A 57671-nucleotide genomic window follows, 5' to 3' on the forward strand; every position below is an offset into this window, starting at 1 on the left:
AACAGGTCGATCGCCGCGAGGTCGGACGCCGTTTCGCCGTGGACGGTACCGGACGCCCGGGAGTACACGCTCGACCACAACCGCAGAGCCTCCGCGCCGGCGGCTGTCACCTCCAGCCCGGTGACGGACTCGGCGAGGCGCCGCGCGAGGCGGTTGCGGTACCCACCCGGTACGTCGATCTCCGCCCGTAGGGCGTCACATGCGTGGCGCAGGCCCTCGTCGGTCCGGCGCGCCGCCGGGGCACCGTCTCGGCGGGTGGATGGGGGTGAGCCGGCTGGGGCAGAGCCACCGGCGCCGGAATCGATTTCGTTCAGGTGCGCGTCGACCGCGTCGACCACGGCCCGTGCCGCGTCCCGGAGGCCCGTGCTCTTCTTGTCGTCCGCGATTTTGAGGAGCAGCTCGATCGCAAGGCGGCAGGCGGCCTCCGCAAGAACGGTGGGCAACGCAAGGCTTTGCGGCTCCGCCAGCAGACGGCGGGCGTCGCGAAGGAGCTCCAAGGCGCGCTCCCCTTCGGCTCCCTGTCGGGTAAGGGCCATTGCCAACTCGACCGAAATCGGCGCCGGTTCGTTGTTCCCGGCAGCAATCGGGCCCGATTGCGGAGCCGCATCCGCTTGTTCCATGACCTGACTTCTACCATCACTTCCCGAACTCCGAGGCATTCGGACATGGCCCGGCGTGAGGCCATGGGAGAGGCCGGGTTCCGCGTTGCGTGCCAAGGGGTCCCGACGGGGTGCGGCGGTTGCCGGGGATCTGGGAGCGCATCGAGGAGATCGGTGGGGCGCGCGGGCCGGTGGGGTCGACCTGCTCGTCCCGGCCGGCCTCAGTGGGCGCAAGGGCAACGGCACCCGGGCGGTTGGGCACGGCAGTGGGCCGCGAACCAGGTCGCCGGGCTGGAGCCGGTCCCGGTCGATCGCGATCCGATGGCCGTTGCCGACCTGGCTCTTTGCGTCGATGCGCGGTGTATCCGGGTCGAGGTTCGGATTCATCAGATCCACGGCGTTGATGTCGAAGATGATCACGGTGCTCTCCTGGTCGGGCGTCCCCGCATCATTCACAGTCCTCGCGGGTTTCGCTCGCGATTCGAGACAGTGTTCGCGTGCGCACCGGATACGGGTTGTGCCGACGGGCGGGCTGCACGTGGTGCCGGGCGGGTGCACCCGGGCGGGGCCGGAGAAGAAATAGCCGGGTGCGTGTCGTTGCACAGCGCTAGCCTCGTGAAGAGTCGTTGGCGCCCACAACCAACCGGCCGTGTAGAGCCGGGTATCGAGGTGGGCTGTGTCGTCGGCTCACGGATGTCACGAGCCCGGCGTGGGTTCCCTGCGATTGGTACTGCCTTGATGCGTCGCGTGGATGCGGATCATTCCTGGCTCGCGGATCACCAGCTCCACATGGTCGCCACCCTCGCCCATGTCGACGACACCATCGACCGCGCGCTGCGGCTCGCCCAGGACTATTCCGCCCTGGGCCCGCTCACCCTGGAGAACGTGATGCGTGATCAGCGGGAAGCCGTGGTGATCACGGCGATCGCCCCGCTCCCCAGGCCTTGCCCCGGCTGGTGGCCGATGCCCTCACCCAGTTGCGGGCTGCGCTGGAGCACGCCTTGTATGCCGAGGTCGAGGCGCACCTCGGGCGCCGGCTGACGAGCGAGGAGGCGGTGCGGATCGCGATGCCCGCATGCTTGACGGCCGGCGACTGGGAGAAATGGCTCGGGGACCGTAAGCGGTCGCGGCTGGCGCCGCTGCGGGCGGGCACGGAGTTGGCGGAGCGGATCGGACGTCTCCAGCCGTTCCATCGGCGTGATGTCGAGGACCATCCGCTGCAGTTGCTGGTCAAGCACACCAATACGGCCAAGCATCGGATGCCGGCCGAGATCGCGACCCGGATCGGCGCCGTCTACCCCGACGACCCGAGGAGCCCGCTCGAGACCGCGGTGCCGCTGGATCTGCGGCCGCGTCCCGGCGGTGGGGTGAGTGCGGGAGTGGGGGACGTCGTCGCCACGGCGCCGCTGGGGCAGCGGATCGCGTTCTCGGTGATCCCGACGGTGTGTCTGCGCCGGCCTCACACGGGGGTGTGGACGATCTTCGCGCACGAGGTGCGGTTGCTCGAGGATTGGGTGCGCACGGTTGCGGTGCCGGTGCTGCTGACCGGACGCCACGACGTCCCGGTGCTTCCGCCGCAGGTGGACATCTCCACCGGCTATGACGACGTGCGGCGGCGACTCGCCGACGCCGGAACGATCCCGGCGGCCGAACGATCCCGGGTCCGATTCGAGGCCGCGGCCGCGCGCGAGGGGCTGCTCGACGTGCTCGCCCCGCGCTCGGGCAGTCCTGCCGAGGAGGCGGTACGGGCCTGGGTCCGGGCACTGACCGATGCCGAGGCCGTCGATCGTGCCAACCGGCTGGCCGACGTCCGCCATGATCCCGCCGCGATCCTCGTGGTGCTTCGTGCCTTGATCGCCGAGGCCCGCACCGTCTCGGGGGCGTAGGAGGCCCGGCGGGGCGAAGTCGGGGGCTTGTCGCGGGAACTGCGGTATGCCGGTCACCCGAAGGGGGCGACCGCCTGGAGGACGGTGACGACCAGCACTGTGCCGCTGACTTCGTAGCGCAGGAACGCGTTCGCGACGGTGACCTCGCGTCGGTCGCGGTCGCCGCGGACCGGGCACGAGCCGTGCCCGTAGGGGTCGCGGCCGATGGTGGACTCCGCGCCCGACCTGACCTCGCGGCGCCGGGTGTCGCTGAGTTTCGACAGGCCGTCCTCGGCTTCGTTCGTGTACTGGATCCGGTAGGTCACGGCTGTTCCACCGGATTGCCCTCGGCGTCGACGATCCCCGAGTAGTCCCCGCGGCGGATCCGCTCGACTGCGGCGTCCTCGTCCTCGTACGCCTCCGGCGGCAACGCCCACCCCAGGATCGCCCGACGCGCCAGATGCTCCAGCGGGGTCGCGTACATCTCCTCGTCGAACTCCGCCCGACGTTCCGGCGGCAGCATTGCGCGGATCTCCCCGAGCGTGCCCGGCAGCGTCACCGCCTCGCCCCGCACCACATGCGTCAACTCCGCCACCGCACACCCTCCTCGCATCGGCCCCACAACGATCCGCGTCCAGCGTGACACGCCCCGCACCACGCACGACAGAGCCGATGCCGCGCGGCGCCACCGGGGCGCAGCGACGGGGCCGGGGGCCTGCTGCGGAGTTGCTTGTGGTGGGTTGTCGGTTCCGGTCGGGCGTGTTCGTGCCGTGCGGTATCGCGGTCGTCGTGCTGCGAGTGATTGCCGGGCGCGGCGGGTCGTCGGGGGTTCGCCGTGTGTGGGTGCGAACGCGGTTGCCGAGCTCCGTGTGGAACGTCGTCGGTCGGGGCGTCGATCCGCGTTCGGGTGCCGCGCCCGGTCCGGGCAGCCGCCGAACGTCCGTACCCGTGGCCCGTGCCGGCGTGAGCCAGGTCGTCGGTGCCGCGAAGATCGATCCCGATGCTCGTTTGCTGCGGGCGCTGAATGATCATGCGGTGAAGGTGTCACACGGGTGTCTGGTGCGTGCGCCGTCCGAGGTGCCCGAGGCGTTGTGGTGGTCGGGACGTGTCGTCGTGACCGTCGGTATCCAAGACCTGGCGTGCCGCCGTCCGGAAGGCGTGGTCCGGATGGTCCTTGGCGGTGGCCTTTTCCTTGAACCGGGTGTTGCAGGCGTCCAGTCGGCCGTGTCCGGCTCGGAGTGCCTCGGAGTGCCAGGTCGTGCCGGCGTGGTGCATCGCGGCGAGTGCGTCGTGCAGGGTGTCGGCCGCGTCGGCGACCGCGCGGGGACCGGCCACGGTCACCGCGGCCGAGGTGGCGCTGAACCGTGCCCAGGTGTCGTGTGCCTCGTCGAGTGCCGCCTGCCACTGTGTGGGGGTGCCGGCGCCTCGACTGAGTTGGCCGGTCAGCTTCCACAGCGCCGTGGACAGGTGTTGCGAGGCGTCGATGCACGCGAGGTAGGCGTCGCGCCGCAGCTCGTCGCGCCGACGTTCCCGATCGGCGCGTTGCTGCTCACGCAGGTGGTGTCCTTGACCGAGCACGATCAACCATCCGCCGCCCAGGCCTGCGATCGCGCCGATGGCGGCGCCGAGTATCGCGGCCTCGCTCCCGTCCATACGAAGCGATTAGAGCCGATACGCCGTTTCGGTGCCAGAGGGTGCGGCCGCCCTGGTCGCGGCTGTCGAGAGCGGTCCGTTGCCCGGCCTGTCGAACGCGTGTCCCGAACGGGGTACGTGTCGTTCGGTGAACGGCGCGCGCCGGGGCGGGTGTTGGTGGCAGGGTGGGTGGGCGGCCTTCTCGGGGTCCTCATATCCGCCTCGTGGCGTGGTGTGCGGGCTGTGCCCCGCGACGGCAGTGAGCCGGTACGGCCCCGGCGCGCGTCGTGCGTTGTCGGGGCTGTACTCACGGCGGCGACGGTCGTGCCGGCTTCTGGTCCGCTGCGGCGCAGCGGGTGGGGTGGCCGTTTCGGGTGTTGCGGTCCGGTGGGCAACGCACGGTGTCACGATGGTCGGCATGGGGCGACGATTACGACAAGTGGTGCGTCGTGGAACGGTTTCCGCCGGCCTGTCGGCTTCTCCTGTCGTGACCGATGCTCTGCGGGACGCCGTATCGGGCCGGGACGAGGTGGTGTCGGGTGGCGGTCGATTCCGGCGCCGGCTCCGGCGATGGTTGCGGCGGGCCGGTACCACGGCCCCGCCGGCGGGTGGTTCTCCTGTCGCTGGCGACCGTGTCGAGGCGGAGCGGGACGCGCCGGACCGGGTTCCCGGTGGGCGGATGGACGGCGACGAGTTCGAGCGGCATCGTGCCCGCCGGGCGGCGCTCGAAAACCGGCGCACCGCGGTGTATCGGCTGTTCGACGCCGACGGTGTGTTGTTGTACGTGGGCATCTCCGTGGATCCGGTGAAGCGGTTCCGCGGTCACCGGTACGGCAGCAAGCGGTCGAAGCCGAAGGAATGGTGGCCGCAGGTCGCGTCGAGTCGCATCGAGTGGTTCGACTCCCGCTCGCGGGCCGAATTCGCCGAGTCGTTCGCCGTCGTCACCGAACACCCGCGCCACAACAAGGCGAAGACCGGGGAGGCTGCCGGCCGCTGGTTCCGCCACCGTTGGCTGGAGGAACGCCTCGCCGGCGGCCCCCGCCCGGGGCCGGACGCGGGCGCGGGGGCGTGGAGGGCGTGGGACGAGGCCACCGCCGAGATCTGCGGCCACGAGGTGCCGTTCGAGTTGTGGTGGAGCCCGCACTCGCCGTGCGGCCGCCTTGCGGCGCAGCGGGCCGAGGCGGCACGTGCGCACGGTCGCACGATTCGAGAACACATTGCGTGGCCGCTGCGGGTCGAGGAGTTGGTACGCCTGACCCTCCATCATCACGGTCACTGCGAGCGTTGCCGGGAGCCGTACCCGTGTGCGGTGGTCCGCTCGGCCGCCGCGCGCTTCGCGCACGACCCGCAGTACGCGCCGCTGTGGGAGCGGCCGGCGATGCCGTGAACGCATTCCGGATCGTGTAGCGCGCAGCGATCGTGTGCCGTGCAGCGACCGCTTCGGTTGTGGCGGCGGTGTCCGATGGTTCGGGCGCCGTGGCGGTGGTTCGGCGAGGTTATGGCGTGGGTGTGAACGTGGCTGTGTGGTGTCCGTGGGGGTCGATGCGGAGTCGGTGGTGTCGGCGCCCGGGTCTGCCGGCGTTGTCGAAGTCGTGGTGGATGTCGGCGAGTTCGTGGGCGAGGTGGCGGGGGCCGGATTGGCGGCAGGTGCCGTCGGCGTGGATGGTGGCGACGGAGCCGTCGGTGGTCCACAGGGTCAGTGCGTCGGGGAGGTCGCGTTGGCCCAGGTCGGATGCGGGCAGGGCGAGGGCGACGGCGAAGCGCAGATCGTCGTCGTGCCACGCCGCGAGGGGCATCGCGCACGGTTCGAGGGGGCCGGTCGGGTCCCCCGGGTAGGGGATGGTGTTGGTGCCGGCGGTGGTACGCAGGCTCATGAAGTAGGCGGGTGTGGCCAGGAACGGGCCTTCGGCGTGGCCGTGTTCGTCGACGGTCAGGGATGCGACGCCGGTGCCCACGGGTACGACGAGGCGGCCACCGGGTCGGACCGCGGCGAGCCAGGCGGGCGGGACGTGGTCCACACCGCAGGTGGCGATCAATCGGTCGACGCTGCGGGGTCCGGCGGGTGGGTGGCTGCCGTCGGTGTGTACGACGCGCACGCCCGGGTGCCCCGCCGTGGTGAGGGCGTGGCGGGCGGCGGTGGCGACGTCGGGTTCGATGTCGATCGTGGTGACGTTGGTGTCGCCGGTCAGGCGGGCGAGGAGGCCGGCGTTGTAGCCGGTGCCGGCGCCGACCTCGAGCACGCGCATGCCGGGTTCGACCGCGAGGGCGTCGAGCATGGCGGCCATGAGGGAGGGGACGGTGGAGGAGGACAGCGGTGGGCCGTCGTCGCCGAACATCGTCGCGGTGACCAGGAGTTGATCGGTGTAAACCTCTCGCGCCCAGTCGGGGTGCTCGGGCGTGAACACGCGGGTCTCCCAGGTCCCCGGGGCGGCTTCGACGCGGCGGACGAAGCGGGGCAGGTACACGTGCCGCGGCTCTGCGCGAAATGCCTCCACCACGTCCGGGCGGATGCCGTCGGTGGCCATCGCATCGACCATGGCGTGGCGCAGCCGGCGGGTGTCGTCGGTGTCCGACGGAGTCGGTGTGGGGGTTCGTGGGGTGGGGGTGGTCATCGGGTTGCCTGCTCCAGGTGGTCGGCGAGCGCGGTGGTGATGGGGTGGTGGTCGGGGACGAACGCCCATTGGCCGCCGGGGTTGAGTTCGAGGGCCAGGATGCGGTGGTCGCGGGTGGCGATGAGGTCCCAGGCGGCGAAGACGAGGCCGAAGCCTCGGGTCACGGACACTACGCGGCGGGCGAGTTCGACGGGCAGGGTCCCGGGTCTGTACGTGGTGTGTGCGTCGGGGGCGGTGCGGATGTCGAGGTAGGGGGCGTCGACGTGGATCTCGGTGGCGAACAGACGCTCTCCCACGACGGCGACGCGGTACTCGAAGGCACGGTCGCGGACTTCGGCCTGGACCAGGTGGGCGGTGGAGGCCACGCGGGGGTGGCCGGCGTGGTGGGCGGGAACAGGGGTGGTGTTGACGACGTGTCGTGTGCCGGTGGCGTCCGTGTGGGTGATCGGGCCCAGCGTCTTGCCGATGGCCGGGCCGTGGTCGGTGCAGAAGCGGCCATGGGCGGTGGGGGCGTTGCCGATCCAGGTGTCGGGGGTGTCGATGCCGGCGGCACGGAACGCGGTGAGTTGGGCGGGTTTGGTGCAGGCGGCGGCGCGTGCGGGGTCGTTGACCCAGGTGACGTCGGGCAGCGCGGCCAGGATTCCGGACAGGCCCAGGCGCGCCTCGCGTTCGGCGAAGTCGCGTTCCGGGCCCGCCGGGGTGGCGCTCGCGCAGATGGTGGTGGGGCGGCGCCAGTAGACCGCGCGGATGTCCTCGAGGGCGATCCGGCGCGCGCCTTGGGCGAGGTGCCCGCGCCAGACGCCGTCCCGGGACAGGGTGGCGTCGAGGATGACGTCGGTCGGGAAGCCACCGGGGTCGATCCGGGCACACGGGATGCCGCGGTGGTTGAGCTCGGTGATGACGAGGTCGGCGGTCGGGTCGACCGGCCCCGTGGCGACGAGCGCCCGGGGCCGGCCGATCCGCGACGAGGGTCGGCTAGAGATCGTCGGCTCCCTCGTCGATGGCGATCGCGGAGTTCCCGTCGGTGCTGAACGTCGACTTCGTCGCCATCTCGATGCCCGGCACCTCGATCAACGGCCGCCCGTCCAGGAACGAGACCTGCGTGTCCTCATTCAGGGCGAGGGTGCCCGGCATGTCGAGCGCGGTGCCGGCGGGGCGTGCCAGGTCCAGCAACAGCGGCACCAGAGCGGTTCCGGCCGCTTCGAGCGTGACGGACTCGGGCCGGGCGCCGCGTGCGGGTTCGAACACGGTCCTCATCGTGATCCTGCCTTCCTGGGTGCGTCGACCGACCGTTCACGGGCTCGGCGGCGCCGGGCCCGACCTCCGGGAGCCGGCCCGGTGGTGCGGTGGTGGTGGTGTCAGCGTGCGCGGCCTGGGCGCCGGCGGTCATTGCGGGCGCGGCGCACGGGATTGAGAGCGGGTGTCAATCCGGGTGGAGTCCGGCCGATTGCCTCCCCGGGGCCTGCGGGTTCGGGTTACGGTGCGGTCATCGTTCGGTGACGCACCGTCGAGGGGGCGCGATGTCGAAACCGACCCGGGCCAGGCGCGAACAGATCCGACGGGAGGCCGCGAGCATCCGTGCCCGTTGCGAGCGTGAGGGCCGCACGGTCGGGGAGATCGCCGACATCATCGGGGGCCGCATCCCAGAACTGTCCGCGCTGGAGGGATGGCGGCTCGCCCTGGGCTGGACCCGTGCACGCACCCTGGCCGGTGTCGCGCGAATCTACGCCGACGACGGGCTGCGGATGCCCGGGTTGTCGGCGGAGCAGTTGTGCCGTTTCGAACACGGGCCCGACCGGCCCGGTCTCGAGTACGCGCGGGTCCTCGCACGGGTGTACGGCACCAGCGTGGATCGGTTGGGGTTGGCGACACGATGCGGGTGCGGAAGGAACGAACCGGGGGATGCCGGTGGCCGGTTCGGGTACGGTCGGGCGCGGGAGACCCACGTCGGGTGGGCGACCACGCACTGGGGAGTGGAACACGTGACCACCGCCGCCGGACTGCCCGCCGTCCGTGAATCCCTCCACCTCGTCCTCGCCGACGGCCCCCACCCTTCGCAGGCCCTCGTCGACCTCGCCGAGGCGGCCGCAGGACACTACGCGCTGAACTACTCGCGCCACCCACCGCAGGTGTTGTTCGACGAACTCCACCGTGTGCGCGGCATGTTGGTCCCCGTCCTCGAACCCGCCGCCGGCGGTGGGGACGACGTCGCGGCGGCGGGTCTGCGGTCGGTCGCGGCCCGGCTCACCGCGCTGTTGGGCAACCTCGCGTTCCACCTGGGTGACCACAGCGGCGCCCAGGCGCATCTGGGCGCCGCCGCTCTGTTGGGCGAAAGCTGCGGGGATGACGACCTGCGGGCGTGGACGTACGGCGCGGCGTCCATGGTCGCCCGCGCCGACCGACGCCACCGGAGCGCGTTGGCGTACGCCGAACACGGCCTCGCGCTCGCGGGCACGCCGCTGCGCCGCGCGCAACTGTCGTCCTGGGCACTCGCGCCGTCCCTCGCCGCGCTCGGCCGCGCCGAGGACGCGCAGCGCGCCCTCGCCGACGCGGACGACGATCTCGACGCCGTTCCCGCGCAGGCTCCGGGGCGGTTCGGCTTCGACCACGCCGAGCATCTCCTACACACGGCCGAGACCCACATCGCCCTCGGGCAGGGCGACCGCGCGAGCGGGCCCGCGGGCGCGTCGATCGCCGCCGCCGTGCACGCGTCACCGGGTTGGGCGGCGGCCACCGCCGTCCTGGCCCTGGCCGAAGCCCCCACCGCACCCGACGACGCCGCCGCCCGCGCCCACGACCTCCTCGACCGCGTCCCGGCGCAGCACGTGCGCAGCACCACCCGCGAGCGCCTCGACCGCCTGGTCCTGGGCCTGCCCCGGGAGGCACCCGCCGGCGACGAACTCCGGGAACGTATCGCGGCGTTGCCCCCGACTGTCGACACCCACGGACGACCGCCGGCACCGTGAGGGTTGTACTCGGCTCGGTGCTCCGGCAGTGGTACGGAGCTCCTCGGGCCGAGGTCACCGGACAGCGGCACGAACCCGTTCGTCTTCGAGAGGTTACGTGCGGCTCACGTGGCCCGCGCCGGCTGTAGGTCTGCCTGTAGTTCTTCCCCCGTTGCCGCCCTCACAGGAGCGTTGGCGCGAATGGGCAGGTCACGGCGGATATCCGGAGGTTGACGTCCGGTCCGATCAAGGGGGGAGCGGGCGGGTGTCGGGTGACGGGTCGCAAGAGCGTGGCGGATTCGGTAAGGGTTGAGGCGGGCCGGGGGCGAGACAGCGGGTGGATGGGCAGGGGACGGGCGGGCAACGAACGCAGAGTCTCTGGGTGGGTGGCTGCGAGGCTGTTCGGGGGTGGCGACGGATCCGTCCGCCGGTCTGTGCGTGGCGCACGGTGCCGCGAGGCCCTTCCCGGGGCCGGTCGGCGAGGCCCGCCGTCCGGTGTCGGGTTCGTCCCTGCCGCCGCCGGAAGGTGCTTCCGGCGGCGGCGTGTGGGCGGTGGGCCTATGCGAACGGGCGGTATCGGCGGCGGATGGTCTTGCCCTGCCGGTGTGTGGTGCGGGTGTCGATCTCGCCGGCGCTGTCGATGACGAGCAGTTCGGTGGCTGCGTCCGCCTCCAGGGCGACGTCTCGGCCGGTCACCGTTCGCGGGGTCGTGCCCTCGGTGCCGTCCGGGCATATCGAGTACTCCGAGTACCGCCCGTTCGGCCGGAATCCGGGGTGGTCGGCGAGTTTCGTGCCGGTGCCGATGGCGTCGACGGGGACGTATCGGGCGGCTTGGGTTCCCCGCCCCCAGGCGATGTACACGATCCCGCCCTCCACGGTCGCGCCGCCCCGGGGCCGGTTCTTCATCAAGTCGGTGATCAGGCGGGCGACTTCGCGGCCGGTCAGGATGTCGGGTTCGTCGTCACGGGTGCGTTTCCAGCTCCCGCCGTCGGCCAAGTCGATGCGGTAGTGGGGTTGTTCGCGGATCGCGGTCATGTCGTGGGTGAGGGTGATCGCGGCACCGGGCATGTAGTCGCCGTCGTCACCGCCGACCACGGTCGTGCGGTCGGCGGGGCGCAGCAGCACCTGTGTCCCGTCGTGTTCGACTGCCACGATTCCGCCGGGCAGGGCCCACAGGGTGCCTCCTTGTTCGAGGACGCGACGCAGTTCGGCGTGGACGCGGGCGCGTGTCGAGCGTGTGGCGCTCTCGGGTCCCGTGGTGAACGCGCCGGCGGGTACGTCGTACACGAGGGATGCTCGGACCTTGTCGACGTCGTGGACGGGCAGGCGGGTGCCGTCGCCGCCGTCGGTCCAGCCCCGGGGGCCGCAGGTGACGGTGACGTGGGCGGTGTCGGGGTCGGAGCCGCCTCCGGCGGTGGCCCTGGCGGTCCAGCCGTGGGGGCTGTGGTCCAGGTGACGGGCGATGGTGTGGGCCCGGCGCAGGGGGTGGGGCAGGTGTTCGTCGCGCACGATCGTGGTGACGAGTCGGTCGCCGGTGAGGCGGTGTCGGGCGCCGTGGGGGTAGGGGGATCCGATTTGTTCCAGGTGGATCGCGAGGAGATCGGCGACGGTCTGGGCGGTCTCGGGCATGGTGCGGATTCTCCTGGTGTCACGGGAATTTCCCGGTTGCGAATATCTTTCGACGTCGTGACTTCCGGTTGCTTCGATTTTATGGGGTGATTTTCCTGCGCCGAGAGGATCGGCCCCCTCCCCCGGTTCGGCCGATGCTTTAAATGCCTGTCCCGGTGGGACGAAGCGGATTCCGGGGGTGGCGGTGATGCGGATCGCCGTGGGCCGTCCGCGCATCGCTCACCCGGAAGGAACTTGCCGCCTCGACGGGCACCGGCGGCAGGTACGCCGCAGGTGACGCGTTCGTGGATGCGGTCCGTGGTCTTCGGGAAATCGAATTCGGATTGTCCGGTCGGTCTTTGCGCATCGGCGCCGGATGACATCGGCGACTGTGCGCGGCGACGATTGAAGGCGAATTGCGTCGCGCGCCGTCGATCGGGAATCCGTCCGCATCAGGGAAGGGTCGTTTCGGGGCCGCCGGTGGAGGATTCGCCTACGTTGAATTCGGCGGCGAGACCGGCCGCGTCGCGACGCCGGACCCACCCGCCGACTCTTGTGGTCCGTTGTTCCGGCGTAATGGCGCTCCGGCTTCCCGCAGCCGTCGACCCCGCCGAACCGCCTCGCCGGTGTCCGCCACGATCCCGCGGCGATCCTCGTCACGGTCGCGATGCGGGTCGATATCGGGGTTCCCGGTCGGGTTGTCGGGTGAGGTGTTCGTCGACGAGTCGGCAGACGGTCGGGTTCCGAGGCCGTGGGTGTTTCAGGTGCCGAGGCCGACGTGGGAAACGTAGGTGTAGGCACCCCAGTCGGAATCCAGTTCGGCGGTGACGTCGTCCCAGGCGTCCTCGAGGGCAGGCAGGTCGTTGGCGATCATGGCGTCGACGGCGTCGTCCCAGATATAGCGGATCTGGAGCCGGCGCATGCGCAGGTTGTCCCGGCGCCGGGGCGCGTGGACGACTTTTTGGTTGATGGGGTGGATCTCCATCGTGGTGCCGCGGCCGCCGCGGTCGAGGTGTTGTTTGAGCGCGGCGGGGTTGGCCATGACGTTGCGGGCGCGCAGGTTCCAGTAGGCGGTGTCGATGGCCTCGAGGTTGGCCGGGCGTGGGCTGCGGGTGCCGCGGGTCCAGGCGCGGACGGTGGAGCGTGAGGCGGTGATGCCGGCGTCGGCGAGGGCCTGGGGGCCGGCTTTGGTGGTCGTGAGGTAGCGCATGCGGGCGGTCAGGCCGCGGCGGGTGGTCACCGGCGACTTCACCCCGCCTTCGACGATCATGCGCTCCAGCGCGTCCTCCAGGGCGCGGCCGAGGGCGACGCCGCCGTGGACGTTGCCCGGGTCGCCGGAGGCTCCGTAGAGGCCGAAGTTGCGCCATCCGTCGGTCGACATCGGTTACGCGGCCTTCCCGGGCAGGGTGTACTGCTCCTTCGATTTCGTCTGCGCGGTGGAGCGGCCCTCGTCGAACACGGCGCGCCAGTCGCCGCCGGTGACGTGGAGTTCGTCCACGCCGCGCATGCGCACGATCGTCAGGCCGTTCTCGTGGGCGCGGTATCCCTTGCGCCACAGGTTCGCGAACGCCTGGGAGCGGATGATGTGCATCCACTCGGGTCGGCGGATGTCGCGGTTCGCGCTCGACTCCCCCATCGTGGAGACGAACTTCGAGTACATCGCCTTGACGTACTCGACCGTGACGACATCGCCCGCCTTGAGCGCGTTCTCGCGGACCTCGGTCAGCACCCGGCGGAACTTCTCCAGCAGCCCCTCGCTCGCGCCCGACGTCCAGGACTCGGCGATCACCGGCGCCTGGCACAAGCCGAGCGCGGCGCAGCGCAGCAGGAGGCGCAGGGTGGCGTCGTCGAGGAGGATTTCGCCGTCTTCGCGGCGGTTGCCGATGGGGTCGGGCAGGTGGGGGTGGTCCCAGGTGGGGCGGGAGTTCAGGAGGTAGACGCCGGAGCGTTTGGGGTCGTATCCGCCGGTGGGATCGTGGACGAGTTTGCCGATGGGCAGGTGGGTCTTGAACGCGGACAGGAACGCGGCGTTGGTGTCGAGGACGTCGACGACGACGGGATCGCGGGTGCCGGCCCGGAGGTCGTCGAGGAGGGCGGTGTTGGTCCAGTTGTGGCGGCCCTCCCAGATGCCGTCGACGCCGTCGCGGGTCTTCTTCCGCAGGAATTCGGGGAGTTCGGGGTAGACGGTGTGTTCGTAGTTCGAGCCCACCCGGGTCGCCTCGAACAGGGCCATGCCGTTCGGGACGGCCTTTTTCACCAGGGCCTCGACCGCCGCGTCGACGTCGCCGCCGTGTTCGGTCAGCGCCTCCTCCACCGCGCGGGAGATCATCGAGGTGAAGTGGGAGTAGTCGCGGCTGGCGTAGCCGGTGCCCCGGGCGGACGAGGGCCGGGACGGGCCTCGCGCGCCGCGACCGGGCGCGGATTCGGACGTGGGAACCGCGGCGTCGGCGTTCCGTTGTTCCCGAGCGTCGGGGGCGTTGCCGTGGGCGCGTTCGGGTCGCGGAGCCATGGAGGCGGCCGGTACGGGGGCGGGGGGCGTGGTGGGGGCGCGGGTCGCGGTGCCGGGCGCCGTGACGGGCGGCCAGGGCGGCGCGGCGGTGGGCGGCGCGGGGTCGGGGGGTGTGCTGCCCGGCGCGGGGGGCCCGGGGGCGGTGGGGGGTGTGGGGAGGTCGGTGAGGCGGGCGTGGGCGAGGTCGGCGCGCAAGATGGTGGTGGTGTGGGTGCCGAGGTCGCGTTCGGCGACGGCGGCGTGGACGCGGTCGACGTCGCGGGTCAGGGTGAGGGTGATGTCCAGGGACGCGGCGGCGACCAGGTGGGGGTCGTCGGTGTCCAGGACGGCCACGACCGGGAGGTCGTGCGTGCGGGCGAGGTGGATCAGCGCCTGGACGGCGTCGAGCACGGCGGCGGGTCCGGACAGCGGCAGCCGCGGATCGGGGACCTTCTGCAGGCGGTCGACCACGACCAGGGCCAGGTCGGGAAGGTCCGCGACGCCGGCGGCGATCGCGGCTGCGGTCAGGTCCGCGCCGTCGTCGATATACAGCGGCGCGGCGGCGATCTCGCCGTGCAGGATCGCCACGTCGCCCGCCTCGGTCGTGTTCAGCCGGCCGGCGCGCAGGCGGCGGTAGTCCACCGGCAGGTGGGCGGCGACGATCCGCGCGGCGACGTCGCCGCGGGACAGGCCCGAAGCGGCGTACAGGACCGGCAGGCCCAGGTCCAGGGCGGTGGTGCGCGCGGCGGCGGTCGCGATCAGGCTCGCCCCGTCGCCGGGGGCGGCGGCGATCAGGTGGAGGCGGCCCGGCCGCAAACCGCCCAGCGCCTCGTCCAACGCGCGGATCCCCAGCGCCGGCACCCCCGGGGTGGCGGTGTCGGCGCCAGTGGTGGGGGTCAGCACGTCCTCCAATGCCTGCCCGAAGGACGCCAACGTCCGCCCGCGCAAAGCGAGCGCGGCCCCGGGATCCGGGGCGGACTCGGCAACACCGGGCGCCGGGACGGGCGTTGCGGGCACGGGCGCCGCGTCGGGCGCGATCGGGGTCGGTGCGGCGTCGGGCGCGGCCGCGTCGGTCGTGCCGGGGGCGGGGGACGGCGCCGCGGAGCCGGCGGTCGGCTGCGGGGCGGGGGCCGGTGTCGGGGGTACGGCGGCGGCCTCGGTGTCGGGTGGGGCGGCAACGGGCGCGGGCAAGGCGGTGGCATCCACGGCGGGGGCAAGGGCGGGCCCGGCGCTCTCAGGAGTGAACGCGGCGGCCGCGGCGGCGGTGCCGGCGGTGTCGGCGGCGGGCAGCAGCACGGCCACGGGAGTGGAGTGCCGGCGCAGGACCTGCGGGCGGCCGTGGGCGGCGAGGCGGACGAGGTCGCCGAGTCTGCTGCGGGCCTCGGCGATCCCGTGGTCGTCGGCCCGGGCCGTGTCCCAGCCCAGCGCGGCGGCATGGGCGAGGGTGGTCAGGACGGCGTGGTCGGTGTCGCGGGACACGGGGACGGGTGTGCCGTCGGCGGCCTCGCGGATCAACTGCCGAAGCGCGGCGCGGGCCTCGTGCAACGTCGCCGGCGCGAAAGCAGGCGCGGCGGCCGGTTCCGAAGGGGACCCGACGTCGGCTGTGGGCGCGGGGGTCCGTGGGGGGTTCGGTGGGGCCGCGGGCCCCGGGACGCAGGCGCCCGGGGCACCGGAGCCGGTGGTCGGCGCGTTGTCCGCCTCGGGCGCGGCGGCGGGCACCGGGTGTGCCGGCACGGCCGGTGTGTCGCGGGGTTCGGGGGCGGGTGCGGTGTCGTCGGGCAGGCGGTGGCGAACGAACACGCAGGAGTCCAGCGCCGGCGAGAGGCATTCCAGGGCGCGGTCGAGGCGGCGGTCGCCGGCCAGGACCAGGGGGAAGCGCTCGCGTGACCACAGCCGGTCGAGCAGTTCCAGGGCCGCGCGCGGCAGCAGGTGTGCGTCGGACACGATCACCAAACGCGGGGAGCGCCGGAGCTCGGCGGCGACCAGGTCCTCGACGGCGCCCAACCCGCGCGGCACCGACCGGCGTCGGTCCACACCCAGTCCGGTGAACAGGGCCCGCGCCAAGGGTCCGCCGCCCCCGCCCTGCGGCCGTACCCACACTGCCTGCGACGCGGCGGCTGCCGGCAGTGCCGCAAGCGCGTGGTCCGCGGTGACGGCGGTGGAGCCGGTGAGCGCCAGGATCGCCCGCTGCTCGACGATCTCGCGCAGCTCGTCGGCCAACGCCGCACCGCCGAAGCCGACAGGCGCGGCAACCGGCTCCGCAGCGGGAGGCGAGACGGGTGGGGCGGCTGGCGCCGGTACCGCACCGGCGCCGGACGAACGGGCCGGTTCCGGCCGCGACCGCGCGCCCCGGCCGGTCGGCGCGAGGGCGACGGCCGGCGCGGTACGCGCCCGCTTCGTCGCGGTCGATCCCGGGTCGGGCACCGTCGCGGCCGACGTCGACGCGGCGACCCGTCGCGGGGACGATGCCGGGGCCGTGTCGACACCGGCCGGCTCGGAGTGCGGGGCAGAGGTGGGCGCGGTGGACGCCGGTTCGGTGCTCGGGGACTCGGGGGCGGGGATGTCGGATCGGCCGGCGGGGGCGGGGCGCAAATGGCGTTCCACAACCTTTTCCAGCATCTCGTAGGCGTGGTCCGCGCGAGTACTGCGCGGCCCGCCGAAGGCGCTGCGGGAGGCGGTGAGCAGCACGTGCCAGTGCGCGCCGGTCACCCGCAGCCGGGCAGCGGCGTACAGGGCCGAACGCAGCGCGCGGCCGGACCCTTCGGCCAATGCCCCGCGGACGGGATGCACCAGCGCGTACGCGGACACGGACAGGCTCTGCCGCAACGGCAGCGGGATCTCGGCCCAGACCGGGTCCGCCACGTCCGGCAACACCACACCGCGCGCCGCGCCCGAGACCGCCGCACCGGCGACGACCGGAGTGTCGGCCGACGGGGCGCGGCCGCCCGAAACGGGTCTCCTCGCGCGGGACTTGCGCGCGGGGGCGGCGTCGGTGGTCTCGGCCGGGGCGGGGCGGCGCCGTCGCGGGGCCGGGCCGGCCGACCGGGACGCGGTCGCCGCCCGGTCGGTCCCCGAGGGATCCGCGGAACTCGACGTCGACATCGACACCTCCACACGAGCACGGCAGCGGCACCGACCGTGCCGAGAACCGGGGGCTTGTCCGAGACGCCCCCGGGATGTACCGACGAGCCTACCGTGTCGGTACATAATTTCGGCGATTTTGTAACGCTAACGGGCGACCGGGTCCGCGAGGACGTTCGTCGCCGACACCACCCTTCGTCATCGACGACTCGACGAGCACGATGACGGTTGTGGGCGGATGCTGGAAGTCGAAGGCGTGCACCCTCGGGGCCGGCTCGTCCCGGGAGGACGGTTTGCCCATCACCGTTACGGAGTTCGAGGAGGACTCCGCCTTCGAGAGGTACGTCCTGGGGCGGATCGCGTCGCTGCTGCCGGACTCGGACGCGACGAAGGTCGTCGACTTGGGGAGCATCGACGCGAACGGCGTACCAGCGCAGGGCTCGTCGGCGCACTTGACGGCGGCCGACGAAACGGGATGCGCCAAGAGCGCCTTGACCGCCGACGACGTCCGTCCTCTCCTCTTCGGGGCCGCGTGGAAGATTCTCGATCTCCTCGTGGAACTCGTCCTCGAATCGGCCAGGCCGGTGCACAGACAGCGCGGGCGGATACGCATCGACTCCAAGGTGCAGAAGGCCCGGAGCTTCGGCGTGAAGGAGCAGGACCCCTTCGGAGGTCGACCCGACCTGTGGGATCGGGTCATGCGAACGTACGCCGCGACCACGGAACTTCGGCATACGCTCGTACACAGAGGACTTGGCGTGGATCGGTCCACCGGCACCATCTGGGAAACCTCGCACCGGGGCACCTCCTCGGCAGGGGATCTCACCGCCGACGAGCAGTGGGCCCTGTGCGGGCTCGCCCGAAGCGTCGCGGACGCGGTAATCGGCGCAGCACCCCTGACGACCCGACGGGTCGATCGGATCGGTTGAGACCTGGATGCTCTCGTCCGCCTGCACCGACAGTCGCCGACGGGCGCACCGGCCTCGAGCGGCCTGATCCCCGTCGTCATCGTCCGGCAGGGCGCGCACAACACCCTGCGGCTCGACTTCGGGGCCGTCCGCGCCCTCGTGCCCGGCCACGCGCACCACGATCTCGAGATCCACCTTCGGGACGGGAGGATCCTCGTGGGGCCTTTGGAGGACGCGCCGCCGGGCGCGGCCGACCTCTCCACCGATACGCCGCCTTCATGGCTCACGTGGAAGTGACTCCTGGACACATCGCGTCGACCGGGCTCGGGTCGGGTCGGCCGCTGCGTGATCCCGGTGCGCCAACGCCGTCGCCTCCGACCTGGCTGCGCCAGTGCCACCCCGCCCTATGTAGATACTCGACAGAGGGGCTATGTAGAGTCTCTACCACACCATTCGGAGGCACCATGCACTTCTTCGTCGACCACCCGGACCCAGAGGGGGGGACAGCGTGAGGATCAACGTCACCACCACCGTGGCGAAGGTCCTCCGCGTCTTCGTACAGGACCCACAAAAGCCTCGATACGGCATGGAGATCATGCAGGCCGCACATCTGGCGAGCGGATCGCTGTACCCGATCCTCGCCCGCCTGGAGAAGGCCCGTTGGATTGTCGGCCACACCGAGGACATCGACCCCAGCACGGCGGGCCGGCCGGCCCGCCGCCACTACACGATGACCGGCGACGGCCTCGCGGCCGCCCGTCTGGCCCTCGCCGAACTCCACGAACTCACCCGGATCTCGGAGCCGTTGCCGGGAACGTGGCTCCCGGGGCCACACACCGAGGGGGAGAGCAAATGACCCCTGCCAACTCGACGCGACCCGCGAAAGCGCGGGATCCGCGCGTCGGTTCACCGATCGGGATCCTCCGACCGGCGCACAGATTAGGAGCGCACATCAATGAACCAACTGCCGGACACATGTGACGCGGTCTTCATCGCGTCACAGGGCGAGGCGCTCACGCTCCTCGGAGCCACCGGGCCCGAGTGGATCGTGGGGATCGTCGTCGGCATCGTCGTGTACGTGGCCTTCGAAATTCTCAAGGTGGCGACCAGGAGGATGGGCGGGAGCCTGCCTTACCTGCTGTTGCGCCTGGCCAAGTACACGATGCCTCGTGACCAGCAGTATTGGCACGCGGACGTGTGGCTTCCCGAACTCGACCACCTGCTCCACCGCGAGGGTACCGGCCGATGGAGCCGCTATCTCCGCGGAGTCGGGTACGCCTCGGGCCTGGCCCTCGGCGGCGGCCGCAGGACCGCACGCGCGGCAAGCGAGCCCCGCCGCGCAAGCGAACCCCGTCCCGACGGCACGAGCGGGCCCCGTCCCGGCCGCAGGATCCCCCGCCCTTACAGCGCCTACCTCGTCCTTACCCTCGCACCGTTCGTTCTGCTCGCGAGCTTCGACCACCCGGTGGGATTCGTCGTCATCTTCTTCACCGTACCGGCCGCCGTCTTCATGCTTGTTCCGAGGCGTCGCCGCAGCTGAGGCCCACGGCCAGACAAGCCCGGCCTGGCGCGCAAGCACCGGGCCGGGCTCCGCCATCCCACCTCCACAACGCCGGCGGCGAAGCACACGGCCGGTACCGGCTGACGCACGAGGCCACCGGTCCCCGTCGTCTCGGCGAGCGGGCCGAGGTCGGGGTGGCCGACCCGACCTCGGCGTCGACGATCGGCAACGGCTGCTCCACCACGTCGTGCACGCCGAATTCGGTGCCACGGCGGACCGCGAGGGCGGAGAGTTCCTCGCCGCGACCGCATCTCTCACCCCCGGGTCCGCACGCACACCCGCCCGCGCGTGGGCGGGGCGCGGCGCGTGTCGACGGCCTCGGGTGTGCGCCTCGCGCGGGCGGGGCGGCCGGCGTGTACTACTCCCAAATCAGTGGGCGCAGGAGATCAAGCGACTCCCGGTAGGACTCGTCGAGTTGTCGTCGCCGCGCGCTCGCGGAGTGGCCGTAAAACGCCTCGAGGTCGCGGAGCCAACCGCTCACCGCGAACAGGAGCATGTGCGCGGCGGACGCGTACAGCGACGGGTCCACCGCCGGGGCGCTGCGATTGGCCGCCTGGTGGCCGAGCGTCCACGGCCGGCTGTGCACGATCCCCGAGGCCACCGCGTAGATCGGGAAGGAATCGGTGTGCGGTCCGTTGGGCATGCCGGCCTTGACCAGGCGGGCGACCTCGGGCTCGACCGGCCACTTGATCTGTTGCGTGCGGCCCTCGAAGGCGACGGAGGTGGGGAACGGCGCGTCGCCGGTCTTGCCGTATCGAACCTCCATGCCCGCCGAACGCACGTCGTCAACGAGTCGCGCGAGCGCGCCGTCCATCGCGGTCGCCACTGCGGTGGGCGCGTCGAAGGCGTGGACCGCCCGGACGTCCTCCATCGCCTCCGACAGCCGCACCCCCGCGATCCGGACCAGGCGCTGCGCGAGGTCGAGTCCGTCCCGGATCAGGTAGCCGCTTCGGGCGAGGCCCTCGACCGCGACCCGGGACAGCGACAGGGGCGCCCACAGGCTTGTGGGTCTTTTGAGTTCGTGGCGCAACGCCTCGAGGTGGTCGCGTGCGTTGAGCCATGTGACCCTCGTGTGCTCGTGGACGAGTCCGTGTACCGGGGCCAGTCGTTCCTCGCGTCCCGATGTCGCGGTCTCCTCGAGTTCACGGCCGGCGATCGCCCCGGTGCCCGGCCCCGCGGACACCAGCGCCCACTGTTCGTCGGCGTGGCGCAGGCCCTGGCCCAGCAGTCGCCGGGTGTGCCGGCGGACCTTCTCCGCCTCAGCGGCGGTGATCGTCGACTTCTTGACGGGCATCGGTGGCATCGGCACCCGCCCAACGTATCGGGGCCGCGCAACACCGTTTCGGGGCGTGGCGCCCGTTGTTCGACGCACCCGCGCCGGTGCCACGCGCGGGGGTGCCGGTGGCGTCGGGGGCACGCGGCGGAGGGCTATTCGTCCGGGGTCCCGGTGGCCGCGCGCAGCGTGCCCTGGGAGAACAGGACGTCCGCGGGGGCGCCGTCGGGGGGAACGGCGAGGACGGCGACCTCCGCCAGCGTGCGTTCGACGCGGATCCAGCGCGGTTGTGCCCCCAGCAGGCGCAGCACCTTGGCGTTCTTGTCGTAGAGGATGTGGCGGCCGGGGGTCTGGCGGGCGTCGGTGACGTCGAGGCTGTCGAAGGTGCAGGCGACCAGGGCCTTGCCGTCGCCGAGTTGCAGGATCGGCAGCGCGGGGTCGGTGGTCGTGCGGAAGTCGCGGGTCCAGGTGATCGGGCCGAGTTCGCGGGCGGTTTCGGCCTCGCGGCCGGTCAGGCCGGTGGTGCGATCGCCGGGGGCGAACCGCTCGCCCGACGCCGTGGGGCCGGCGGCGGTGCGGCTGCGGTACGCGGCGAAGTCGGCGCAGATCCCGGCCGTCTTGCTCGCGGCCTCGCCGGTGAGGGTGCGCGCGTTCTCGCCGTCGAGGGCGGGCATCGCGGGCAGCGACGGCGGCGCCTTCTGGTCCGGGGCGAAGGTCTCGGTCGGTGTGGGGAACGGCGTGGCGGGCGCGGTGGCGTCGACGAGGGGTTGTCCGGCGTCGCCGTTCCTGACGTTGATCGGGCTGGAGAACGTGGCCTTCCAGGGGTCGTTCGGCCTTTCCTGGCGGAAGTAGGTCAGGTCCCGGCCGTGGGTGGTCGAGGGCCAACGGGAGTTGCGGGCCAGGACCGCGAAGTAGCGGGGGTGGCCGCCCTGCTGGCGGGGGACGAAGACGAACGGGTCGGATTGTTTGAACGGCTTGGGTGCCTCGTTGCCGGCGCGTTCGATCGCGTAGTCGCCGGTCGAGGCGGCGAGCAGGGGCCCGTCCTCGACCTCGGCCAGCAGCCGGTCGTCGCGTGTCGCGTTCGCCTGCGCCTTGACCTCGCCGTAGTGGGCGAACACCGTCTCCGCGTCCCGCCGGGTGAATCCCGTCGCCTCGACGGAGGTATGTGTGGAGACGGCGGGGGTGGCGGAGGCGCCGGAAGCCGGCTCGCCCGAACCGGAGGACGTACAGCCGGCGGCGAGCAGGACTGCCCCGGCGACCGCCGCCACAGTGGTGCGTCGGTGTGTCCCCCGGCCGGGCCGATGGCGAATGACCACGTGGCGCGTCCCCCGTCCCCTCGTCGATCCGCACACCCTAGAGGGTGCCCATGACCCGTGGGTACGAAGGAGGTTGTCGGGCGGGCCCGTTCGCAGATGCCCGGGCCCGCCCTTCGGGTCCCGGCTCGTGTGCGGTGTCGGCGCGCGTGTGCCTTCGGGTTGGTCCGGGCGGGTGGACTTCGCGGCTTCGTCCGTCCCGTTCGGGGCGGCGAAGGGGGTTGCGCCGGCATCCTCCGGGCATGTCAGTGAGCGCGGAAGCCGACGCCGGGCGCGTCGAGGCACAGGTGACCTGCGACGGAAAGGACGGGGACTGCCCGGCCTCGATCACCGAGCGGGCCACGTACCGGGAACCGCTTCCCGCCCCGACGACCGGGGACGCCGACGATCCCGCCTGGGCTCCGCTGCGGGAACTGAGCACCCGGACACAGGAGATCGCCGCACGGCGGGGATGGCGCGTGGACGGCTGGGGCGAGTTCTGCCCCGACTGCGCGCCCCACGTCCGAGAGGACGAGGACGAGGACGACGACTGGTCCCACCTCGTGTCCGGGTGACGCCGTCGCCTCCTCACCCCGCCGCGCGATGCCTCGCAGCCGCGGGCGTCACGGGCACGAGGGCGGCCGCGCGCCGTTGACAGCACACTTCGGGATGCCACCGGCGGCGGACGAGGCACAGCGGTCCACACCGACAGGTGATCGCGGAGGCCGACGGGGCTATGCCACCGCGCCGTGGCCGACGTCCGGCGTCTCCGAGGAGTCCGCCGCGGGTTGGAGCCAGTCCCCGTCCGGGCGGGCCAGGAGTCGGGCGTTGCTGTAGGCCATGCCCATGGTGAGCACGGTGTTCCCGCGGTAGTGCTCGCCGTGGCGGGAGACGACGAGCGCCAGATCCACGGTGTGGGGGTGGGTGAGCGAGAGCGGCAGCAGCAGCTGCACCTCGTCGGCCTTGGGGTACCACATCGGAACGGCCGCCTTGTAGTTGCGTTTCGCGCGCTGGGCGGCGCGCTTCACGGCGGCCTCCAGGCGCAGTTCCAGCCCGTAGAGGTCCGTTCGCAGGGCTCGCGGGAACCTGTCGAGGTTGTCCTCCATGACGTGGCGCACGTTCACCTTCAGTTCCCGGGTCCAGTCGTAGTGGTAGGCCGACGGGTCCTCGGTGAACGTGACGGGTTCCGGTGGAGTGGGGAAGTTCTTGAGGAAGTCGCGGTCGCTTTCCACTCTCCAGCCGCGGAAGTACCAGGGCTGGCGGCCCTCGACACGGTTGACTTCGAACAGGCCGAAAATGTCCTCCTGTTCCCTGGTGGCCAGACCGGTGTTGAACGTGCCGAAGCGTTCGTCGGTGCCGGTGAGGACCCTGCCCTGGAGGTGGGCGCGTTCGAAGGTCCACTCGACGTAGGCACGCAGGATCCGATGCTCGCCCCGGAAGTTCGGATCACGGCCGTCCCAGTCCTCGTTCTCGGCGAGTTCCGCGAGCCTGTCGAAGACGTCCGGGTCCCCCTCGCCGGCGCGCCGCTCGGCCGCGGAACGAATCCGACCCAGGTGGGCGTGCGCGTACAGGGCCCGGTCCGGCGCCTTGGGTCGGCCCGCCGGCGGCGGGGGCGGTGCGCCGTTCGAGGCGAGCTGCTGTTTATACACCGCGAGGTCGGCGGGCGTGGCGGAGGGGCGGCCCTCGGACATGGTTGATCTCGCTCTCTGTTGTCGGGGATCCGACGGAGGTCAAGGCGACGGCGGCCGTCCCGTGACGCGGTCTCGCGACGGACGGTGTGCTTCCCGAGGACCATCGGTGGGCGCGTCGCCCGGGGTGGAAACATTCGGCGGCCCTCGGGTCTCGACCACCCCCACATCATGGTCTCGCGCGTCGAGCATCGGGGCCGAACACGAGGATTCGGTTCACGTCGGACGAACCTTGCGCGCTCCCGGCGTCGTTGCGGGCCGAACGCCCCCGTGGTCGCACCGATCGCCGTCTCCCCCCGCACAGGGCCGCGGACGTGGTTGCGATCAGCGGTGTACGAGGCGGGGCGACACCGGCGCGCCGACGGGTCGAAAACGGTGCGCGATCGGGTCGAGGCGCGAGAACGCGGCGGTGCCGTCCCGGGCGGATGGTCGACACCGGGCTGGTGCGGGTACGCCCGGCACACAATTCGAGGCTTTGTCGGCGTCGCGTTCCCGCCGGCGAAGTCCCGTCCGCTCCGGTGGCGCTGTTTCGAACGTCTCGACGACGGTCGGACGAACGGGCCTCACTACCGAAACAACGGGGCACAGGTCCGGCACACGTCGCCATCGCGGAACCGGGTCGCGTACCGGTGCTCGCCGCATCCCGAGCACACGGCCTTCTCCGCGAGGTCGGCGCACGCCACACAGATCAACTCGTCACCGTGTTCGACGCACACGGCCCGTCGCCGGCACCACGCGCACGACGCCTCGAACAGGGCCTTGCCCCGAGGGCACCACTTGGCGGTGGCGTGCGACGCGCAATGCCGGCACGACTGCTCGTGTCGCGCGATGCGGTCCCTGAACGCCGTGATCGCCGACGCCTCGGCCACCCGTTCTGCGAGCACCGGCCCTCCCCTGGTCACACGACCCGCGGCGAATGCGGCGGGAGTCCGGACCGCACTCTCGCAGCCCGATCCGACACGCCCCGACCCACGCCCCGTGCCCGTCGGCGCGACGGCTTTGGCAGAGGCATCGGAGATCACGGGGGTGGCGAATCATGATTTCGGGCCCGGAAGCGGACATTCCCCGTCTACGTTCGCGGTATGAGTTTCACGCCGCGGTGGACACGCAACGCCGATCCCGTCACGGTCGAGGATCGCATGGACCTGGAGGACGACCTGGAGCGGGATGCGGACGGCACCCGTGCGTTCGGCGCGATGCTGCGGTCGTGGGCGCATCCCGAACCGGGCGTGGCGCGGGGCCCGCACGTCGCCGCGTTCGCCCTGGCCGCGGCCGCGGCACTGGTGGAGGGAGCGGGCGGCACCTGTGCGGGACCGCGCTACCGGGCGCGGGAGAGCGCGGTGGAGCTCTCCGAGATCGCGGACCGGGTCGCGACGGCGATCATCGACCTGGAGCGGGCCGGAGACGGCGACCTCGCTGCCCGGGACACGCTGGCCCTGCGCTTGGGGTTCCAGGCCGAACACGCCTCCTGGCTGGTCGCCTTGGCCGCGCGCGTCGCCGACGAGGCTCTGGCCCTGTCCCCCGACGACCCGGCCGCGCGAGCGGATCTGGCGACCGCCGCCGCCCTGGCCCGGTCCGTACCGCGGGCCGCACGCGCCTGCGTCGCCGGCTGCGTCGCCCGCGTCGAGGAACTGGGCCTGCCGGGCGAACCGTTCGACGAGGCGACGGCCCGCATCGACCAACACGAGGCAACGATCGAGATCGCCGCCCGACGCCTGACGCACGAAGTGGCGCGTTAGCGAGGGCGACTCCGGATCACGCCCCGGGCGCGCAACGCTCCAAAAGCCGCTCTCGTTGCTGGACGCCGAGGCCCCGCACCCGCCGGCTCGTGGAAATCTCGAGTTCGGCGAGCAATCGGTCCGCGCGCGCCTTCCCGACAGCGGGGAGGGACTCGAGGAGGGCTCGGACCGGCATCTTGCGCACCGCCAGGGTGTCGGTGTCCAACACCTCGCGCAGCGAGATTTTGCCGCTTTTGAGTGCCTGCTTCACCTCGGCCCGTTCCTTGCGCACGGCGGCGGCCTTCGCGAGCGCGGCCCGGCGCTCCTGGGGATCGATCACGGGCACGGTCACCGGTTTCTCCTCGCGTCGTCCGATCGCTACGGGCCCATCATGGTCGCAGGTTCGGCACCCGACCAGCGGCTTCCCGGACGACGCCGGAAGACGTCGACCGCGGACAGGGCGGGCTCACGACCCGGGGCTGCGCGTACGGCGCCCTCTCCCGGCACCGCGCGGCAGCCCCACCGGCGACCGCCTTCCGGTACCTCACGGTTGTTCGACGTGCGTCCCGGAACACCATGCGCCGGATACCCGAGTCGGCGCGATCCGGCGGCGGCACGACCGGACGGGACACGAGGAGAGTTCGGCATGTGGGTCGCTTCGGTCGCTCTGCGAGCCGGCGCATGCGCCTTCGGCGGCGCACGACGCGCATCCGCTCCGCGGGTCGCGACCGGGCACCGGGACGTTTCCCCCGGCGAGGTCGTCCCGCGATCGACACCTACATGCGTGAAATGGCTTGTTCGGTCACGGAGTTGGCGTGATGACGCGCTTTCCCGACCACCGCCGCAAGCCGCGAGCACGTATGCTGTAGATAAGTACAGCGATAATCGCGAGAGGATACAGCGATTCGATGCGCGTTCTTCTGCCCGTCGCCAACGGCCTGACGACCGACCACCCGATCCCCTTCCTGCCCTTCGTCGACGACGCGCACATCCCCACGGACGATCCCGCCGCGACCGAGGCGATCGGTCGCGGCGCCGGCGAGGGCCGGTGGGGCCGCTGGGACGACGACGAGGAGCAGGGCACGTGGTGGGCCTTCACCACGGACCCCCTGCGTCCCGAGTTGGCCTGGTGCCTGCGCCACCACCCCGAACACGGCCGATCCGTGATCGTGTATCGCAACAAGGACGCGTCGTCGTGGTACGACGCGTGGTGGCGGGAGCGGCCGATCCTGGAACGCGCGGGCGGCTACTGGTGGGACGGCTCCCTCTGGTACCGACCCCTCCAGGTGTGGAACCCCGCCGCCGAGGCGTACGAACGCCGGCCCGCGCCGGGGGCCGCGGCCGTGTCCGCCGCGCACGTCCTGGCCGAGTCCGGCGGCGATCCCGAACGCGGCCGCGTCCTGAGCATCGTCGACCTGGACCTCGACCCCGACGCCGAACGCGGCCGGCCCTGGCCCGACGACCTCGCCGCCTGGGCCGCGGCCCACACCGCGCGACCGGGATCCCTCCCGTTGACCGCGTGCGTGGTGCGCCTGTCCGCGCCGGAGTTGGCCGCCGACCAGATGATCGGCGTCGCCGAGTTCGCCGCCCTCGGCGGCATCGGCTCCTCCACTCTGCGCGCCTACATCTCCCGCAACGAGAACGACGTCCCCCAACCCCAGGCAGTGGTCGGCGGACGCGCCCTGTGGGCCCTGCCCGTGGCCCGCGACTGGGCGGAACAACGCAGCCGCTCCCCCGAGGAGATCGCCGCGACCGTCGCCGCCGACGACGGCTCCCTGCCCACCGGCACCGCGGACGTCCGCGACCGATTCGCCGCGCGCTTTCGCGTGCTCCTGGGCGACAACCCCGACCTGCGCAGACTCTTCGCGCTCCGCCACCGCGCCGGCGGGGTCGAGCGGGTCGCCGACGAACTCGGCCGGGCCGTGGCCCTGTCCGTCGACGACATCGTCCCCCTCGACGCCCTCGCCACAACCGTCCGGCACGCCCTCCTCGACGAACTCGCCACCGAACGCGGCGACACCGCACGCAAACCCAGGTCCTCGACCCTGTATCACCCCACCGCCGACGTCACACGCATGCTCGACTGGCTCGTCCGCCACCACCCCCACCACGCCATGCGCGTCATCGCCGAGATCGTCGGCGAGGCCGAACGCCGACTCGGCATCCCCCAAAAGGCCACCGCCCGCACCCTGCACCGGGCCCTGGCCATGGACGGACGACTCGACGAGGACACCCTCGACGACTTCATGCGACGCGTCCTGCCCTCCACCCGCTGACCGAACCGACGCCCGGGGACACACCACTGGGCCCGGGCCCACCGTGGGGAACGGCACGAGTGCTTCGGAAACCTCGCAGTCGCGCCGCGCCCCACGGTCCGGGCGTCCCAGGAGTCCGGTTCCCTCGCGGGCCGGCGCGCAGCGCGCGTGTCGTACACGCCGAGCACGACGTCCAGCCGAGGGACGAGCAGGTGCCGTGCGTGCGGCTCGTCGGCGTCGACGGTGCGCGGCTCGGGGACGAAGTCCGTTTCAGGCGTCGCGCCACGCCCGCCGAAAGCCTTCGCGGTCGACGTCGGATCGGGCGGCGAGCAGGACGCGCCGGGCGGCGAGCTCGGCGTCGCGCGACCACACCTCGCCCAGGATCGCGGCCTTGGAGTCGCCGGGCCGAGGGCGTCGACCAGCGCCTGCCCCACCACGCGCGCGGTGGCGTCCGGCTCGCTCACTGGCCGTGCCAGCGGATCTGCCCCTGTCCGCCATGGAGTTGCCGTGTGCCGGCGACCGATGGGCGGGTGGTCGTTCCAGATCCAACCCTCCACCGCACGACCTCCGTCGCTGTTCATCGTCGACCAGCCTGCCGGTTCGGCATTTTCGCCCATGCCCCCGGCACGGCCATGGGTCGATCACCGTGCCGGGAGGGCTTCGGACTTGGATACTCACGGGTCGCACGCGCCGCCGTCGTGGGGAGGGTCGGCCAGCGGGTGGAGGTCGGCCTCCTCGGGCGGTCGTGCCGGGGGATAGAGCGCGGGGTGCCCGGGGTCGACGCCGTTGGCGACGGCCATCTCGGTGTAGGAGTCGTAGAGTTCCATCCCGTCGGGCAATTCGGGTGGCGACAATCTCCCGGTGCGCAGCAGTTCACGGATGCGCGGGTTGCCGTCGGCGCCGCGCAGCAGCCAACCCGCGCAGATCCTGGGGTGCGACGGTGTGGAGGAGTGACAGCCGAACCGGCGCGTGGAGCCGGGGGCGCTGGTGGGGGCGCTGAGTTCGAACGCGGCGGGCGGGAACTGGCCGAGCGGGGCGTCGCGTCGCCACGGGCACGGTTCGACACCGCCACACGGGCGTTCGCGTACGGCGGGAGGGTCGTCGCCGGTGATGGTGGTGACGCCCCACACGTGGTCGGCGGCGCGCCGGGCCACCACAATGGGGACTCGGGCTGGCTCGGGCGTGATCACCGCGCGGCGCGGGGGGACCGCTTCTGAGGAGCCGGGGCTCTCGCCGCGGGCCACGCACGCGTTCAACTGCGCGAGCACGGCGCCGGGTTCCATCCCCGCGGCAGCGGAGAGTTCGGCCAGGCGGGCGCGTACCCGGCGGTCGTGTTCGGTATCCGCGCCGTACAGGCCCTCGACGTTCGCGGCGTCGTCTCCGGCCCCGCCCGAGGGACGCGTTGCCGGCATCCCGTCCCGCTGCGGTCCCACGCCGGTGTCGTGTGGAACGCCCACTGCAGACCCGCCCTTCCTCGTCCCCGATCCAGAAGCGTCCGCGTCCGCTCGGTGCGGTCTCGGGCCCGCGAGCCGTCGCGCCCGGGCCAGCACGGACGCCACATCCTCACACGTTGCGGTGTGTCGAGGCCCCGGATCCGCCGCGTGCGTCGGGCGATCGGGCGCGATCGTCGCACCGGGCTCGCACCCGTCCCGGGGGATGCCGGGCCCCGCGATCGCGCCGATCGTTGCGCCCGTCATGGCCGACCGGCGGCCCCGGCGCCAGGCCGCATCCGAGGGCCCGTTCCCGAGACCGGTGGCTCCGGTGCGATCGGCGCCCGTCGGCGACGCCGGCACCGAGCGCGTCGTCCCCCGGGCGAGATTCGACGTGCGTTCGGTGGTGTGCGTGTCGTCCGCACCCCGGCGGGCCCGCACGTCGTCGCAGGCGTGTGCGAGTGTGGGGTGATCGGTGACGGGCCGGGGTTCGGGGGAACCGTATGCGCGGATGGGCGAAGCGTCTGGGTGCGACGGTGGTGCTGGTGTGGGCGGGCACCACGGTGCTGGGGTGTTCGTCGGGAGGTGGCCGCGACAGCGCGTCCGCGCCGAGCGCGTCGACGGTGGTGCCGGCCCCCGACCCGCCGGTGATCTCCGAGGCCGAGGCTCGGAAGGTCCTGGAGCACTACGACACCGAGAACAACGCCGCCAACGCCGCGCTGGACGGCGACCGCCTCGCCGGCGTCGAGGGCGGCGAACTGCTGGAAGGGTCGCTGGCCGCGTACCGGGCCGATCGACTGGTGAAGGACCGCAAACCCTACGAGCCGTTCACCCACCTGGAACCGCGCTTCTGGATCCCGCGCGGGAGCGGTCATCCCTGCGTCCTGGACAAGACGATCGAGACCAAGGCACTGGTGCCCGAGGCGACCCTGAGAGCGACCGCCCCCGGGACCATCGCACTGTTGGGCAGGGACGGGCCGTTCACCGAGATCCGGACCACGTTCCTCGCGTGCGTCCTGATCCGGGTCCCCGCCGCGCCGGACGCACCCGCCACCGTCGTCACCGGCGGACTGGGCCGTTCGAAGGCGCTGGACGCCGCCGGGACGTAGACGCGAACCCGGGCACTCCCCCACACCGGCCCACGCGACCCGAACGACGCGTCGGCGACCACCTGGCGCCACCCGACGGTCGGCTCGACCGCTTCCGCCACACCGCACGCGAGGTACTCGGCGCAGCCCCGCCGGGGCGGCCGCCTCGGGTGAGCGCGTCGCCCGGACCCGCCGCACGCGCGGTCGGGTTCGCGTCCGGCCGGCCCGGGCGGGTGATGGTGGTGCCGCTCCGGTTGCGCCCGCGCGCGGACGCGCGTGCCGGGGCCGGAATCGGACGGGTGGACAGGTTCACGGTGGCCGGGTAGGTCGGTTTTGTCGACGGGTGCGACACCGACGTGTGTGGTCAGCCGGCGGCCGGCCGGTCTTGCTCGCCGAACGCGGGTACGTCCTCGGGGGCCATGTCCTCACGGATCCGCAGCAGCCGGATCGGATGTCTCCACTTTCCGTCGTCGAACGCGGTGTCGACGGCGATCTCGGCGACCAAAACGGGGTCCACCGGCACCATGGGGTGCTTCTCCCGGCTCCCCCAGGCGGGCGAAAACGAGTGTCCGTGCCAAGGGTGGTCGGGCGCGCCCGGGGTCAGGCGCTCCGCCAGGAGGGCCTGTACGCGGCGGTCCAGGGTGGTACTGCGGCCCACGAACCGCAGCGTTCCTCCAGCGTCGAATCGGCCGAACAGCACGGTCGTCGGACGTTCCAAGGACCCGGCCACCGCCCCTACCACCGCCTCGGTGGTGTCCCGCAGCCGGTACTTCCACCACCGACTCCTGGAACCCGGCAGGTAGGGGGAGGACGGGTCCTTGATCAGAAGACCCTCCAGCCCGGCCGGGGCCCATTCGCGTATCCACCGCTCGGCCAGCGCCCGGTCGGTGGTCGCGGGGCACAGCGTCCACGGCGGCCCCAGCGCGTACTCGGCGAACAATTCCTCGAGGGCGGCGCGGCGATCGGTGTACGGCAGGGGCATCAGGTTCCGATCCAGGTGCAGCACGTCGAACGCGACATAGTGGGCCGGGAGTTCACGGGCAAGGCGCCGCGCGGCGATGCGGGTGCGGTTCATCCTGCGCTGCAACGCGTCGAAGGCGAGTCGGCCGTCGGACCACACGACGAGTTCGCCGTCCAGGACAAGGTCGACGTCGGGGAGGTCGCGGTCGGCGGCGCCGGCGATGTCGGGGAACACGTCCGACAGGACCGTCCCCCGGCGGGACACGACCCGCGCCGGTCCACCCACCGATCTGAGAACAAATGCTCGAAAACCGTCCCATTTAGGCTCGAATACTCCTTCGAGAGGCAATGACTCGATCGGGGCGGCGAGTATGGGGTCGGGCGGAACCGTGATCGTCATGGCCTTGTCGGTACCACCGACCCCGGCGCGTCACGCCCGCCGTGCAACCCTCTCGACCGCCCGGTCGTCGGAGCGCGTTCGTGCCCGCGAATCCGGTCGTGTCGGTGGGAGCCGGTACGGTCTGTTCGCCGTCGATGGCCTCCTCCCCCCATGAGGCCCGGCGGTCGCGACCGGCCCGCCGCCCCTTTCGGATCCCCACCGGGGGCGGTGGGCCGTTCGATACGCCGGTGGTCGCAGGCCGCACGGGGGTCGGTCCGCGACCGTCGCGCCGGATCGGCGCGGGTCGCCTCGAGGACGCGTCCCGCCCGGGCGTCGACGACGGGGGCTCCGCGGGCGCTTCCCGCACGCGGCCGGCGGCAGGCAAGGACCCGGTCCTGCGGGCGAACGGACCGCGGCAGGTGCAACGCCGGTCCGGCCGCGGGCCGTTCCGCGCCGGGAGCGGGTTCATCGGGGCCCGCCGATCTCGCATCGACGGGCCCGCGTCGTACCGGCTGCCCGGTCAGAGCGTGGAGAAGGCGTAATAGGTGGTGTTGCCGATCTGCATCTCCGCGCCGACGGTACGTTCACCGGCGCCCGTGACGTTGAGGTAGACGGGGCCCGCGTAGTACTTGTACGCGCCCCAGTCGCCGGAGGTGTACAGGAGGCCGTTCTTGCGCATGCCGAGGTTCACCGCCATGCGACTCGGCTTGCCCATGTTCACGGCGCTGGGTCGCGCTATGGCGCACCACTTGTTGCCCGGCGCGCTGTAGACGGTCACGAGCCCGCCGAGACGACCGTCGGGGGCCGACAGGCCGCGGATGGTGCGCACACTGTAGGCGCTGCCACACGATCCCAGCGGTGCGGCCTGGGCCTGTTGACTCAGGAACACCCCGCCTCCGACGAGGAGCAGCAGCGCGGCCGCGAGCACAGAGAATCGCCGTGCGAGAGCCATGGTTTTCCTTTCGAGTGGTGGCGGATCCTGCCTGCCGCTCGACGCTGCTGGGGTCGGGTGCCGCTGCCGGCACTCTCGGTCGTCGCTCGTTTCTGCGAGGTATCACGGCAGTCGCGACGATAACATTTTTTGTATATACGTTTTATAGATCGAGGGTCGTCATCGCCCGACGGTCGAGTATGGGGCGCAGGGATGGCCCCGATACCGTCGGCGAATTGCCCTCGAAGCGAGGCGACCTGCGCAGCGCACGCCGGGCGCGGACGCATCGGGCCGCTCGGCAGTCTCCCGAAACCCGGCCCTGCTCGGCGCCGACAGCGGGATCACATCGACACGTGCAGTTCCAGGAGCCATGCCTCCCAGTGGTCCGAGTCCACGGGAGAAGGAGCGGCCCCGGACAGGACTTGAATCGTGACCGCTTCGAGCGCGTCCGGCCCGAACAGCCACGCGGCGCGAAGCATCAACTCGCGCGCGAGCGTCGAATCGCCGTCGTGCACCGCCACCACCGCCCTCCCGAACATCTCGTACAGGTCCAGCACCGCGGCTCTGGGATTCGTGGTCATATCCGGCCCAACGCGCGGGCCGGCGACGGGCAACGACGGCTCACCCGATCGACCGCGGACATCGCGAGGCGCCGGAGCCGACGGATCCCGGGGCCGACATCGCCGCCGTCGCCGGAAGGCAGCACGCGCAGGCGGACACGCCTGCGGCCGATCGGACCGTGAACGAACAAGATCGACCTCGACGGCCGGACGAGCCGAAGTTCGAGAGCGGTCCCGCCACCTTCGCGCGGTCGACCGCCGTATCCCACACAGGATCGGGCAACGAGGCAACGGAGAGGCCCCGACGCCCGAGCATCACCTCGGCTGGTCCCCGATCCGTTTGCCCGGTAGGCGGTCCGGCCTTCGACGTCCGGTGACCGCGGTCGAAACGGCGCGCAACGAAAGCGCCACAAGACGTTGCCCCTCTGCCGGGGGACCCGCCCGCGCGTCACCGCGCCGTGCCCCCCGCGGGTCCCACCGGCGCTCCCGACACGATCCGCCAAGTCGCGCCGGGGTTTCGTGCAGGAGCCGGCCGACGAAACCATCCGGGAACCGTCCTCGGCGGCGACCGGCGCGGGCCGCGCCCGGTTGTGCCGCGAGCGGCTCACGCGGCTCGTGCACGGCTCCCGCGGGGGTCTGGGCGGTGGGCCTCGACCCTCGGGCGGCGGTCGGGCGGCAGGAAGCCGGGATCGCGGGTCCCGGCGGCATCGCCGAGGTCGTCGGGGCGTTCGCCGAACGGTCCGCGCCCGCCGGCCCGCGTCGCACCCAACACGCAACCGCCCTTGCTTCGGTGCTCGTTCGAGAACATGCCGTGCCCGCCGCCTTCCCGTGGGTCGACTCGACGATAGTTGACCGGGTCCCCCGGTGCGGCGGGCAGCATCACCGGGCACCGGTCCCGTTCCTCGACGGGTCGCTCAGTCGCGCATGCCGGCGTCGAAGCGTTCGGTGGCGATGCGGACGGCGCGTTCCGGGCTCGTGGCGCGGACGATGTCCTCGTGGGCGAAGGTGTGATCGCCGAAGCCGGGGATCTCGTGACGCACGTCGAGGGCGGGCTCGTCCGGGACGACGGCGTGGAAACCCACCGCGCGATCGTCGTGGGTGCCGTGGACGGACCACCACCGCACCGGCGCGCGCACCGGGAGGGCGGGGTGGATGCCGGCGCGGTCGAGGGCGTGATCGGCGTCGACGGCCCATACGCGGTCGGCGAAGGGCACGCTGCCGTCGGACAGGCGGGCCAGGCGCAGGTCGGCGGGTTCGCCCTCGGCCGCGCCCAGGACGAGGGCGGTGTCGTCGGGCATGCGCAGGCCGACGACGGTGAACGGGACATGCACCCCCTCGATGCCCTCGGCGGCGACCCCGACGTAGGCGTGCTCGGCGAAGGCGCGTGCCGCGCCGTCGTGCTGGGGGCCGATACCCACGATGTCGTCGCGGACGAAGCGCACAGCCTCGGCGGGGTCGACGTTCCAGACCTCGGTGGCGAACGCCGTCGCATGCCGGCCTGGGGGCGTGAGAACGAGGCCGACGTCGCCGTGACGCCCCTCGACGGCGGCCACGATCGTCCTTTCCGCACCGCGCCGCACGCCGATCACGGTATACGGGACCAGCGGGGCCTTCAGGTACGGGGATACGACGCGGACGCGGGCACGTTCGCGGCCGGTGAACGTCAGGATCGGGTGTGCCTGCGACACGGCCGGGGCGGCAGGAGGGCAAGTGCCGACCAGGTCGGGTGCGCCGGCGGTGAGGGTTCGGAGTGCGCGGTCGTCGGTCACGATTCGTCCTCCAAACGAGTCGGGATCGGGGGCGCCAGTGAACGGCGCGGCGAGTGCGGGGTGTAGGAACGCCTGTAGGTCCTCCCCGCCCGTGCGGCCCACAGGCCTTTCCCTCAAGTGCGCAGGCCACGGCGGGAATCGACGCGTTGTGCGCGGTCCGATTAAGGGGGGATGGCGGGAGAGTCGGCGGTACTCGGGTGTGGGGCGGTGGCGGCGGCGGGTGAGCGGGGCGCAGGGACGGGCGCGAACGGAGCGGGAGAAGCCGGCGTGTGGGGAGTTCGCGGTGTCGGCGGGTGGGGGGGGAGCGCAGGCGAGGCGGGTGGTTCCGTGGCGTGGCGAGGCTTGCGTAATGAGGGGGCGGGCGATGGTGTGGTGTCGGCCGCGGTGGTGCGGGCGGGCGTTGGTCCCCTCCCCCGGCCCGGCGGGTGCGGCGGGCGTCCCCTCGAGGGGACGGCCGTGGAGTGGATGATCACCAGGAGGAGGGTTCTCGCCGGTCGGTGGCCGTGCCGCCGGTGGTTCGGCGGCACGGCGTGCCGGTCGGCGTCGGCGTGTCAGTGGTGCAGTCGCTCGCCGTCGAACCACCAGTGGCCGGCCGGTGGGGCGTTGTCCTCCAGGATCCCGCTGATCATGGGGGCGGGAAGGCCCATGACGGGCGTTTGGCGCACGCGGGGGTCCAGGGGTTTGAAGGCCATGCGTATGTCGTGGAAATCCTCCCGGTACAGGGCTTGGCCGAGGAACGCCACGAAATGCGACTGCACGGAATACCCCAACGCGTCGTAGTAGGGCGCGAGGTCGGGTGCGTGCAGGAGAGTGACCAGCCTGCGCCCGGAGGTGCGGAAGTGGTGTTCCGCTCGTTCGATGAGGGCGCGTCCCGCTCCCGCACGACGATGCTCGGGATCCACCGCCACCGCAGAGATGTGGGCGATCCGGCGCGTCAGCCCGAGCCAGTGCGGAGGGGTGTTGTCGGGACCGTCGAGCATCCATACGGGTGCCCCGCCGAGAAGCACCCCGATCGGACGGTCGGCGTCGTCGACGGCGACGAGAGCCGCCGCGTCCGCGTGATGGGGACACGGGCAGCGTCCGAAGCTCTCCCGGACCATCCGGGCACCTTCGTCGCCGAGGTCCTCGAATCCCTCGATGTACCCGAGAAGTTCGATGACCGTGTCGCCGTCCTCCGGGCGAGCGTCACGGACGACGTACGCGCGCTTGGGTCGGCAGGAGTCCGAGTCGTAGGTGTGGAGGATGCTCTCGGCGAGGCGACGTGCGCCGTCGTGCGGGGCGCCGGCCGAAAGGGTCCGGCGGGCAAGTTCCACGACACGAGCGGCTCTTTCTTCCGCGTCGGCGAGTTGCGCCCGGTGGCGTTCCAACGCTTGGACGACGGCTGCGGTGAAGGTGACGGGGGAATCGGGCACTCGGGGCTCCCTGGATCTTGTACGGAATGGGCCGGCCGGATATCGGAGCATCGAATTCTTGTTTTCCGAATCCGTTGAACGAGTTCACCCTAGGGCCAATTTCCGGTTTCCCGAGACGATCGTTTCCCTTCCCCGGACCGCCGAGTCCGGGGAAGGGTGAGGTCCTGTAATTCGGGTCGGCCGATCGCGCTAGATTAATTCGCCGGCCCCGATATCGGGGCGCCTATTCGGCGCGAGGGGGAGAAGCGTGGATGTGACGGATGCTCGATGGGGGAAAGCCGCCGATCTCGTGCGGGAGTTGTCCGTGTGTCGGGACATGCCGCAGCGCGTCCGACTCGTCGCCTGCGGTTCGAGGGATGGTCAGCTGTGGCGGGTGGCGCATCTTCTGACGCTGTCCGTCGCCGACGCCTGCCCGGTGGGTGTTCGGGACGAACGCGGGTTTCCCGATCTGTCCCGCCTGGCGCCGAAGCCGTCCGCGCCTCGGTGGCTGCGGGCGCGGTCCGCCTTGGCGGACATGCGTCGCTGGTCCCTGCCCTCGGTCGGGGACGCGCGCACCGTGGCGCGGTTGCTCAAACGCGGCGAGGAGGCGCGCGGGTTCTTGTCGGACGCGTTCGTGACCCTCGACCTCGACCCGTATTCGGACATCGGCGAGGAACTGTTGCGCCGGCGCTTTTTCGTCCGTCGGGAGGATTGGGTGTTGATCCGTTCGACGGTGGGATTGTGCCTGAATGCGCTGGACGCAATCGCGGATCTTCCCGCCGGTTGAGACAGTCGCGGATTCCGTGCCGCCGCACGGCGACGGCGCGGAATCCGCCGGCCCCTCCCCCGCACCGGGGGTCCCGGGAAGGGTGACACGCCGGTAATCGGTCGCTCGGATTCCTCTACGTTGAATTCGACGGGCCGAGCATTCGGCGGTGAAGGTATTCCCGATCGAAGGAGACCGACATGGACACGGAGACGCTCGACGAGTGGGCGGACGCCGCCGCGTGGGCGCAGCGGATCGCGACGGGCCGAGACGCGCGGGAGCGCGAGGATGCCGTCGTCGCGTGTTTCGACGCCCTGGGCGCCGGCCGGCAGTGGCGGGTGGCGCTTCAGCTGCTGGTGTATGTGGTGGACGTGTGCCCGGCGTCCGGGCTCGACGTGCGCGGATACCCGTCGCTGCACCTGCTGGCCCCGCCCCGACGGACCCCGGGCCGGGCGTGCGAGGAGGTGGTGTCCGAGGGGGACACGGGCGAGGTGGACTACGCGCGGGCGGTGCTGCAAGGCATGTGGGACAGGCTGGCGGGGGCGGAGGATTCCGGGGCGGGGCGGCGGCACGTCCTGGCCGTGATGCAGTTGTTCGCCTGCAATCACGCGTTCACGGGCACGATCAGGGACCTGTGCGTCACGGCGCTGGACACCGTCGCGCGGCTGCGGTCCGCCTCCGACGGCGCGCGGGAGGCCGTTCCCGACGGTGCGGGGGCCGGCTCGTGCGCCGTGCGGGTGGCCCGGGACTCGCGCACGGTGGACCTCCTGGTCGACGGCGTGTGGGGTGTGGGGCAGAGCGGTCGACGAATACCGATCGTCGGCGTGCGCCTGTCGGTCGTCGACGGCGTGGTCGGGTCGGTCCGGCTCGTGGGGGATCCGGGGAACGCGGACCTGCGGGAGATCGTCGATCCGCCCGTGGCCCACCCGGGCCGGCCCCTGTGGCTGCGAATCGCCATCGACGACTACCTAGCGGGCCGGGCCACGGGGCAGCACGCGTGTCCCGAGGCGGCGCCCGCTCCCGCCGGTCCGGCTCACCGCCCCGAACGCGCGACGCATGCCCCGCGCCCGTGACCGCCCGCCCGGCGGGCGCCCCGCGCTCGTCGTCGCGTGGCCGGGCGCAGCGGCGGCACGCCGGGACGAGGAGCGTGGGCGTCACCCGTCTGGTGCGGCCGTGGTCCCAGGCGCAGCGGACGGCGAACGGGATCCGGGCGCTGCGGGTCGACGGCACGCCGCGATCCCCCGGGGCGACGACGTCCGGTCGCGGCTCCCGCATAGGGCGGGAGTACGCGAGTCGCCGCGAACGGGCCGGTGGTTCACGTCCATCGGACCGCGACGTTCGCCGGGCCGCCGCCTCGGCGGGCGGCTGTGTGAAGGGGCGGCACGGCTGCGGTGTCGGTGGTGTGGTCGAAGCCCGGGGTGTGGCGATGTTCGTGGCAACGACGGCGAGAGGTTGGTGGCTCGGTGGGTGGTTACAGTCCGACGGAAGCGGATGTGTTGGGCGTCCTCGCGTGCACGTCGGAGTGTGCGTTGAGCGAGTTCAAGATCGGGGAGGCGATCGTCAATGCGCGTGACCCGGAGGACGGGACACGCGGGTTGAGCTATCCCGAGGCGCGCCGCCTGGTGACCGCGCTCGTGGACTCGCGGGCGTTGAGGTCGGTGCTGCGGGACCTCGTGGAGTCGGGCGCGTTGCGTGTCGTGCGGGGGGTGGCGAGGTCGGGCCGCAGTGCGCCGGTGGCGTACGAGTTGGCGTCTCGCGAGGCCGAGCGCCGTGGGGAACGGGATCGGGCGGAGGCGGAGGCATGGGCCACGGAGGAGTTGGTTCGCGCGCACCGGGCGGAGTGGGAGCGGCTGCGGGACGACCGGATGGCGGATGCGGCGGGGCGTCGATCGTCGTGAGCGGTGAGGGGGACGCGGGCCGAGGGCGTGGACCGTGCCGCCGGTACCGATACCGGGCACGCCTGCGCCACGGTCGAGTCGTTCGAGGGCCCGCCGATGGATGGCGAAGGACCTCGGCTCGGCGCCGGGAGAGACGGCGTTCGCGGCAAACGATCACGGGGGCTGCTCGTCTCCGTCCCCGACGGCACGGGCGGCGGCGCACGGAGGACCATGTCCGCACCGGGCCACGCCGTGCTCACCGGCGCATGCGCCCGCCCGCCGGCCGAGACCCTGCACCGGTGGCCCGCCATCGCGTGACCTCGGCTCGTTGAGAAACCCCATCAACGGCCCCTTTGCGAGAGCTGGAGGGGGAACCGCTCCCTCCGGCGTCCTCGAGGGGCCGCCCGCGACCGATCTCGTCCTGCTGCCGGGCACCGACCACCGGGTGCCCGCGGATTGCTCCCCATCGGCCACCCGCCCCGGGGCCCTGCCGGCCACGCCGCTCGTGTCGCGATGAACAGGGACGGGCTCCGGGGCCGGCCCCGAGCCACGCCCCTTTGTCGCCGGCAACCTGCGCCGGTCCCACAGCAAGGTGTTCCGGTAACCGCCGCCGATCCGCCCACGCCGGTTGGCACGCGGCCATGCCTGCGATGTCGGCCGTTGACGGGCCGTCAGTCGAATGCCCGTCGGCAACGAGAGAACTTGCTGCCGTGGCCCCAAAGACCTTGCTACAGACACCCCTTCGAGGAGAACCCTGTGGTTGCCGCATGTTTCGACCGGCTGGACATCGAATGCCTCGTGACGACTGCCGTGGAGTTGTGGGAGGACATCGACCGCGGTGATCTTTCCGAGCACCAGCGGGAGGTTCTCGACCGCGCCCGCGTGGCCATGCTCTCCGAGCACGGCGGCCGGCAGCCGTCCTTGCCCGAGGTGGTGACCTTCGTCGGTGCCCGCCCGGCGGGCCGGGCATGGGTGCTGCGCCGTCGGGGTCGCCACGAGGACGTGGTGACTCTCCACGTCGACGAGGACTGCGCTGTGGCCGGCCTCGCCGAGTACGTGCGCGGTGTCTGGGACGACGTGGTCGGCGACGACGGCGTCCCCGATCGGCCGCCCGCGGACGACCGTGACGCCGTGCGGCTCTACTACGGCCCCGACCGCGACAGCCGCCCGGACGAGGGGTACGACCTCCACGAGGAGGAGATCACCGGGCGCGGCCGGACCCGCATCGTGCCGCTCGACCATCGTTTCCCCGACGCCGCTGCGTGCGAGCGGGCCAATCGGGATGCGGTCTTTCATCCGCGGAACGACGAGGACGGGCTCCCGTGCGTCGAGATCGACGGCGTTTTGGTGTTCGCCTACCTCGATCACGAGGCCGGCGTCGTCCGGGTGTCCGTGCACCTCGACTCGGCGCAGGACCGGCTGTTGCGTGCCGACGGGAGGGTGCCGCTGCGCGTGGAGGTCGAGGACGACGTGGTGCTGGACACCGGCGCACCGGGCGCCTTCGAGCGGGGTCTTGTGGCCGCACTGCTCGATGCCGCCGACGACGTCCGGGAGCAGGCGATTCGGGGGGCGGCGATCGCGGCCAGGGTTCTGTGGCGCTGCCCGTGCTGTGGGGGGGACAACCCCGCCGAGGCGTCCCGCTGTGAGGGTCCCGGCGCCTGCCGCGCCCCGAAACCGAGGCGGACCGGCTGACGACGCAGCCCCGGGTCGGTTGCCGGTCGGCCAGGGGCACGAGCTCGACATTGCGAGGCCACGGTGGGCCACGCGTCGGTCAACCGGCCTTGTTGTCGGCGGTGTTCGACGGCCGCATGTCGACGACCGTGGGGACGGCAAGGTGGTCCCCCGACGAACCGGCCGTGCCGCGTGAGGCCCGAAACGTCGAAACGCCGAGCCGGCCGCGGCTTCCCCTGCACGATGTGCACCACGAAAGACGAGGAGTGGCACCTTGACGAGCGATACCTTCCGGAAAGTCCACGCCAGGCTGGTCGACCGCCTGACGCAGGCCGGTGTCGGCAGAGCATGCGCCCATGCCGAACTCGACGCCCTACTGCTGGCGGCACATCAAAAATGTTCCGGCGGTTCGACGATGGAACCCCAAGATGTACCGCACGAGCTGGTGATGGCCGGTATGCGAGCTGCGGGAGCCATGAGCGGAGACAGCGTTCGAGCCGTCCTTGCCGCAGTCCTGCCTCTGCTCTCGGCCCCTGGCACGTCGAAGGCGAGCAACGACAGCCGTTGAATCGACTCGACCACGGAGTCGGTCGCATGAATCTCGGCCTTGCCGGGCGAGGCGCAGCGGCCGGCCGCGCGCCTCGCGCGCCGGAGTTGCCCGGCCCGGAGCGGGCCGACGACGGGCGGGAGCCATGTCACGGCGGCGTCCGGGACGCGATCGTGAGCCGTGCCGCCCGCGCCCAGTAGGCCGGGCCGACCCGGTCCCGGGCGGCGTCCGCCCGGAGAGCGTCGCCGTGCGGTTCGCCCGGCTCGTGCCCTATCGCGGACGGGCCTGCCCCACCGGGGGTTCGAGCCCGGCGGCACGAAGCCCCTTCGGGCATGGCCTTCCACGCCGTGATTGCGGTGGACGGCGTACATGTGCACCCGGCGCCGGCGTGCCGAGGTGTCGCGGGCGCGGGCGCCCCCGTCGTCGCGACGCCGTGGAACGACCGCACCGTCACCCTCCCCGCACCCGCACCCGCACCCGCGGATCCCGTTCCGCATCCTTCTTCGCCCGATCGACAAGGAGTTCGTGATGATGATTCCCTACACCGTCGTGTGCGACGGTCACGTCCTGCACGGCGCGTTCGAGTCCGACCTGCCCGGCACCGAGTACTTCGAGGGCCCGGGGCAAGGGGGACGACAATCCCGCCCCCGGCGTGAACGACCTGTGGCGCGCGGACACCGGCGAGTGGATCCGGGCACCACCGAGACCGGAACCGATGCCGTGTACGGGTACCGGGGTGTCACCGGGGCGCAGGCTCGCGCGTGGCTGATCGCCAACGGGCACCACGACGCCGCCCACCGCCACTTCGGGACCTCGGCGTGAGCGCGAACACCGCCGCCGGGCCGGTGGCCCGGTCGCGGCCCGGACGGGCGGCCGTGGGACGCCCCTGCGGAATGTGCCCGGTCCCGAAGGCGGTTCGCAACCGCTCGCAGGTGGCGGATGCCGCCGGAATTACCCCGTCCGCGTGGTCGAGAACACGAGAGGCACCCCGACCATGAGCTTCACTGCGCCCCCCGTACCGACGGAACTCGCCGATCTGCCCAGGACCCGGGCCGGGTTGGTGGTGCCCGGCATCAGCGTGCGCCACCGCGACGGCACCGCCGTCCTCGGCATGATCGACCACCGCCGCGCCCGCAAGGCGCTGATCCGCCGCCTGTGTCAGATCTGTCTGCGTCCGCTGGATGCTCGGATCGTCGCACTCGCCCGCCCCCGCGATTTCGTCGACGGGTGGATTCGCGAACCGGGGATGCACCCGGTATGCGCGCACTATTCGACCCGGGGGTGTCCCATGTTGGCGGGAGTGTTCACGCACTACCGTGCCTCACGCCCCGCTTCCGTCCGGGACCCCTGCGGCGACCGGCGATGTCACTGCGTCGCCTGGGCGCGCGAGGATCCCCACGGCCCGCCCCCGAACGCGCCCGCGGAACCCTGGTACACGGTGTGGCTGGCGCCCGACTCGTACCGCGTCGGCGTCGACCCCGCCACCGGGCGCCTGGCCCTCGACCTCTCCCGCGCACGGCCGTTGGCCATCCGACCTCTCCCGGCGACGGGCGCCACCCGCGAACACGCCGACGTGTACCGGGGCATCCTCCAATCGCGGGCGTTCCTGTCCGAACTGTGGTGACCGTGGGCGTCGCCCGGCCGCGACACGACGTCACAGGCCGGGATCCGAACGTGGACGACGCCCGGATGGGGGGCGATCGGCGCCCCGGCGAACCCGGGCGCGGGCACCCGCCACGGATCGCGTGACGGCGGCACGACACGCCGGGCGCGGCGACGCGCCCGGTCCGGGCACGGTCGTCACAGCGGCGGCACCCGTCCACCCGGTGGGTGGACGGCGCGACGACCGTACGCCGAACGCCACCGAACGCGGCCGAACGCGGCCGAACGCGGCCGAACGCGGCCGAACGCGGCCGAACGCGGCCGAACGCGGCCGTCGCCGAACTCGGGTCCGGGATGCGCCGGTTCCCCCTTCCGGGCCGGTGCGCGTGTTCCGCGCGACCGCGGTGCACACGCACGGCTCGGCATCGACCACATGCGTGGTGCGCCCCCAGGCCGTGCCGCGCGTTCCCTGCGGCGGATCCGTGGGCGCCGGCCTGTCGGCCGGTGTGACGCACGCACGGTCGCGGCCGGTCGTGCGGGGGTGAATCCTCCCACGTGATCCGCACCCGCCGGGCCCGGCGGTCGCTTCCCCGCGTCCCCGGGCCCGCCGGCAGGCACCGCGGTGCCCGGCCGGTCCGGCAAAACGCGTGACCGACGCGCACCAGCCCGCGGGCCTACGGGTTTCCCGGCAGTGCGACCTACCGGGAAGATCGAGACCGCCCGGCGGTACGGCAGGCGCAAGCGGGCCGAACGCCCGGGCGGAGTCGGCGGGTTCATCGGGGGCCGGCGCCGGGATATCGGGGCCGGAGCCGTCCCGGCGTGCCGTGACGACGCGTAGCGGCGGCCGTCGGGTGTTCCGGCTGTGACGGCCGCACCGTGTCGTGCCGGAGGAGGTGGGCGCGTGCGTGCGCGGCAGGTCGCACCGGACGCCCGAGGCGTGTGTGCGTCGGGTCCGACCCGCGTCTCGACAGCACTCCGGCCCACGCGCCCAACATCCCTTGCACGCACGCCCATCCGCGTGCGCGGAACGGCCGTGCGACGAGTCCCGCGCGTACTGAGGGCCGCATACGACGGGTCCCCAGCACGAGGACGCATCCACGACCCGAGCGTGCGCACGCACAATCCGGCAGTGCGGCACACGCACGACATGTGTGTGTGGCGGCGTCATCGCCTCCGGCCCGAACACGGCCTGGCCTGTGCCGGCGTTCCGCTTCGCCCGTCCCGTCGGCAGCTGGACATGTCGTCGACCGGCCGCGCACGAAAGACCGTCCGCGCGCCGCCCGGACGCGCGAGCAAGCAGCTCGTGCTGGCCGGGAATCCGACGACGACCGAGACGTCCCATCGATCGACAGGGAGAACCATGACCACCGCGCGGGTCCCTCGCGCCGCAGCTGGCTCACGGCGAGCCGGGCGGTTCGGTACGGGCTTTCCCAGACGCAGACGTTCCCACACACGCCGGGAACCTCACGAACGGCGGGTCCGCGTCGGACGAGAGCACGACGCCGGCGAGGCAACCGATCGGGAGTACGCAAGCCCGGACACGGTCGAAACGGCAAGTGGCGAACTCCCGCACGCCGCCGGCGCCCGGTCCGCGGCCAGGGCAACGCGCCGGCGCCGCGCGTCGGCGGGCCCGCGGCCGCCCCCGACGCCACGGACCAGGCGCCGGACTGCGACGGAGGCAAGACCAGTCCCTGCCCACGCCGAGTCGTATGGCGCATACGCGTCGCCGGTACATCCGGCGCCTGGACCTTCGTGTGCGGTATCCACCTCGCGTCGGCGGCCTGCGAATCCGCCGCCGGAGGACACTGCCTGCTGGACCTGCGGCACGTCACCGCGGACCAGTCCTGAACCCATCCCACCACCTCGCGCGAAATGGTGCCGGGGACCGCGCGGACGGCGGACCGGGGGCATCGACGGTTACGGACGGCTTCGGGAGAACTTCGAGAAACGAATCCCAGGCCCTCGAACCGTTCGGGTCTCGGCCGTGCCGTTCGAGGTGTCGTGACCGCCGGGCCGTTCCGATCGCGCCGCTCACCCTGCCGTGCGTGATCGCCGCGGCACAACCGCCCGGGCGTCGTGCGTCGACGCCCACGTCCTGCACGTACGAGACCGTGCCCTCGTGTCCCAGGCGCCGTGCCTGCGCGGCCGTGCCTATCAGTGTGCGCCGTGCACGTCGGTGTCTACGAATCGACGGTTGTGCGTGTGTGCGTGTGTGCGTGTGTGCGTGTGTGCGTGTCGAGGGTGTGCGCCCCGTGCGATCGTGCGGTACAGCCGCGTCGTGCGGCCGACGTCGGCGTGACGCGTACCCGCACATCCGGACACGCTCCACGAACACCACGGCCACGGCGACGACTTCGCGCCCCGGCCCCGCACCGATCCCGACCGAAGGACGTGACGACCCACATGACCGACACCACCGCTTCGCCCGCCGACCCGGAGACCCGCGTCCCCACCTACGACACGTGGGACGACGTGCCCGACCCCCGGTGGATGACCCGGACCCAGCACGCGGACCTCGACATGCCCCGCAAACCCTCGCCGCGCGTCGTGGCACGCGTGTGGGGCTCCGACTTCCGCGGCGGCGACACCCTGTTGGACCTCCACGACGCCACCCATTCGACGCCGACCACGACCGGGGCCGCGCGGCTGCTCGCCGCCGATGTCGACCGCACCCACACATGCGACACGTGCGGCGCCCACAGCGAACGCGTCCTCGCCGTCCACCCGCGACACGGCCGCCGCCGCTTGTGCCCGGCGTGCGCGAAGGTCGCCACGATCCGGACCGCCCAGCGCGAGGCCGTCACCCGACGCGCGGCCGAGAGCGCATGGGCGCGCCGGGTCGTCGCCGACCCGACCAGCGCATGGGCCCACCTGCGCTACGGGCCCCGCAGCCGCACCGAAGCCGGCCGCCGGCGCCGACCGCCCTACGTCCTGGTGACCGCCGTCGACCACACCGGCGCGACCCTGGTCCGCACCACCATCCGTCTCGCCAGCCCCCGTTCGACCGACGAGGTCCCGAACGACGCCGTCCCGCTGGACAAGGCCGCCCGCCAGCTCACGCGCCGGCTCGGCGGCCGCCGACTGATCGTGTGGCGCGCCGAGGACGCCGCCGCGATCCGGGAATGGACGGGCGACGGCCCGGCCGCGTGCCGATACGTCGACGGCGACGCCCTCGCCCAGCGTCTGCCGGCGTGGCGCGGTGTCGTCACCCGCGACGGCACACGGGTGCCCGCCTGTCTGTCCCCCGGCCGCGCGGACCGCCTGTTCGTGGCGACCATGCGCATGGCCTCCCTGCCCGAACTCGACGACACCGCGCGCGCGTGGCTGACCACGGGCCCCGGCACCGCCCGCGTCGAAGTCACCGGCGACGAGGAGTTCGCCCGCCGCGTCCACGCCGTCCTACGCGCGGTGGGCATCGTCGCCGACGACGCCGAACCCGCCCCGACCCCCCTGCGCGGGATGCCCGGCACCGTCACCATGGCCGTGCACTGCCACCGCGACGGTGTGACCGGCTGACCCACACGCGCCACCACGCAACACCCGGACACACACACCGGGGCGGACACGTCGCCGAACCGCGGACACACGGCCAGCGACCGCGGGGACCGACTTCGTCGCCCTGGGCCGACAGGACGTCGGAGGAACGCGTCACCCGCCCGGGCACCGGTACGGGTACCGAGCGCAACCTCGGCGACAGCGCGCGCTACGCGACCGGGCGCCATCCGAAGTCACGGCCGGACGAACACCGGCCCGAACGCGGTGCCCGCGCACCTGCTGGCACGCCGCCTACCGGGCGCGTCGACGCGCCCGAGCGGCCGTCCTTTCGCGCGCCGCAATGCTTGACATCGGCTCGCACCTCCAAGCGCTCGCCCTCGCCCTGGACGAGATGCTTCCCGATCTGACCCACCGGCAGATCGCGGCAGCGCAGCGGGAATCCATTGCGGGGCCGTCGCTGGGTTCCGGCATCTGGTGGACGAACTGGTGCGCTGCGCGGCTCGCCGACCGAACGGCCGGGGCGACCTGGGCGGACATCGGCCGAGCGCTGGGCATCGGCGCGGACGCCGCACGACACCGCTACGGCCACCCCCGGCTGCTGTGGCCGGCACCGCCGGATTCCGACTGAGGCACCGTCACCCCGACGAAGCGCACGCCGACCACGGCAAAGACAAGAATCGGCCGCTCATCCGACGCCTTCGCAATCGCACAAGGGAGCCCGTCCGTCACTGGGAACACGCACGCACATCCCCGATGGGCGGGAATGGGTGGCCGGGCGCCGCCCGGGGGAAAGCGACGCCCGACCACTCCACCACCTTGACACCGACGCCCACCCCCCACGTGCTGCCTGAAGCCCTCCCCCGGAACCCACCGCGGCACCACCAGGGAGGGGGCAGCACAATCCAACCGAATGCCCTAATTCGGCGACACACCTTGATGAACGGATGCCCCGTACCCAACCCACACAGGTTTGGAGCACGGGGCAACCGGACGTCACGAACGGACGACGTACGCCCGAACCGTGGGACGCGTCACCGCAGAAGGGCAAGCGCCACGAACACCACGGTTATCCCGACGACCGTCCACACGCCGGACCGGAACGCGCCGGCCACGATGGCGAAGAGGCACGTGAAAACCGTCAGAGAGGCCACTGCCACGACCGGATCGGATGCCCGAGCGACGACCACGACAACGAGCGTCGCCACCAGCGAACACAACCAGACGACGAAGTAGCGCACGTACCCGCTCGAGTCCTCGGGAGGCGTCACCACGTGTGCGGGGCGAAATTGGGGAACGCCGCACGAATGCCCCCGAGCGGATCCGCGACGTCACCGGCACGTCGCGGGATCACGTGCAAGTGCGCGTGCGGCTGCGACTGCCCCGCCGGCACGCCCACGTTCCCGCCCACGTTGTAGGCGTTCGTGTCGCAGTGCTCGGGAAAGCACTCGTCGGCGATGAACTTGAGTAGTTCTCCCATACCCGCCCACTCCTGTGCGGTCAGATCCGACAAACGCTCAACGTGCCGGTACGGAACGATCTCCACGTGCCCAACGAAGGCCGGGAAGTTGTCGCGACGCACATAACACCCCGCGCCGATCTCCGGGGCAGTCCGCACGAGTTCGTTGTCCGGCGCTCCCGGACGACAGAACAGACAAGAATCCGACACGGCACCCGGGCCGCCCGAACCCGGCATCGACGGACCACCCGGACCACCCAACAGAGCCGACAACGGGTCACCCGGCAGCGGCGGCAACGTACGAGACATCGAAATCCTTTACAGAGATGGGCTGTTCAGGCCCAAGGGAGACTTGCCCGACCAGCGTAGGAGCCCTCGGAGCCACCCCACGCCCACCGGAACCCATCCCCGAAACCGCCGACACCGGGAGGGGCAACGACCGCGCCGAAGCCGTGGGGACCGCCCCACGCCTTCGGCGTCCGAATCAGTCGGCGGGCGGGCGCCATCTCGGATGTGTCAGTTCCCGAACCCGGGCGCGGCACCGACGGCAGACCCGCCGATCCAGCGACTCTCTTCGCGCCTCGCGCAGCAGACGTCGACCGAACCGACTTCCCGGATAGCGTCGCCGTCGGCGGCTGCGCCGGTAGACGTAGGGGCGCCACGTGGCGACCGCTTCGTTGAAGTCGTCGCGCACGGGGGCCGTGACGGTGCCGACGTCCACGAACACCCCGCACAGAGCCGATGTACGGGTCGATTCCGTCCGATTCTCGTAGCCCGGTGGCAACGCATGCACCACGTTGCCCCGGTAGCGCCGGTGCAGGCGCGGGGGCACAGCCGACAGTCGACTTCTCGGGTCTGTCACCAGCCGTACCCCTCGACAATCGCGTACCACGTTCGCGCCGCATGGGTGGAGGACCACAGCAGCGGGCTGTACCAGCGTTCGCCGTCGGTCTCGCGCCGCACGTAATACGCGGCACCGTCGGCGTCACTCCATTCAAGAAGCGTGTATTCGTGGTTGCCGACCGCATACCGGGTTGTGGTGGCAACTCCCGCCGGCCGTGCGTGGGTCACCCACTCCGCGTGTCCGGCATCCTCTGGTTCATTGGTGATCCACACGCCCCGCCCCGGGGGCTGATCCGCGTCCCGGACTTCCGGATGCACAGGGTGGGTCGTTTGCGTGGTCAGTTCGACGCGAGACCCATCCGCCAGACGGATCACATAGTGACCCCACGGATTGCTGGGCGGACTGTCACAGACGTACCGCGTCGCCCAAACCGCCGCGTATACCGGGTCCGCGCCGGCATCGACGTCCTGCCTGTTGGTCAGATACCGGGTGCCGATGCCAACGTCGCCGGCAGGTGCCAGCACGTATGCCTTCTCGGGCTCCGGTGCCTGCTCGACGTTCGTCACGATCTCTCCTGAACCGGGCATCGATCGATCTCCCATCCGTGCGGCGCCAGAAGCCAAACCGCGTTCTCCGACTGGGCGGAACACCCCACCCGTGGCCACATCGAGCGGCCCTCAACCACCTTGGCCCCGTCGGAAGACCCGGATTACCACCCGAGCCCCTCCCCCGAACCCACCCCCCCGGGAAGGGCGATCCGCCGGCGTGATGACACTTGCGGCATCGGGGATGAGCACGCGGGTGTGCTGTACGGAAAGGCGCCCGGTGCCCGGACCGCCGGGGGCGAGCGGTCCGGGTAGGTGCGGGTTCGCGGATTCGGCCACACCACGGCGACGGTCCCGGGCGAACGCGCCCGTCGGCATCTGTCTACCCGGCGGTGATGAGGGAGAGGGCGGCGGCTGCGGCAGCGTCGAGGGTGGTGAGGACGGGCACGCCGAATCGCCCAGCCACGTAGATCAGGTAGCGGTTTCGCTCGGGGTTGGGGCAATCGGGGGGGCAACCGAGGACCACACGGCCGGAGCTGACGTCCAAACCGAATTCCACGTTGGTCGTCATGCCGGGGAGAGTCTTCAGGTCGCGGGGAACCCAGAAGAGGATCGCCCCGGCTGCGGCGCGGGCGTCGGTTTCCCAGTCGACCTGGTCCTCATAGCGGACGGCGCGCATGCCTCCCCGGGATTCCGGGTTCAGGACGGTCAGCGGCCGATCGCCCGTCCAGCGGGCGGCGAGGGCGTCGACGGCGGCGGGCCGCCACGACGGGACGGGTGCGCTCCTGTCCGGTGTCGGTCCGGCGAGGAACACGGACGGGCCGTCCAAGGGCAGCCGTTCGCGAGCCATGACCACAGTGACGGTCACGAGTGGGATCCGTTCAACGCGGCGGCGCGGGCGGTCTGCTGGGGGGTCCAGGGCAAAGGCAACCCGTCGCCGGTTCGGCGGGGGACGACATGGACGTGGAGGTGAAAAACGCTCTGGGTCGCCGCCCGGCCCTTCGAGGTGAGCAAGTTCCCGGCGGGGAGTTCAGCCAGCAGTTCGGCGGCTCGGCGCATCACGAGGGCGGTCACCTCCGGATCGGTACCGGCGTCCGCGACATGGTCACGCGACAACACGAGGATGTGTCCTTCAGTAACTCCGCCGCTGCACGGACGGATCGCGAGCGCGTCGGGCCATTCACGCACGATGCATGCCGGCGCCGTGCCGGTGACGATGGAGCAAAAGACGCAATTCACGCGGGACTCCTTCGAGAACGATGGGAAGGGGCCGACCAATGGTGACGTGGTTGGGCGTCGCCCGGGGCGTGCCCGACGCCCGACCACTCACCCACCCTGACAGCACCACCCGACCCACCAGACACCGCAAACACCCTCCCCCGAACCCGCCCGCGGCCCGCCGGGGAAGGGTCCGTCACGTCTGCGCGGTGCCGATGGCGAAGGCCGGACCGGTGGGAACCCGTGTGAGGCGTCCGGACCGTCCGACCGGAACAGTCCGGACGCGCACGAGTCACGGTCGATCGCTGCGGGCGTCGCCGTCCCACTGGACTGCGGGTCCGCCGGCGTCGGTGCCGTCAGGTATTTCGGCCACCTCGGAGAGTGCGCGCCTCACCACGCGCTCGATGCTTCTGCGAAGCGCGCCCTCCGGATCCGGTGACACTGTCGCGAGGAGCACGAGAGCGGTGGTAGCGACATCGCACGCCTCCGACACGAGGTCCTCCTGTGTGTGCGTCACACCCTTCCTCGGGTTCGCACCTATCACGCCCAGGTACGCCTGGACCAGCTCCCCCAGTTCTTCGTTGACCTTCAGCAAGCGATGCGGCAGTACGACCAATCCGGCTGCGGCATGGTGTGCGTCGAGCATTCTTCGAAGCTCTTGGATGTCTACCCACATCTTTGTGTCCACGATGACTCTCCACAGCGATTAAGGCCCGTAGGCCGGTCAGGTTGGCGTCCCTGGCGAGTTACGGTGGTCCAGTGCCCGCGCTGATCACTCGGTCCGGAATGCCCTGGTGGTAAATCCTCTTCGTCGAGAAGGGCGGCATCCGCCGCGCGCTTCAGTTCGGCCGCGTATCTCGGGTCCTTGGCGGCGCGCGCGATCCTCGCTGTCACTCCGTCGAGGAAGGACTCGATGTCCGACTGTTCCACGTCGCTAATCTCCTGTTTTATCGAAGCTCGGCTGTCTCGGACCGTGAACGGGGGGCATTAAGGATCGCCGAGGGCCAAATACCGTGAGAGCCTCCAGAGAAGGGGGCGGGCTTGTGGCGTCGCTCCCCGTCCTTCCGGCTGCTCCTTTTTGGCTTCTCGCAAGTGTTGTTCCTATTCGTTGCGTGCCGACTCTATCGCTCGCGCAGCGGCACAAGGGTTTGGACTCAACCCTTCCCCGGACCGGGCAGGTCCGCTTTAGCGGCGCCCGACCCGGAGGTAACCCCTCCCCGTCCTGCCTGCTCCCGGGAAGGGGGAGGGTCGATCACCGAGCTCCTGAATTTCCCTTAGATTGGAGCCTCCGGGACGTCGTCAAAAGGGGAAACTCGGCTCGAATGGAGAAATCGAGGAAGGATGCAATCGATGCGACATTGGTCCTTGAGAACAAGGAGCCTATGGCAATCTGCGACCGTCTTGAAGATGCGGAAGCGTGGCGCAGGGCATATCTGCGGCTTTTGTCGAACACCGAGCATTTCCGGACTCACGCAATAGCCATCCAGAGGAAAAAGGGCGGATTTTACGTACGCGTTCTCAAGCTGACTTCGGACAGCCCTGTGCCACTGAGGATCTGCTACAGCCTCACAGAGGCTCGGAAGCTACAGGACGAATACGCAAAAAGCCTGACCAAGGAAGGACGCGGTGCATCGCACGCCATCATCATCCACAAGTTGAGAGGCGGCCGGGATCTGTGGGGGGTATTCGAGTTCGAGCGCTGACCACGGGGTCATAGCGGTACGTCACGGCCGGCGCGGCGTAGTAACTCTCGCCGGCTCGTGACGAACCGTCATGGGCTGCCTTGAGGCAGGATCGCCCCCTCCCCCGCGCCGTTCGGAACCGGGAAGGGTCCCGAACCAGTCGCGCGCGGAGCATGAACACGTGGGCGACAATCGGCCCCATCCCTCGTCTCGGGTCGCCGCAAACGCACCGCAGTGAACGCGACCGGTGGCGAACTCGTCCGGCGCGCCCATATTCAGCGGGTTAACACGAAGCGGCGCCGAAGACCGTGCGGCCCACAGGCCGCCTTCGTGGCGCCCGAACGCGCGAGCTGAGTCTTCTTATCGCAGGATCGCGAAGGCCCTGGCACCGCGCTGGCGGTCTGGGGGCCGAGGTCTTCGCGTCCGGCCGATACCGCAGCCCCATCGACTGGGACCTCCTGCCCGCGGCCGCCACAGCCCCTGGGCATCCGGCGTCGATGGGACCGGCGAGGAGAATCAGGGTGGCCTCCGGGTCCTGCCGACACCTGCGGCGGCAAGGTTGGCGTACACAATGGTGACCACGTCGTTGCGGGAGACCGCGGGTGTCGGGCACGTGGCGCTCGACAGGGGCCGCAGACCTCGTTTACCGCATGACCATGAAGTAGGAGGCGTCCGCGTGGTGAAGCGCGGCGTATAAGACTACGTTCCGGCCCGTCATCTGGCGTGATTCGCGCAAGACCCGAGTCAAACGGTCCGGCACAGACGATTGATGTCGTCGGTTGCCAGTGTCCTGGGGGACGATTCTCCGCACCTCGTTGGGAGGTCGAGCGTTGTGCTCTGCAACGCAGAGGCCGCGTTGTCACCCGGTCCTCAACGTCGCCTTGGTGGGTCTGTTCGCTCTCCCGGCGGTCAACGTGTGGGCTGAGGACAACGCGGATGCTTCTGCAAGAAGGCGAATCGGCAGGTGACGCGACACTTGGGCTCTCATGACGGTCGTAAGTAGTGTCGAGAACGAGCCCGTCTCGTTCGATGGGCCTGGTCGGTACGGGTCCTGGATGGTTCGGCAGTGTGTTGAGAGGCAACTGGTGAAGTTCGTCGAGCATGACGCAGGTGGGCCCCGGGAGTGCCGAGGTAATCTCGGTCAAAGGCGACCGCGTACACGGCCCGCAGCCTCGAATCGATTCCTGCTTGCCGATGACCCTCGGCGAGGACAGCCCGGTGACCGATCGAACTCGCCGCCACCGGTATTTGGCTCAGTGCGGGATCGGTCCACCCGAACCTCCGACCGACCCCGCGAAAGTATGACACCCGGGTCGTCCCGATCAGTTCAAGGAACTGCTACGGGAACTATTCGGTATCGACGCCGCTTTCGACGGTGCCTTCGAAGAGGGACGTCCACAGGTCCAGACGGCCCTGGGCGTGCTTGGCGTTGACGTACGCCTCGTGTCCCGCAGCCTGTTCGTCGCTCAGGCGGGGATCACAGTGTGCGTCAAGGAAGCCGACCGTGAGCAGTGCAGTGTCCGGGTCGTGCAGTCGAAGACGTGCGAGGTTGTCGTCCATGATTTGGAACGCCCGAGCCTCGTCCAGAAAGCGGCGCAGGTCCTCAAGGAACAACTCAAGGTCGGATTCATTTGTCACGGCACTTTCTCCTTCCATGCGATCTGGGTCTGTTGCTTTCATCCGGCTGGCGTCCACGGCGTCATCGCGAGGCCGGGGTTTGAGGTACGGCTGTGCTCGGACTTGCAGGCAACGCGTTGGCAACGATGGGCAACCAAGAGTCGCAGTCGAACGCGCGACGTTCGGTCGCCTCGGAGCTCAGGTTCCGAGCTGCAGAACACCGGCGTAACGAACTCGCGAACGGCCCGGTCGTCGTCGGGCGGTCCGCAGAATGTGCGGCGGCAATCCGCAGGGTGGCGCAACGTCGGCATCGGTGTCATGTACGGGCGTCAAAGCGGGTGGGGTCCAGGCGGCGCAGGACCGCACTGGCGGGGGCAATGAGATCAGACGGCAGGAAGGAGGACAGGGCTTCCAGCGCCTGGGCGTCGGGCATCTGCACGATGTCGTCGTAGGTGACGTCGGAGTAGGGGGACTCGTCCCATCCACTCGCCTCGGAGAGGAGGCCGCTGAAGAGACCGTCGGCCAGTGTTTGATCCTCTGCCATGTGGGATTCGAGTTCTTCGAGTGCCAGCGATGCCGCCGTGTGAAGCTGGACGGCCGAGGCCGCCATCGCGGGCATGCCCCCGGGCCCCTCCGTTGAATCGGTCGGCACTCGAGGTGCTGCGGCGTCCAAGGCTGCGCGGAGGCGCTGGATTTGGTCATTGCGCGACTGGATCCGGGGCGCGGGTAGGTTGGGGTTCACCGGGATCGCTTGCCTTTCTGATGGACGGCAACTCGGTCGAAGGGTCAGTCCGCCAGGGGCCTGGGGTGGAACTTGCACTCGTCGGAGGAGGATCGTCCTCCGGTGTTACCTACGAGTCCTGTCCGCTCCGGGTGCGCTGGGGCGGCTCGACACCAGGCGGGCCACGACTACGGAAGTTGTTCCACGCGTCGACGCGCGCGCTTGCTCCCCCGCGAGTCCCTGCCGTCGGCGTTGAGCCGCCGGAGGTCCGCGCGCGTCATATTCGGCGTGGATACTCCCAAGTCCTCGCGCAGCACCTCCCATTGCTTGCGTATGCACTCGTTCACGTCGGAGACGGGGTTACCGGTGCGGCATGGGCTGGCGACCCATTGGTCGTCTCTGCCGGGCCGATGTCCGCAGTTCGGGCACGTTCCGCAGAAGTTCGGTCGTGCGAGAGCGTGGTGGCGTTGGAAGCTTCGGCCGGACGGCCGGAATCCCAGTTCCACGACGCCTCCCTCGGTCGAGGTGTACATCGGCTTCCGGCACTCCTGACCGTCGCAGTGACCGAGGTGCGCGAAGCGCACACCGGTCATCCGGACCGTCCAACCGATGCGCTCGATCGTGGGGGAGGGCGACGGGATGACTCCGAGCGTGGCCCACTCCTGCTGCCATCCCCACAGGGACGGCGGTGTTGCAACATTCTTGGGCATGACTGGTTCTCCTTTCGGTGTTGTCGGTCCTGCACCGTACGGCCGTCGAACACCGCTCGACGTTCGGGCGGTCACATCCATTCTTCGGCGTCTTCGGTAGTGCCGAAGCTGGCCGCGCCCCTCCCCCGGAGTCGGTCCGCAACCCGCCTCGTCCGCTGCCGACTCTCTGCGCACGACCGCCCTTTTCCCGGGGTTCGCCGTATCTGCGCAGTTGGACGCGGGGTGGAGCATTGTGGCTCCGACTGTTGCTTACCTCGAAGCCTGCTGGGGGATCGGAGAACGACCGCGAGGCTTGCGATAGTTGGCCCCGACGTCGCGACTGGTGCTCTGGCGAGTTACTGACGTTTTCGTCGTGATGTCGCTTAATGGGATGTTCATTTCCTTGGTCGGATGACGAGTCCGGTTTCGGCAAGGCATCCGTCGATGAGGTGGGGGTGTCGTTGGATGTGGCGGAGGCCCTGTCTGATCGTGCGGACCAGGTGGTCGGCGTCGGTGAACGCGACGTTCCCAGTGAAGCCGCGACGGAGCAGGGACCAAATGCCCTCCACCGGGTTCAGGTCCGGCGCGTAGCTCGGCAACTGCCGGATCGTCAACCAGTCGTGGGCGGCGGCGTACTCCCGTAATCCGGACGCGAGATGGGTGTTCAGATTGTCCCAGACCAGAACGATCGGGCCTCCCAGCTGCAGGTGGGCCCGTACCGCCAGGTCGCGGTAGTCCTTCCACGCGAAACTCCGCCGTTCGCCTTTACGGCGGGTGTGGAGGCGGGGACGGTAGATCAGACGGGGGCGTTCGCCCGGTTTGTAGCAGGCCAGGGCAGCGATGGAGACCCGGCCGCGGGAGCCGCCGCGCACCCGCACCACCGGTGTGCTCCCGCGCCGTCCCCAGGTGCGTGCGTGCGGCGGCGTCATCGACATCCCGGCCTCGTCCTCGAAGACGATCCACGCGTCGAGCGCCGCCGCGGTGCTTCCACCGACGGCCACGTCTCCCGAACCCAACCCCGCACCGCGTCCTCGTCCCGCTCCACCGCTCGCCGAGCCGGCTGCTGCCACGACCAGCCCGCCCGACGCAACAGCTCCCAGACCCCGTGGATCGAGTACGTCACCCCGAAACGGCGTCGGATCACCGCCTTCACCCGCATCAGCGTCCAGCGCTGATCCTCCCAGCCATGGGCCCTCGGCCCCCGGTCCAACTCCACTTCCAGCGCCGCCATTTGCGACGGATCCAGCCTGGGGAGCGACGCCGGCCCCGCGGACCGCAGGCCCTCGACACCCGCCTCGCGCCAGGCACGACGCCACCGCTCGACCGATCGACGCGCCACCCGTAATTCGGACGCGATCCCCGCGTTCGACTCCCCATGCTCGAACCGCTCGGCGGCATCCAACCGCGACCGCTCCCGAGCCGCGCGTTCCTTGGGAGTCAAGCCACTACCCTGCGCATACCGCATATCCACGGCATAGCGCAGGGATCTTCAACCGTCCACGACATCACGACGAAAACTTCAGTAGGAGCTCGCGTGGGGCGTGGGCAATCCACTACCGGAGCCGGCACTGGCTCGAACATGCCTACAGGTCGAGCCTGTCGAAGCGACCGTTGAACAGCGCTGTTGCGGCGCTGCCCCTTGTATGAAGGTATATACAATCTACTATGCTCCGCTCAGGCTGCCGGAAGATTCTCCGCCCCTCCGTGGGGTTCGGCGAGGATCCATCCCTCGAAAAGAGGTCACCATGGGGCATAAGCGCCTGGATTACCTTCTTCATCGATCGGAGAACCTCGCGAAACGACGGCTCGAACTTCTGCCTCTCCGCGGTGACGGCGCAGCGCGCACTGATATTCAGGGGCGTGCTCCCGGGGCGAGTACCACCAGCGAGGGCCTGGCCGACCTGATCAGTTCCATCTCGACCGTCGGTTTGCTTCACGCCGTCCTCGTCGAGGAGGTTGGGGCGACGGGCGCGGTCGTTCATCGTCTCGTCACGGGTGAGCGCCGTCTCCGGGCGATGCGTTGGGGTGCCGTCAACCTGCCCTCGAACCCCAACTTCGCGAGACTCCCTGCCGTCGTGTGCCCAGGGCCTCTAACCGATGAGGAGCGTCGCGTTTGGCAGTTGGTGGAGAACCTCGCTCGGGAAGATCTCCAACCGGGGGAACTTGCTCGTGCTCTCCTTCTGGAGCGCAGCGCGCTGCTGGCGGACAACCTCGTTCAGGCCGGCCTCGCGGTGCCGTCACGGCTGTCGGCGGACCCTGTCGCGCGCTTCCAGCAATTGGAGCGACTACGTGGCACGAACGTAGGGCTCGCGGCTCCGTGGGAGGTCGTCCTGGGGCGGCTTGGGCTGCAGTTGAGTCCTCGGCGCGCGCGAGAGTTGGTGAGTGCGTTCCGCTCGCTACCTCGCGAGCTGTCAAACGAACTCGACGAGCACCAGGTGGCACTCCATGCCCGAGGCGAACTCGCCCGGGTCGCTCGGACTCGACGTCAGGATGCCAGCGAGGTGTGGAAGGCCGTGAAGAGACTTGGCCGACCGGATCTTCTTGGTACGGCCGCGCGAGTAGTTGTGGCGAATCCTGCGCTTTCGGCGAGGGAAGCGGCGTCGGAGGCTCAATCCTTGCGAAGTCGAGCCAACGACAGCCGCAGTGTCACCTTGAGCACCCGAGCCGAAGGGCACCGGCGGCGCGGAGTCGACGACGAGGTGCATCGGGTGTTCATGGACAGGGTCGTCGTTGGGCAGTGTTTGCGTGCCCTGCGCCCGGTTGCCGATGGACTTCATCGAGGAGAGATTGTCGGGCCCAATGAGAGCGGCTCGCTGAAGATGCTGATCACGGCGATCGACAGCAAGCTCATTTCAGACGACGTGGTCGCATGACGGACTTGCCCTTTCCGCGGTTCGGCCCCGCGCTC

At 71.3% G+C, this 57671-nt stretch carries 51 protein-coding genes and 2 pseudogenes; 23 read left to right on the forward strand and 30 right to left on the reverse strand.

What is annotated here, in order from left to right; genetic code table 11:
- Nucleotides 1-620, reverse strand: a pseudogene (locus B4N89_RS44745) (hypothetical protein); the annotation flags it as partial.
- Nucleotides 621-1346: 726 nt separating this feature from the next.
- Here B4N89_RS44745 and B4N89_RS48505 point away from each other — a divergent pair.
- Together B4N89_RS48505 and B4N89_RS44750 are read left to right on the forward strand one after the other, a co-directional pair.
- Nucleotides 1347-1640: a hypothetical protein gene (locus tag B4N89_RS48505; protein ID WP_143658318.1), complete on the forward strand. Its 294-nt coding sequence runs from the start codon at nt 1347-1349 to the stop codon at nt 1638-1640.
- A complete protein-coding gene (locus B4N89_RS44750) occupies nt 1601-2485 on the forward strand; it encodes a hypothetical protein (protein ID WP_101897584.1) in 885 nt (294 codons plus the stop codon). The genes B4N89_RS48505 and B4N89_RS44750 overlap by 40 nt, the downstream gene beginning before the upstream one ends.
- 53 nt (nt 2486-2538) lie before the next feature.
- Here B4N89_RS44750 and B4N89_RS44755 read toward each other — a convergent pair whose 3' ends face one another.
- From B4N89_RS44755 to B4N89_RS44765, 3 genes are all read right to left on the reverse strand, one after another.
- Nucleotides 2539-2790 (reverse strand): hypothetical protein, encoded by a 252-nt coding sequence (locus tag B4N89_RS44755; RefSeq protein WP_078982437.1) that lies wholly within the window; start codon nt 2788-2790, stop codon nt 2539-2541.
- The gene (locus B4N89_RS44760; RefSeq protein WP_235619367.1) at nt 2787-3059 is read right to left on the reverse strand and encodes a hypothetical protein; all 273 of its coding nucleotides are present in this window, start codon (nt 3057-3059) and stop codon (nt 2787-2789) included. The genes B4N89_RS44755 and B4N89_RS44760 overlap by 4 nt, the downstream gene beginning before the upstream one ends.
- A 449-nt stretch (nt 3060-3508) precedes the next feature.
- Nucleotides 3509-4117: a hypothetical protein gene (locus tag B4N89_RS44765; protein WP_078982439.1), complete on the reverse strand. Its 609-nt coding sequence runs from the start codon at nt 4115-4117 to the stop codon at nt 3509-3511.
- Nucleotides 4118-4775: 658 nt separating this feature from the next.
- Here B4N89_RS44765 and B4N89_RS44770 point away from each other — a divergent pair.
- Nucleotides 4776-5483: a GIY-YIG nuclease family protein gene (locus tag B4N89_RS44770; protein ID WP_078982440.1), complete on the forward strand. Its 708-nt coding sequence runs from the start codon at nt 4776-4778 to the stop codon at nt 5481-5483.
- A 109-nt stretch (nt 5484-5592) separates the two neighbouring features.
- Here B4N89_RS44770 and B4N89_RS44775 read toward each other — a convergent pair whose 3' ends face one another.
- Both B4N89_RS44775 and B4N89_RS44780 read right to left on the reverse strand, forming a co-directional pair.
- Nucleotides 5593-6708 carry a methyltransferase domain-containing protein gene (locus tag B4N89_RS44775; protein WP_078982441.1) on the reverse strand — a complete coding sequence of 372 codons (1116 nt, stop codon included), beginning with the start codon at nt 6706-6708 and terminating at the stop codon, nt 5593-5595.
- Nucleotides 6705-7073 (reverse strand): hypothetical protein, encoded by a 369-nt coding sequence (locus B4N89_RS44780; RefSeq protein WP_078982442.1) that lies wholly within the window; start codon nt 7071-7073, stop codon nt 6705-6707. Before B4N89_RS44780 ends, B4N89_RS44775 begins: the two co-directional genes overlap by 4 nt.
- Before the next feature lie 100 nt (nt 7074-7173).
- Here B4N89_RS44780 and B4N89_RS44785 point away from each other — a divergent pair, with 100 nt between their 5' ends.
- Entirely contained in the window at nt 7174-7446 is a 273-nt protein-coding gene (locus tag B4N89_RS44785) for a hypothetical protein (RefSeq protein WP_161501037.1), read from the forward strand.
- On the opposite strand, the pseudogene B4N89_RS53625 reads toward B4N89_RS44785, so the two are convergent.
- Together B4N89_RS53625 and B4N89_RS44790 are read right to left on the reverse strand one after the other, a co-directional pair.
- A pseudogene (locus tag B4N89_RS53625) lies at nt 7365-7691 on the reverse strand (MvdC/MvdD family ATP grasp protein); the annotation flags it as partial. The gene B4N89_RS44785 and the pseudogene B4N89_RS53625 overlap by 82 nt on opposite strands.
- A complete protein-coding gene (locus B4N89_RS44790; protein ID WP_143658319.1) occupies nt 7684-7956 on the reverse strand; it encodes a hypothetical protein in 273 nt (90 codons plus the stop codon). The pseudogene B4N89_RS53625 and the gene B4N89_RS44790, both read right to left, overlap by 8 nt.
- 272 nt (nt 7957-8228) lie before the next feature.
- Here B4N89_RS44790 and B4N89_RS44795 point away from each other — a divergent pair, with 272 nt between their 5' ends.
- Nucleotides 8229-9674, forward strand: a complete 1446-nt coding sequence (locus tag B4N89_RS44795) for a tetratricopeptide repeat protein (protein WP_078982445.1) — start codon at nt 8229-8231, stop codon at nt 9672-9674.
- Between the two features lie 537 nt (nt 9675-10211).
- On the opposite strand, the gene B4N89_RS44800 is transcribed toward B4N89_RS44795, so the two are convergent.
- From B4N89_RS44800 to B4N89_RS52885, 3 genes are all read right to left on the reverse strand, one after another.
- Nucleotides 10212-11282 (reverse strand): hypothetical protein, encoded by a 1071-nt coding sequence (locus tag B4N89_RS44800; RefSeq protein WP_078982446.1) that lies wholly within the window; start codon nt 11280-11282, stop codon nt 10212-10214.
- Nucleotides 11283-12021: 739 nt separating this feature from the next.
- Nucleotides 12022-12642, reverse strand: a complete 621-nt coding sequence (locus B4N89_RS44805; protein WP_078982447.1) for a hypothetical protein — start codon at nt 12640-12642, stop codon at nt 12022-12024.
- Between the two features lie 3 nt (nt 12643-12645).
- Entirely contained in the window at nt 12646-16851 is a 4206-nt protein-coding gene (locus B4N89_RS52885) for a type II toxin-antitoxin system prevent-host-death family antitoxin (protein WP_143658320.1), read from the reverse strand.
- A gap of 272 nt (nt 16852-17123) precedes the next feature.
- On the opposite strand from B4N89_RS52885, the gene B4N89_RS44820 reads away from it, so the two are divergent.
- The 3 genes from B4N89_RS44820 (at nt 17124) to B4N89_RS44830 (ending at nt 19278) form a co-directional block, all read left to right on the forward strand.
- Nucleotides 17124-17759 carry a hypothetical protein gene (locus B4N89_RS44820; RefSeq protein ID WP_143658321.1) on the forward strand — a complete coding sequence of 212 codons (636 nt, stop codon included), beginning with the start codon at nt 17124-17126 and terminating at the stop codon, nt 17757-17759.
- Nucleotides 17760-18246: 487 nt separating this feature from the next.
- The gene (locus B4N89_RS44825; protein WP_235619368.1) at nt 18247-18594 is read left to right on the forward strand and encodes a PadR family transcriptional regulator; all 348 of its coding nucleotides are present in this window, start codon (nt 18247-18249) and stop codon (nt 18592-18594) included.
- A gap of 99 nt (nt 18595-18693) precedes the next feature.
- Entirely contained in the window at nt 18694-19278 is a 585-nt protein-coding gene (locus B4N89_RS44830) for a hypothetical protein (protein ID WP_078982452.1), read from the forward strand.
- A 379-nt stretch (nt 19279-19657) separates the two neighbouring features.
- Here B4N89_RS44830 and B4N89_RS44835 read toward each other — a convergent pair whose 3' ends face one another.
- Together B4N89_RS44835 and B4N89_RS44840 are read right to left on the reverse strand one after the other, a co-directional pair.
- Entirely contained in the window at nt 19658-20608 is a 951-nt protein-coding gene (locus B4N89_RS44835) for a hypothetical protein (protein WP_143658322.1), read from the reverse strand.
- A 119-nt stretch (nt 20609-20727) separates the two neighbouring features.
- Nucleotides 20728-21840, reverse strand: coding sequence for a hypothetical protein (locus B4N89_RS44840; protein WP_078982454.1), 1113 nt, complete (start codon nt 21838-21840; stop codon nt 20728-20730).
- Between the two features lie 287 nt (nt 21841-22127).
- Between B4N89_RS44840 and B4N89_RS44845 the strand changes: the two genes are divergently transcribed.
- Complete coding sequence (locus tag B4N89_RS44845; protein ID WP_078982455.1) at nt 22128-22439, forward strand: hypothetical protein; 312 nt, start codon at nt 22128-22130, stop codon at nt 22437-22439.
- Nucleotides 22440-22598: 159 nt separating this feature from the next.
- Here the strand turns inward: B4N89_RS44845 and B4N89_RS44850 are convergent, their stop codons facing one another.
- Nucleotides 22599-23555, reverse strand: a complete 957-nt coding sequence (locus B4N89_RS44850) for a DUF3825 domain-containing protein (RefSeq protein WP_078982456.1) — start codon at nt 23553-23555, stop codon at nt 22599-22601.
- 1079 nt (nt 23556-24634) lie between these two features.
- Between B4N89_RS44850 and B4N89_RS44860 the strand changes: the two genes are divergently transcribed.
- Nucleotides 24635-25291: a hypothetical protein gene (locus B4N89_RS44860; RefSeq protein WP_078982458.1), complete on the forward strand. Its 657-nt coding sequence runs from the start codon at nt 24635-24637 to the stop codon at nt 25289-25291.
- Between the two features lie 16 nt (nt 25292-25307).
- Here B4N89_RS44860 and mihF read toward each other — a convergent pair whose 3' ends face one another.
- The gene (gene mihF / locus B4N89_RS44865) at nt 25308-25622 is read right to left on the reverse strand and encodes an integration host factor, actinobacterial type (RefSeq protein WP_078982459.1); all 315 of its coding nucleotides are present in this window, start codon (nt 25620-25622) and stop codon (nt 25308-25310) included.
- Nucleotides 25623-26178: 556 nt separating this feature from the next.
- Between mihF and B4N89_RS44870 the strand changes: the two genes are divergently transcribed.
- Nucleotides 26179-27546 (forward strand): hypothetical protein, encoded by a 1368-nt coding sequence (locus B4N89_RS44870; RefSeq protein ID WP_078982460.1) that lies wholly within the window; start codon nt 26179-26181, stop codon nt 27544-27546.
- 653 nt (nt 27547-28199) lie between these two features.
- Here the strand turns inward: B4N89_RS44870 and B4N89_RS44875 are convergent.
- Complete coding sequence (locus tag B4N89_RS44875; protein WP_143658323.1) at nt 28200-28958, reverse strand: DUF6283 family protein; 759 nt, start codon at nt 28956-28958, stop codon at nt 28200-28202.
- Between the two features lie 500 nt (nt 28959-29458).
- On the opposite strand from B4N89_RS44875, the gene B4N89_RS44885 reads away from it, so the two are divergent.
- Nucleotides 29459-30064 carry a hypothetical protein gene (locus B4N89_RS44885; protein ID WP_078982464.1) on the forward strand — a complete coding sequence of 202 codons (606 nt, stop codon included), beginning with the start codon at nt 29459-29461 and terminating at the stop codon, nt 30062-30064.
- Nucleotides 30065-30407: 343 nt separating this feature from the next.
- Here the strand turns inward: B4N89_RS44885 and B4N89_RS44890 are convergent, their stop codons facing one another.
- From B4N89_RS44890 to B4N89_RS44920, 5 genes are all read right to left on the reverse strand, one after another.
- Complete coding sequence (locus tag B4N89_RS44890; RefSeq protein WP_078982465.1) at nt 30408-31403, reverse strand: ATP-dependent DNA ligase; 996 nt, start codon at nt 31401-31403, stop codon at nt 30408-30410.
- A 499-nt stretch (nt 31404-31902) separates the two neighbouring features.
- On the reverse strand, nt 31903-32334 hold the full coding sequence (locus tag B4N89_RS44900; RefSeq protein WP_143658324.1) for a hypothetical protein: 432 nt from the start codon (nt 32332-32334) through the stop codon (nt 31903-31905).
- A 320-nt stretch (nt 32335-32654) separates the two neighbouring features.
- A complete protein-coding gene (locus B4N89_RS44905; protein WP_078982469.1) occupies nt 32655-32894 on the reverse strand; it encodes a hypothetical protein in 240 nt (79 codons plus the stop codon).
- 893 nt (nt 32895-33787) lie between these two features.
- Entirely contained in the window at nt 33788-34642 is an 855-nt protein-coding gene (locus B4N89_RS49290) for a hypothetical protein (RefSeq protein WP_078982474.1), read from the reverse strand.
- Between the two features lie 551 nt (nt 34643-35193).
- Complete coding sequence (locus B4N89_RS44920; RefSeq protein WP_161501038.1) at nt 35194-36054, reverse strand: GNAT family N-acetyltransferase; 861 nt, start codon at nt 36052-36054, stop codon at nt 35194-35196.
- Nucleotides 36055-36427: 373 nt separating this feature from the next.
- On the opposite strand from B4N89_RS44920, the gene B4N89_RS44925 reads away from it, so the two are divergent.
- The 9 genes from B4N89_RS44925 (at nt 36428) to B4N89_RS44970 (ending at nt 46619) form a co-directional block, all read left to right on the forward strand.
- On the forward strand, nt 36428-36820 hold the full coding sequence (locus tag B4N89_RS44925) for a hypothetical protein (protein WP_078982478.1): 393 nt from the start codon (nt 36428-36430) through the stop codon (nt 36818-36820).
- Nucleotides 36821-36999: 179 nt separating this feature from the next.
- Nucleotides 37000-37872: a hypothetical protein gene (locus tag B4N89_RS44930; RefSeq protein ID WP_078982479.1), complete on the forward strand. Its 873-nt coding sequence runs from the start codon at nt 37000-37002 to the stop codon at nt 37870-37872.
- Between the two features lie 456 nt (nt 37873-38328).
- A complete protein-coding gene (locus B4N89_RS50405) occupies nt 38329-38697 on the forward strand; it encodes a hypothetical protein (protein WP_161501039.1) in 369 nt (122 codons plus the stop codon).
- A 777-nt stretch (nt 38698-39474) separates the two neighbouring features.
- The gene (locus tag B4N89_RS44945) at nt 39475-40368 is read left to right on the forward strand and encodes a hypothetical protein (RefSeq protein ID WP_143658325.1); all 894 of its coding nucleotides are present in this window, start codon (nt 39475-39477) and stop codon (nt 40366-40368) included.
- 253 nt (nt 40369-40621) lie between these two features.
- Nucleotides 40622-40915, forward strand: coding sequence for a hypothetical protein (locus B4N89_RS49300; RefSeq protein ID WP_143658326.1), 294 nt, complete (start codon nt 40622-40624; stop codon nt 40913-40915).
- A 507-nt stretch (nt 40916-41422) separates the two neighbouring features.
- Entirely contained in the window at nt 41423-41716 is a 294-nt protein-coding gene (locus B4N89_RS44950) for a hypothetical protein (RefSeq protein ID WP_078982483.1), read from the forward strand.
- A 172-nt stretch (nt 41717-41888) separates the two neighbouring features.
- Nucleotides 41889-42518 (forward strand): hypothetical protein, encoded by a 630-nt coding sequence (locus tag B4N89_RS44955; protein ID WP_078982484.1) that lies wholly within the window; start codon nt 41889-41891, stop codon nt 42516-42518.
- 2381 nt (nt 42519-44899) lie between these two features.
- Nucleotides 44900-46012 (forward strand): hypothetical protein, encoded by a 1113-nt coding sequence (locus B4N89_RS44965; RefSeq protein ID WP_078982486.1) that lies wholly within the window; start codon nt 44900-44902, stop codon nt 46010-46012.
- Between the two features lie 319 nt (nt 46013-46331).
- Nucleotides 46332-46619 carry a hypothetical protein gene (locus B4N89_RS44970; RefSeq protein WP_078982487.1) on the forward strand — a complete coding sequence of 96 codons (288 nt, stop codon included), beginning with the start codon at nt 46332-46334 and terminating at the stop codon, nt 46617-46619.
- 403 nt (nt 46620-47022) lie between these two features.
- Here the strand turns inward: B4N89_RS44970 and B4N89_RS44975 are convergent, their stop codons facing one another.
- From B4N89_RS44975 to B4N89_RS45005, 6 genes are all read right to left on the reverse strand, one after another.
- Nucleotides 47023-47229: a hypothetical protein gene (locus B4N89_RS44975; RefSeq protein ID WP_143658327.1), complete on the reverse strand. Its 207-nt coding sequence runs from the start codon at nt 47227-47229 to the stop codon at nt 47023-47025.
- 26 nt (nt 47230-47255) lie between these two features.
- The gene (locus B4N89_RS51050) at nt 47256-47756 is read right to left on the reverse strand and encodes an HIT family protein (protein ID WP_101897589.1); all 501 of its coding nucleotides are present in this window, start codon (nt 47754-47756) and stop codon (nt 47256-47258) included.
- Between the two features lie 549 nt (nt 47757-48305).
- Nucleotides 48306-48857, reverse strand: coding sequence for a hypothetical protein (locus tag B4N89_RS44990; protein ID WP_078982491.1), 552 nt, complete (start codon nt 48855-48857; stop codon nt 48306-48308).
- A 361-nt stretch (nt 48858-49218) separates the two neighbouring features.
- Nucleotides 49219-49686 (reverse strand): nucleoside 2-deoxyribosyltransferase domain-containing protein, encoded by a 468-nt coding sequence (locus tag B4N89_RS44995; RefSeq protein ID WP_078982492.1) that lies wholly within the window; start codon nt 49684-49686, stop codon nt 49219-49221.
- Nucleotides 49687-49700: 14 nt separating this feature from the next.
- On the reverse strand, nt 49701-50114 hold the full coding sequence (locus tag B4N89_RS45000) for an HIT family protein (RefSeq protein ID WP_235619370.1): 414 nt from the start codon (nt 50112-50114) through the stop codon (nt 49701-49703).
- Nucleotides 50115-50346: 232 nt separating this feature from the next.
- A complete protein-coding gene (locus B4N89_RS45005; RefSeq protein WP_143658328.1) occupies nt 50347-50742 on the reverse strand; it encodes a MazG-like family protein in 396 nt (131 codons plus the stop codon).
- 634 nt (nt 50743-51376) lie between these two features.
- Between B4N89_RS45005 and B4N89_RS49305 the strand changes: the two genes are divergently transcribed.
- A complete protein-coding gene (locus B4N89_RS49305; protein WP_143658329.1) occupies nt 51377-51757 on the forward strand; it encodes a hypothetical protein in 381 nt (126 codons plus the stop codon).
- Nucleotides 51758-53083: 1326 nt separating this feature from the next.
- Here the strand turns inward: B4N89_RS49305 and B4N89_RS45010 are convergent.
- The 3 genes from B4N89_RS45010 to B4N89_RS53740 all read right to left on the reverse strand — a co-directional run bounded on the left by B4N89_RS45010 (nt 53084) and on the right by B4N89_RS53740 (nt 56228).
- Complete coding sequence (locus B4N89_RS45010) at nt 53084-53374, reverse strand: hypothetical protein (RefSeq protein WP_078982494.1); 291 nt, start codon at nt 53372-53374, stop codon at nt 53084-53086.
- 295 nt (nt 53375-53669) lie between these two features.
- Nucleotides 53670-53897 carry a hypothetical protein gene (locus B4N89_RS45015; RefSeq protein WP_143658330.1) on the reverse strand — a complete coding sequence of 76 codons (228 nt, stop codon included), beginning with the start codon at nt 53895-53897 and terminating at the stop codon, nt 53670-53672.
- A gap of 1261 nt (nt 53898-55158) precedes the next feature.
- Nucleotides 55159-56228, reverse strand: a protein-coding gene (locus B4N89_RS53740; protein WP_422652283.1) for an IS630 family transposase whose coding sequence is annotated in 2 segments (ribosomal slippage) — nt 55159-55779 and nt 55782-56228 — 1068 coding nt in all. Because the reading frame shifts where the segments join, the coding sequence is not laid out codon by codon here.
- A gap of 280 nt (nt 56229-56508) precedes the next feature.
- Between B4N89_RS53740 and B4N89_RS45030 the strand changes: the two genes are divergently transcribed.
- Nucleotides 56509-57636, forward strand: coding sequence for a ParB/RepB/Spo0J family partition protein (locus tag B4N89_RS45030; RefSeq protein ID WP_078982497.1), 1128 nt, complete (start codon nt 56509-56511; stop codon nt 57634-57636).
- Nucleotides 57637-57671: the final 35 nt, after the last annotated feature.

The sequence above is a fragment of the Embleya scabrispora genome, from assembly GCF_002024165.1.
GTDB classification, from domain to species: Bacteria; Actinomycetota; Actinomycetes; order Streptomycetales; family Streptomycetaceae; genus Embleya; species Embleya scabrispora_A.

Bases quoted from the DNA above. Each gene is read 5' to 3' on its own strand.
- B4N89_RS44765 (WP_078982439.1), bottom strand. From the start codon at position 4,117: ATGGACGGGAGCGAGGCCGCGATACTCGGCGCCGCCATCGGCGCGATC.
- B4N89_RS44770 (WP_078982440.1), top strand. From the start codon at position 4,776: ATGGACGGCGACGAGTTCGAGCGGCATCGTGCCCGCCGGGCGGCGCTC.
- B4N89_RS44775 (WP_078982441.1), bottom strand. From the start codon at position 6,708: ATGACCACCCCCACCCCACGAACCCCCACACCGACTCCGTCGGACACC.
- B4N89_RS44785 (WP_161501037.1), top strand. From the start codon at position 7,174: ATGGCCGGGCCGTGGTCGGTGCAGAAGCGGCCATGGGCGGTGGGGGCG.
- B4N89_RS44795 (WP_078982445.1), top strand. From the start codon at position 8,229: ATGTCGAAACCGACCCGGGCCAGGCGCGAACAGATCCGACGGGAGGCC.
- B4N89_RS44800 (WP_078982446.1), bottom strand. From the start codon at position 11,282: ATGCCCGAGACCGCCCAGACCGTCGCCGATCTCCTCGCGATCCACCTG.
- B4N89_RS44805 (WP_078982447.1), bottom strand. From the start codon at position 12,642: ATGTCGACCGACGGATGGCGCAACTTCGGCCTCTACGGAGCCTCCGGC.
- B4N89_RS52885 (WP_143658320.1), bottom strand. From the start codon at position 16,851: ATGTCGACGTCGAGTTCCGCGGATCCCTCGGGGACCGACCGGGCGGCG.
- B4N89_RS44830 (WP_078982452.1), top strand. From the start codon at position 18,694: ATGAACCAACTGCCGGACACATGTGACGCGGTCTTCATCGCGTCACAG.
- B4N89_RS44845 (WP_078982455.1), top strand. From the start codon at position 22,128: ATGTCAGTGAGCGCGGAAGCCGACGCCGGGCGCGTCGAGGCACAGGTG.
- B4N89_RS44850 (WP_078982456.1), bottom strand. From the start codon at position 23,555: ATGTCCGAGGGCCGCCCCTCCGCCACGCCCGCCGACCTCGCGGTGTAT.
- B4N89_RS44860 (WP_078982458.1), top strand. From the start codon at position 24,635: ATGAGTTTCACGCCGCGGTGGACACGCAACGCCGATCCCGTCACGGTC.
- B4N89_RS44870 (WP_078982460.1), top strand. From the start codon at position 26,179: ATGCGCGTTCTTCTGCCCGTCGCCAACGGCCTGACGACCGACCACCCG.
- B4N89_RS44885 (WP_078982464.1), top strand. From the start codon at position 29,459: ATGCGCGGATGGGCGAAGCGTCTGGGTGCGACGGTGGTGCTGGTGTGG.
- B4N89_RS44890 (WP_078982465.1), bottom strand. From the start codon at position 31,403: ATGACGATCACGGTTCCGCCCGACCCCATACTCGCCGCCCCGATCGAG.
- B4N89_RS44900 (WP_143658324.1), bottom strand. From the start codon at position 32,334: ATGGCTCTCGCACGGCGATTCTCTGTGCTCGCGGCCGCGCTGCTGCTC.
- B4N89_RS44905 (WP_078982469.1), bottom strand. From the start codon at position 32,894: ATGACCACGAATCCCAGAGCCGCGGTGCTGGACCTGTACGAGATGTTC.
- B4N89_RS44930 (WP_078982479.1), top strand. From the start codon at position 37,000: ATGGACACGGAGACGCTCGACGAGTGGGCGGACGCCGCCGCGTGGGCG.
- B4N89_RS44950 (WP_078982483.1), top strand. From the start codon at position 41,423: ATGATGATTCCCTACACCGTCGTGTGCGACGGTCACGTCCTGCACGGC.
- B4N89_RS44955 (WP_078982484.1), top strand. From the start codon at position 41,889: ATGAGCTTCACTGCGCCCCCCGTACCGACGGAACTCGCCGATCTGCCC.
- B4N89_RS44965 (WP_078982486.1), top strand. From the start codon at position 44,900: ATGACCGACACCACCGCTTCGCCCGCCGACCCGGAGACCCGCGTCCCC.
- B4N89_RS44970 (WP_078982487.1), top strand. From the start codon at position 46,332: ATGCTTGACATCGGCTCGCACCTCCAAGCGCTCGCCCTCGCCCTGGAC.
- B4N89_RS51050 (WP_101897589.1), bottom strand. From the start codon at position 47,756: ATGTCTCGTACGTTGCCGCCGCTGCCGGGTGACCCGTTGTCGGCTCTG.
- B4N89_RS44995 (WP_078982492.1), bottom strand. From the start codon at position 49,686: ATGGCTCGCGAACGGCTGCCCTTGGACGGCCCGTCCGTGTTCCTCGCC.
- B4N89_RS49305 (WP_143658329.1), top strand. From the start codon at position 51,377: ATGGAGAAATCGAGGAAGGATGCAATCGATGCGACATTGGTCCTTGAG.
- B4N89_RS45015 (WP_143658330.1), bottom strand. From the start codon at position 53,897: ATGGCAGAGGATCAAACACTGGCCGACGGTCTCTTCAGCGGCCTCCTC.
- B4N89_RS45030 (WP_078982497.1), top strand. From the start codon at position 56,509: ATGGGGCATAAGCGCCTGGATTACCTTCTTCATCGATCGGAGAACCTC.